The sequence below is a fragment of the Pseudoalteromonas sp. J2K-J979 genome, assembly GCF_058169715.2.
In genome coordinates, this window is the sequence record NZ_CM200281.1 from 917,501 (window position 1) to 975,171 (window position 57,671).

A 57,671-nucleotide genomic window follows, 5' to 3' on the forward strand; every position below is an offset into this window, starting at 1 on the left:
CCTAATCGGGGTTGCGGACAGTGCCTGGTGGGTAGTTTGACTGGGGCGGTCTCCTCCCAAAGAGTAACGGAGGAGCACGAAGGTTTGCTAAGTACGGTCGGACATCGTACGGTTAGTGTAATGGTAGAAGCAAGCTTAACTGCGAGACGGACAAGTCGAGCAGGTACGAAAGTAGGTCATAGTGATCCGGTGGTTCTGAATGGAAGGGCCATCGCTCAACGGATAAAAGGTACTCCGGGGATAACAGGCTGATACCGCCCAAGAGTTCATATCGACGGCGGTGTTTGGCACCTCGATGTCGGCTCATCACATCCTGGGGCTGAAGTCGGTCCCAAGGGTATGGCTGTTCGCCATTTAAAGTGGTACGCGAGCTGGGTTTAGAACGTCGTGAGACAGTTCGGTCCCTATCTGCCGTGGGCGTTTGAGAATTGAGAGGGGCTGCTCCTAGTACGAGAGGACCGGAGTGGACGAACCGCTGGTGTTCGGGTTGTCATGCCAATGGCACTGCCCGGTAGCTACGTTCGGAATCGATAAGCGCTGAAAGCATCTAAGCGCGAAGCGAGCCTCGAGATGAGTTCTCACTTGGAGTTTAACTCCACTAAAGGGCCGTTGGAGACTACAACGTTGATAGGTAGGATGTGGAAGCGCTGCGAGGCGTTAAGCTAACCTATACTAATTACCCGTGAGGCTTAACCATACAACGCCAAAGTGGTTTGTATGAAGCACTGATAAATAAGCAAGAAGTTAGATAGACTGAAGTAGACAATTTTAAAATCAGCCTTCCGAATTTAGTTTTACGGCGAAAGCGGTAAAGCGGCAAAATTTTGCTTGGTGACAATAGCGTTTTGGACCCACCTGATCCCATTCCGAACTCAGTAGTGAAACGAAACAGCGCCGATGGTAGTGTGGGATTACCCATGTGAGAGTAGGACATCGCCAGGCTAATTTATTAATAATAAAAACAATATTTAACAGATTTTCTTGGTAACTATAGCGTTTTGGACCCACCTGATCCCATTCCGAACTCAGTAGTGAAACGAAACAGCGCCGATGGTAGTGTGGGATTACCCATGTGAGAGTAGGACATTGCCAGGACCTTATTATATGAGCCTCAACATTAGTTGAGGCTTTTTTCGTTTCTTCGATTTGAAATAAACTTTTTCATCAAAGATGGTTGATTTTTAATATAAAGATCATACCTTAGCCCATCATAATACAGCTTATGGATGACTAAAAATAAAAGTGGAGATTGCCATCTCTGAACGTCCGTTTAATACTTGTTAAACGTTCTGGATTCATACACCAATCTAACAGCAATATCTGCTGGCTATACCATGATAGATAAATCTAAACCTTAAAATGACTATGAACAAAACTTTCTAATCCACCATTTTCTGCGTATAGGTACGCAATAAATCATTCAACTATCGTACATGTATTCTTTTGATAATTATCCATTCTCAGAATATAAAAATTTCTTTAGTTACAAAAAGCTAACGAGTGCGCGGATAACCTAGTCTTGGCTTTTTTGTTGCTTAAACGTCAAGCGTAGAATTAGAATTAATCAATCCCTAGATTCTTGATAGCAGCTTCAATGGCAAGCTTTGCTGTTTAATAGGAATTTTCTACATCAGATTTAATTTTATTAATCACATGTATTTATAGGTTCAATTATTTTACTGAGCGTGTTCATGTGTTAGCTAAGTTACAGCAGTTTAGAGCTAGGCAGAGAGTTAAATAACGATGTGTTGTGGGGCTAAAGCTTGAAGTTGTCTCGCCATATTTGCCACGTATTTGTAGTTTAGCCAATATCTCTTCTCTGACTCATTTGGACATAAGCCAGTATTGTATCTATGTGGCGTAGTCTGATTGTAATAACCAATGAAGTAATTGATTATTGCTTTTTAGTTCTGGTAAAACTCTTAAAACCTGTCGTTGGTATCTATTCTGTCTATAAACGTCTAAAGAAGTGCTCCGATGTTAGTAAAAAGATAAAATTTTACATGTAAAATAGTCTGTCCGATAATTTAATCTCTTTTCAGTCATCACTTATTAAGTCTCTTTCTTTGCCAAATATACTTTAGATGATATAATGTATGCAATTTGGTGTTTTACTAATAGGTAATATGATGGAAACAAGTAATACAGATTGGCGCTACACAGTGATGCCGGCCGTTTTTACATGGCTAAAAGAGTCGGTATCCGGCTTTGTTGAAATTGATCTTGATGCGACAAAAAAATATGCGACAGATATTTTAAGAGTTCAAGGAAAAGGCGGAACCAGAATGGGCGGCCTTGTTGGATCTGGTACTCTAGGTGAGAATAGCTACCTAAGCCCCGATCAGCGCCTCTCCTTACTTCAGGCACTTTCTGAGGTTGCTAAAGAATTTAATGTCCCGTTGATCAGTGGCGCTGCAGCTGAAACAAAAGAAGAGCTTGCAACCATAGTCAAAGAGCTGGCAGCGGTTGGTGTAGATACCGTTATGGTAATGCCACCTAAAACTGTTGAAGCGCCTTCTGATGAAGAAATGTATGCGTACTATGCGCTTTCAGCAACAGCTGCAAAAGAAGCTGGGGTGACAATTATGCCTTACAACAATCCTGATGCTGCCGGTTATCACGCTCTTTCTACAGATCTTCTTAGAAAGCTTGCTGCCTTACCTGAAGTTACTGCACTTAAAATATCGACTTCAGATGTTTCAACTATTGAAACGTTAATGTTAGAAAATAAAGATTTGAAAATTTTGGCTGGTGTTGACACGGTTACTGTCCATGCTGGGCTTGCAGGTGCATGCGGTGGGATCACAGGTGTAGGCTGTATATTCCCTAAAGCGAGTATTTCTATGCAGGAGTATGTTAATAAAGGTGAATGGGCTGAAGCAAATAAAATTTCTCAAGCGATGAATTCAATCTCTTATCTTGATGCTCAGCCTTTGTTGATGGAGTATCTTAAATTTGCTTTTGGAGTTCACCATAATGATATTGATGGCGGGCTTCGTACTTTTGGTAATAAATTAACTCAACAGCAAATCGACGATGTTCACGCTCGGTATAATTTGGCAAAAGAAAGACTTTCATTATTGGATTTAATAGACTGATTTTAAGTTTCTTACAAAGACAAAGCTCCTATTTAAGGGGCTTTTTTTGTCGGTGTTTGGCTATCCTTTTTTAGAGCTAAACTGTAAGTGAACCATGTTAATCTCCGGTTGGCCGTGTACTTTTAAGGTGATGGTCTCTGAGTTGAGTAGAATAAGTTGGTCGGATGTGATTATAGAAATCCACGTTGACCCCTGTTTGATGCTTTAAGTTGAAAATGGATAAAAATTAAGAAATCCCTACCAATTACTTAGCAGAGATTTGTGAAGAAAAGACAGATGGATACCTCGTTGGTTTGCTTAACATCAGAATGCGTACAAGTCTTATTACTACACTAACTGAACGCAAAAATTTAATGAGATTCAGATGGTTATCAAAATCTGTCAATTTTAAAAGGCGATAGTGAGATTGTAGGGGCTTTTTGCAAAATACAGTCTGTTATCAGCTCTGCACTGGTTGCTGCTAAAGTTAAACCTAAGTGCTGATGACCAAATGAAAAGAAGATATTATCATGTTTAGGTGACTTACCTATCACTGGTTTTGAGTCGGGTAAACTAGGTCTAAACCCCATCCATCTATATTCACCTTGTTGATGTTGTTTTATGTTTGGCCAAATAGCGCGTCCTGATGGCTCTAATGCATCAGCGCGTTTATGATTCACAGGACTGTCTAACCCAGCAAATTCGACAGTACCAGCTAACCTTAGACCATCTCGCATCGGTGTCATGATGAATTTTCGCTCAAACGATACAATTGGGCGAGTTGGTTGGAGTTGCGCATCAACCATATAATGGTAACCCCGCTCTGTATCTAGTGGCACCTCAAAACCCAATTGTTTACACAGTACTTTGCTGTGCGCGCCAGTGGCGATTAAAACTTTGTCAGCTTGATAGCTTTGCTTACTACTAGATAAAATCTCTACTTTATTATCATTTGATTTAACCTCTTCAACTGCTGTTTTGATATACAGTACACCTATCTCTTGTGCTTTTTTAAAAAGCTCTTTTGTTAGGCTGGCAGGGCAACAAGTATGAGCAACATCAGTGAAAAATAACGCCCAATTTATGTTTGGTGAAATACCCGGCTCAAGTTCATTCAGTTGCTGCTTATTTAACAATTCTACAGTGATACCTTCTGCTTGATATTCTTGCTTAAGTCTTAATGCAGTTTGATTTGTTTCTGACTCAAACGTAAGCAAGCTGCCTTTTTTGTGAAAAAAACTGTCTAGTTGAGTTTCAGTGATCAAATTTTGCCAAGATTCAATAGCCACTTTGTTGAGTGCTTTTAACGCATCTTTATTTTCAGTAAACAATCTTGATCTCATATTATTCATAAACTTTAGAAACCAAGGTATCGCTTTATGAAAGTAACTAGGTGCAATGCTAAAAGGGCCTAATGGGTCCATAAGCATCTTAGGAACTTGAAGTAAAAGAGATTTTTGAGCTAAAGGGAACACTTGCTCTGAAGCAAAGTGGCCTGCGTTTCCTTTTGAGCAGCCTTCAGCTACCCCTTCCTTATCAAACAAGGTCACTTGGAATCCCGCTTGTTGTAAGCGGTAAGCTGCTGTTACACCAATAATACCAGCGCCTATAACGGCAACTGTTTCTGAGTTTGAATTCTCACTTTTCATAATAATTAGCAAATAAAGGTTGTTATTGCATACAATATACATTACTTTGTGTTGTATACAATCTATTATTATTAAATGTTTGATATGTAAATGCAATGAAATGAAATTTAATTAGGTAGGTGCTTAGCTTCAGTATTTATTTAATAAACATCTCTCAGTCGATTTTCTGAGAATGAACGGATGTGGTCTTTAATTGTTAACGAAAAACTTAGTAATTAAGGTATTTGAATAAATAGGATCGATTTTTAGAGGCTTTGGCAGTAGAACCCAGTGTACGAGTCATCCATTAATAACCATGCCCAGCTTAGTAAACAAAGCTGGTATTTTAGTTTGATTAAGTAAGCTAGTCATTTGTTTACTTAATCAAATTTTGTTCGATAAAAGGTAATAATATGAACAAAGGCACATTTTTTTGTATTGACGCTCACACTTGCGGAAACCCAGTTAGGTTAGTGACTTCAGGTCACCCTAATTTAGAGGGCAAGACTATGAGTGAAAAGCGAAGTCATTTCTTAAAGGAATATGATTGGATCCGTCAAGGTTTAATGTTTGAACCTCGTGGGCACGATATGATGTCAGGTGCTTTTTTATATCCACCTTGTTCTGATGATGCGGATGCTTCAATTTTATTTATTGAAACGTCGGGTTGTTTACCTATGTGTGGCCACGGGACAATTGGCACAGTTACTGCCGGTTTAGAAGGGGGGTTATTACAAAGTAAAGTCCCAGGAAAACTTAAAATAGATGTGCCTGCTGGGCAAATAAATGTTGAATACCAGATGACGGGCCAAAAAGTTGATTGGGTTAAAATCTATAATATCGCATCGTATTTAGCGCATAGAGACATTGAAATTGAAGTCCCTGAGCTTGGAAAAATTAAACTCGATATCGCTTATGGTGGAAATTTTTATGCGATTGTTGAACCGCAAGACAATTATCCAGGTCTTGAAAATTTCACTCCAGATCAAATATTAAAATATAGTCCTTTGATTAGAAAAATCGCAGGGAAAGCGGTGGAGTGTATCCATCCTGAAGATCCAAGCGTGAATGGTTTATCTCATGTTTTATGGACCGGAAAACCTCAAAAATCTGATTCTTCAGCCGCTAATGCGGTTTTTTATGGTGATAAAGCTATTGATCGCTCTCCTTGTGGGACAGGCACATCAGCAAGAATGGCGCAATTATTTACAAAAGGTTTATTAGAGCAAGGGCAAGACTTTGTGCACGAAAGCATTATCGGCAGTCAATTTGTAGGTAGAGTTGAGAGTGTTACAGAGGTACAAGGGATTACGGCAATTATGCCATCAATTCAAGGATGGGCACGAGTAACGGGTAATAATCAAATCATAATTGATGATGATGATCCGTATGCCTTTGGTTTTCAATTAGTTTAGGAGATAAATATGTTATCTGGTTTATGTTTTATTGGTGGTCAATGGCAAGCTGATACACAAGTGATGTTTAATGCAATTAATGCTGCTGAACATACAAAATTGGCGCCCGACTTTATTAACTGTAGTGCCAATCAATTAGAGCAAGCTTGTCTATTAGCAGAACAGGCTTTCGTTGTTTATCGCAAAAAGACGGCGCAGCAGCGAGCTAATTTTTTGAATGAAATAGCAGAGCAATTAGTCAAAGCTGAGCCTTTACTAATTGAGCGCACCCCTCTTGAAACCGGTTTACCTAAAGGCCGTATTCAAGGTGAGTTGGGCCGAACAGTCAATCAGCTTAGATTGTTTGCAAATAATATTATTAAAGGTACAGCTATCATTGCGCATGATGTTGCTATGCCTGAGCGCACGCCAATGCCTCGTTCTGATATGAAGCTATCACAGTTGCCTTTAGGTCCCGTTGCTGTATTTGGCGCCAGTAATTTTCCTTTGGCATTTAGCACCGCTGGCGGCGATACCGCGTCAGCTTTAGCTGCTGGCTGCCCTGTTATATTCAAGTCTCACTCAGCTCATCCAGGCACATGTGAAATAGTTGCAAAAGCAATTGAGGTGGCAATAAATAAGTGCGATATGCCGAGCGGTGTGTTTTCATTGATTCACAGCAAAGCTTATGAAATTAGTCACTCACTTGTAAAGCATCCTAAAATTAAAGCGGTTGGGTTTACTGGATCTTATAGCGTTGGTATGGCGTTGCTTGAAAGTATTAAAACCCGTAAGGAAGCGATCCCATTTTACGGAGAGTTAGGGTCAATTAACCCCCAAGTAATTTTACCTGGGGTGATTGCACAAAACCCCCAGAAAATTGCACAAGAGTTTGTGGCGTCAATGACCATGGGGGCAGGCCAATTTTGTACGAATCCTGGGTTCTGGCTAGTGAGTGAAGCTGAAGCAGTTGCATTCAAACATGAATTAGTATCATTAATAGAACAAAGTACCGCGCAAACAATGCTTACCCCAAGCATTCTTAATGCGTATTTACAGGGATGTGAGCGGTTAGCACAACATTCTGAAGTCGTCGCTCAAGGGCAGTCTGAAGATAAAAAAGCATCGACAGTTTTATTCTCAGCGACTGCAGAGGCGTTTTTAGCCAATACGGAGCTACATGATGAAGTCTTTGGTCCAGCATCATTGATGGTGACGTATAAAGATTTATCTCAAGTGGCCAAAATTGTTGAACAATTAGAAGGGCAATTAACTGCTTCGGTCCATGGAGAGACGCACGTAATTGCTGAGAATCAGGCACTAGTCGAGTCGCTTTCGTTCAAAGTTGGGCGGTTGATTTTCAATCAAATGCCAACAGGTGTTGAGGTGTGCGATGCGATGATGCATGGTGGACCATTCCCTTGCTCCACCGATGTGCGCAGTACATCAGTGGGTAGTTTTGCAATTGAACGTTTTTTAAGACCGATTTGTTACCAAAACCAAGTGTAAACTTTTACTATTCAATCTAAAGCAGCTGTAATTGGCTGCTTTTTTGTTCGTGATAATAAATCATTCTTTTTGCCTCTGGCCTTTTTTTTTCAACTAGTTAAACTAGGGTGTATTATTTATGACAAAAAAGAATGAATATGGCGCTGACATATAAAACACGTACAGAATTTGTTGTTGACGCAATTAGAGAGAAGATTCTCAAAGGTGAAGTCAAAGCAGGTCAACCGCTTCGCCAAGCTGCTTTAGCTGAAGAACTTGATGTAAGCCGGATCCCTGTCAGAGAAGCATTGCTGCAATTAGAGGCTGAAGGGCTAGTTAAGTTTCAAGCTCACAAAGGGGCCATCGTTACCAAACTTGATGCGTCACATGTTGATGAATTATTTGAACTGCGAGCAATGCTTGAAGCGAATGTACTTGCTTCCTCCATTCCAAATTTAACTGATGCCGATTTTGTTGAAGCTGAAACGATTTTAAAAGAGCTAGATGAAGCATTAACTCATGAAGACAGTGCCAATTTATGGTCAGATCTTAATACTAACTTTCACACTTGTTTGTATAAAGGCAGTCAACGCCCGCAAACACTCGATATTATTAGTATGCTCAATCAAAATGCGAGCCGTTATATACGATTACATTTTTTGCTTGCTGGTGGAATAGAAAAAGCAGGACCAGAACATCGACAGCTCATCGATTTTTGTAAAGCAAAGGATATTCCTAACGCTGTGGCAGTATTAAAAAGCCATATTCTAGGTGCAAAAGAAGAAATAAAAGAGTTACTAAGGAAGCAAGATTAATCTATACGCCCATTAATTATCGTAAATATATATCTATTAATGGGCGGTGCTTATTTCTGTGGGTACTTATTGGAATGCGGGCGGTGATTTGAATAACGGTTATTAACGCGTAAAAATAGTATCCAGTTAGCAATTAACATTAGAATGACAGCTAAAAGCATGACGATCTTCCCATCGACCCACGTCATTACAACAATTGCACCTAAAAATAAAGCAAATGGTTTTAGCTCATACCACCGTATTGCTTTGTCTTCGTCATGCCGAGTCATTTTGGCGTCACTTCTGCGAAAGTGAGATCGCAAGGACCAAACGAGTGCGCCGGCAATAAAGAATAAACAGCCTGAAATAGATGCGAAAAAAGACGGTTGGTAGGTAATTAATCCGTAGCCAACAGCCAAATATATATAGGGTAAACTTTCATACACGGGTTTACTTAACACAATAGAATCCCTCCACGTAAACAGTTTAAGTTTAGTCATAGAGTGCGATTTTCGCGAATAACTGTTAGCGGATTTTGCAATAATTGAGGCTATTCTGATGATAAACCTCATAATAAAAAGATAAATTACTGGGCTAATTGGTGATTTATTCGTGCTTAGTGCTAACTGGCAGGTTTTTTTCTTGCCAACTTAACCAATCACCTTCTAAGTGATAAACTTTTTTTAATCCTAGCTCCATCATAACTTTTTCAGCAATGGCAGCTCTTCTTCCTGAGCGACAGTACACCACCACCTGCTGCTCTTTTAATGGAACTAATACGTTAATGTAATCTTGAATCTGATCGTATGGGATATTAATTGCGCCAGGAATATGGCCATCATTAAACTCTTCAGCTGAGCGAACATCAATAATATTAACCGGTGATTTTTGTTGTGACAGGATTAGTTGCTCTTGGCTGATCGCAGGGGTGCTTGCAGCATTACAAAGCGAAGAAGTAACTAAGATAGACCAGAAGAGAAAGGTGGTGAGGAGTCGTTTCATTTTATAAACCAAAAGAGTGAATACTCAGAGTATAGTACGACACTCTTTGACTGATACAAGTTTTATCCTCGGCTTAATTTAAAGTCCATTTGTACTTGTGTGGTGGCTGTGACTGCTTGACCATTTTCAAATTTAGGTGCATAACGCCAGTTTTTTAATGCTTTTATGCTTTCTTTTACAAAAGCTTCATTTGATTTGTCTAAAACACGAATGTTTTTAACAAATCCAGTTGGAGTAATATCAAACTCAAGCTGTGCGAATCCCTCTTTGCCGCGTTTAACCATTGAGATGGGGTAGTTAGGGTTGGTTCTATGTAATGGGGTTTGTTCCTGTTGATCTTTCCATGGCACCATTTTAGCTATCGCAATACAATGTTTAGTAGCCTGTGCACTTTTGCCTTGATTTTCATACAGATCTATTAAACGCGAATGAGCAGCAAGTTCAAAAGGGTGGTCGAATTCAAGGTGTTTATCAAATACGTCAACCACTTCATTGAAGCGTTTAATCGCTTCATTTTTTTTGCGCATTGATTGTGCAATCATGCCAACGAGATAATTAGATTTAGCACGCTCAAATGAGTTTTCAGGCAAAAGGGCATGGTACAGCTCATCAGCTTGATATGCATATTTTCGCGCAGCTTTGTATTTTTTCATTTGATGATGATTAAATAAGTGCATTGAAGCCTCAAAGTAGCTATCGGCCAGCAATTTTGATTTTTCAGGGAGTAGTTGTAATCCTTGATCAAAGTAACTGTGAGCTTCAGACGCTGATTGCGTTGATTTGGCTAGGCCAAAATAGACATCGACTCGCTCTATTGCATTATTGGGATAATGGTGTGAGTAAATGGATAAAATAGTGTTATACAAAGTCTGCTTTTGATCTATCAATATTTGATCGCTGATCAGGCTTTTTATATCTGGCAAGGACAGCGCATAATTCAACGCGAGGTTTGCCGTATTGAGCGACTGCGGGCCATATATTTGTTGGCCCAATTGGTATGCTTGTTCGGCATATTTTATTTTACTCTGCTGATTGTTATTTTCGTTGGCCTGTAAGTAGTTGTTGTAGGCCAAGTTAAATTGCTCTTCTGTATTGCCATCACTGGCTAATGCGGTGGCAGAGGAAAAAAACAGCACGATAGCGACCATTCGTTGGGCGGTTGAATTCATTTAATTGTCCCTAAAATAAAAGAGCCGTAAATGATAGCGTTAAAGTTGTCGAGTTTTACCCGCAAAAAGCCGTATTCATCGGCCTAATGAGTGCGATGATTTGTCCCTGCGAATTATTTTCAATACGTAATGCTTCCCCAACTTTGATTGACAAATCAATATCCTGTTTGAGATTTAAGTGTTTGATTAAATCTGCTTTTAGCTCAACTAAACGCGTTTTATCACATGACTCGATGTACCAGTTATCATCACGCGCCATTAGCCGACCAACGAGTAGCTCTTTATTCATTAAATTCCTTAAAGCATGATCGCGCGCTGATTGTGCTTGTTGATGGGCATGATTAATGATTTTTGAATACTGCTCATTAGTGTAATCATGGGTCTCTACTTGGTCATATACGGTAGCCTCGTAATACTGGACAAAAGCATTATTTGGAGAGTGTCTTTGATATGCGAAGTGAAACAACACAGCAACTGCTGCGATACCCAGAGCAAATTGGGCTTGTATATAAAATGGGGGACGTTTGCTAGCTGCCAGGAACGATAGTAGCGATTTTTTTTGCTCAGCAGGCATGAATATAGATTTTTTTCTGGCTTGATGAAGCTCTTTGAGTTGTTGTTCAAATGACTCTTTATGCTTCATTTTCGTCTCCTAACTTGTTTTTAAGGTGCTGTTTTGCATAACGTAAGCGGGTTTTTATTGTCTCCTGCGGAGCGGAGGTAATGTCTGCAATCTGTGCTAACGAAAACCCTTCTTGTTGGAGGATAAAGCTTTCTCTTTGCTTAAAAGGAAGCTGCATTAGCGCCTCATTATAGCGCTCAAGCACAGTATTTGTTGTTTCATCATTGGCGTTTAATAATAGGTCAAACTGATCTATTTCTGTGCTCACTAGTCGTGATGATATACGTATTTCATCCCGTAATGTATTTGTAGCGACAGCGAACAACCAGGCTTTTAACGATGCTTGTTCTCGATAAAGGTGTTTCTTTTCTAAGACTTTTAACCAAGTTTTCTGACTCACATCTTCAGCTATTTCTGGGCTGCTTAATGAGACAAGGTAGTGGTATATATCTTGGCCGTAATGGTTAAAAAGCCGGCCCAGATCAGCCTGAGAGCCCGTCTTACAAAAGCGAACCATTATATGCTCCGGGTCAAAGGGTTTGACGAACCAGTTTTTAAAGTTGAGTAATATCAATAAACCACTCCCAAGTTTGATATTTGTTTTTTATAGAGGCGGGCATGACAGCCCGCCTACGTATTAATGGCTTTGATCGATTTTAAAATCAAGCTGAATGTTTAGACCGTGTTGCTCAATCGCGTGTCCATTTTCAACTTTGGCTTTATATTTCCATTTTTTTAAAGCTTTAATAGCTGCGGCATCGAATACTCTTTTTGGCTGTGAATCTAAAACGCTTGGATTTATTACACTGCCAGTTTTTGAAATAGAAAAGCGTAACTTTACCCAACCTTCGAGGCCTTCTCTGGCTGCTTGAGTAGGGTACTTTGGTGCCATCCGTACTATTGGACTTGCTTGATTATCCATTACTGGTGCAAATAACGCACCTTTACTTGGTTGATGGGTGGAGAGTGTCACCGTGGGGATTGGTACAGCATCAGTCTGTGACGTCTCAGAGGTGAGCATGGGTGTGGGAGGGAGTCTATTTATTACAGGCGGTGGAGGTAAGCGTTTTCTTTCGTTTGGTGGCGCAATCTCTTTTTCTTGAGCGAGATCGACTTTAAAGTCAGGAGTACTCGCTGGTATATAATGACCTTGTGGAGCAATTAAATATTGCATAAATGCAAATGCACAAAATGTCATAAATAGTCCCGCCGTTGTGATTAGGGCTATTTTGCTCATTGTTTGAAAATGGGGGGCTGGTAATGTGTAATTCATCTTTATTCTCCTTTGTTACTTAGTAGTTAAACGTCACAGGTTTAAAAAAGGGGTGAAAAAAGAAAAGATTTTTTATTACTGTTTTTTTGCAGTATTTGTGACTTGCTTTATGACTTAATAATCCCCATATATTACAATCATCACATCAAGTATAAATAAAAGCCGCTTAGTATCGCTAGGCGCTAAATCAAGCTTTTGTTATATTATCACAATATCATATATTTTAATTTGGAAGCGTTGTGGCTGAAGTACGAGCAAGAGTCCAGCTGAAAGTGGGTAAAAACAGCACTATTCCTGCTGAAATCCTATCATTTTCTGGCCTTAAAGATGGTGTTGAGCATGTAGCCTTAGTGTTTAACCAAGCAGATAAAAATGAAACGACTCCTCTAATTCGCATGCATTCAGAGTGTTTAACCGGCGATGTTTTCCACTCTTCCCGTTGTGATTGTGGCGAACAGTTGAATGAATGTATTGAAAGAATGCACCAACAAGGAGGAGTTTTATTGTACTTACGCCAAGAGGGGCGAGGTATTGGTTTGTACAATAAAATTGATGCATATGTATTACAATCTCAGGGAATGAATACTTATGAAGCCAATAACCATTTAGGTTTTGATGATGATTTAAGGGACTTTTCTGATGCGGTTTTAATGCTCAAAGCGATGGGGTTAGCAAAGGTCAATTTGATGACAAATAATCCTCGTAAGTTAAAAGCGTTAACGGACGCGGGCATTGCTGTTGAAGGATTAGTTGCGACTCATGCACATTTAAAAGAGGGTAATGAGGCTTATTTGGCAACTAAAGTGAAACATGGCTCACATATGCTGGATTTAAGTAAGACAAAAAAGTAGCATAAGAGCGGATTTATCAAAGTCACCGATCAATTTATTTAAAAGCGCACCTTTAATGGGTGCGTTTTGATTTTATTTATTAACACAAAAAAGATGATTAAATGGCCATTGAGCAACGAGTTTACAAAGCCCAAGCAGGAGCCGCTTGGTATAAAGCCGCTTGGCAAATATTTAAATTGCAGCCTGGTACCTTTATCTTGATGCAAGCTGTAATGGGTAGTCTGGGGCTGATCGCATTGTTTTTTCCTGTTTTGCAAATTGCAGCGGGTCTAGCAACCCCTTTTTTGACCGCAGGCTTTTACCAAGCTATTTTAATGCGGCAACAAGGGAAGAAAATTGCCGTTACAGATATTTTTGCTCCCTTTGGCTTAGCAGGTCGCAGACTTGGATTGTTTCGACTGGGCCTATATCAAATTGGCGCCGGCATGATTTTAATGTTTTTAGCTAGTTGGCTATTTAAAGATGCGATTGCCGTTATGGAGCAATATGCAGGTCAGCCTGATTTGGCTGCACAATATATGGTCGAAAACATCAATGCAGCCAATGTCATTTTGTTTGTTAGCGCTTTATCGTTTTATTTGATGTGTTTTGCGTATGCTGTCCCCTTAGTCTTTTATCAGCCGACCTTGACTTTGCTAAGTGTGTTTAAAGTCAGTTTAAGTGTATTTTGGCATAATATGGCTGCAGTCAGTGTGTTTGGTGGCATATTTAGTGTGTTGATTATAGTTAGCTTACCTTTATCTTTCATACCATTACTGTTGATTATGCCGATTAGTTATATTGCTTTTTTTGTGTCATTCCAAGCTATGTTTATGAGCCAAGTGGTGCCTGATGCTGAGCCCCCCAAAAAAACTGGAAGCACAGGGCGATTTGACGCTTAATGGATGATCAAGAAAAACAAAAATTAAAGAACTACGTACTTTGGTTGTTATCTCGTCAAGAATACTCTCGACGTGATTTAACTTTTAAGCTACAGCAAAAAGGTGCCACAGCTGACTTTATTGACTCTCTTCTAGATTGGTGTGAACATCATTCCTTTATAGATGAGAAACGATATTGCGAAAGCTTTATAAGGCGCCATCTGGCAAAGCTTCATGGATTGAAGCGTATCCAGGCCGAAGCTGCGGGTAAAGGAATTGAACGTTCTTTACTTGAAACCCAGATCGATGAGATGGAAATAGACTGGTATCAACAAGCCCAAGCAGCTTATAATAGGAAGTTTTCTGGAATTACTGGAAACCTTGAATTCAAAGAAAAAGCGAAAATATTTCGTTATTTGAGTTATCGGGGTTTTAATCATGAACAAATTGAATTTGCAATGCACGCAGAGCCGTCAGACGAGTGAGAATAACCGCATGCCGCACATGACTACCGCACAAATCCGCCAAGCTTTTTTGGACTTTTTTTCGTCAAAACAGCACCAAGCTATTACTTCTAGTTCGTTGGTACCGGGGAACGACCCGACGTTATTATTTACCAATGCAGGTATGGTGCAATTTAAAGATGTATTTTTAGGTGCCGATCAGCGTCCATATACACGAGCAACCAGCTCACAGCGTTGTGTTCGTGCAGGCGGAAAGCATAATGACCTTGAAAACGTGGGTTATACGGCTCGTCATCACACGTTTTTTGAAATGCTAGGTAACTTTAGTTTTGGTGATTATTTTAAAGAAGATGCGATTAAGTTTGCGTGGCAATTTTTGACCGAAACATTACAACTTCCTCAAGAAAAATTACTTGTCACTGTTTATCACACTGATGACGAAGCGTTTGATATTTGGAATAAGCAAGTAGGTTTACCAGCTGACCGCATCATTCGTATTGATACAGCTGATAACTTTTGGTCAATGGGTGATACGGGACCATGTGGCCCTTGTTCTGAAATATTTTATGACCATGGTGCGGATATTTGGGGGGGGCCTCCTGGATCGCCGGAAGAAGATGGTGATCGTTTTATTGAGATATGGAATTTAGTTTTCATGCAATATAACCGCCATGCGGATGGCACCATGGAACCATTGCCTAAACAGTCGGTTGATACGGGCATGGGCCTTGAACGTATTTCAGCGATTATGCAAGGAGTGCATTCAAACTATGAAATTGATATTTTCCAAAACCTCATACAAGCAGCCGCTTTGGCAACCAATGCTCAAGATTTATCTGATAAATCGTTACGTGTTATTGCAGACCATATTCGTTCGTGTGCATTTTTAGTTTCTGATGGGGTAATGCCTTCAAATGAAGGTCGTGGTTATGTATTACGTCGAATTATTCGTCGCGCAGTACGCCACGGAAATAAGCTTGGTGCGACTGATAACTTTTTCCATAAGCTCGTGGTGGCCTTAGGTGAGCAAATGGGCGACGCTTACCCTGAACTTCATAAGCAACGCGACATAATCGAGAAAGTATTACGCATAGAAGAAGAACAATTTGGTAAAACTTTAGAGCGCGGTCTTGCGATTTTAGAAGAAAATCTCAAAGACTTAACAGGTGACGTTATCCCTGGTGATGTTGTCTTTAAGTTGTATGATACTTATGGTTTTCCGGCCGATTTAACGGCAGATGTAGCGCGTGAACGCTTTATGACCATTGATGAAGCTGGTTTTCAAGAATGCATGGCAGCACAGCGAAAAATGGCGCAACAAGCCGGTAAATTCGGTACTGATTATAATGAACAATTAAAATCAGATAAACACACTGAATTTAAAGGTTATGAGCATAATCATTTTAGTGGCACTGTAGTTGAGTTGTTTGTTGATGGAGAGTCAACAAATGCATTAGCCGATGGTCAAAAAGGCATTGTTATTTTAGATCGCACGCCTTTTTATGCTGAATCCGGCGGACAAGCGGGTGACAAAGGGCTATTGAAGGTAGCGGGTGGTGAGTTTACCGTTACTAATACCACTAAGTTAGGTAACGCGTTTGCCCATACAGGTGTTATTCAAGGGCGTATTGCAATCAATGACCGTGTCGATGCTCAAATCGATGAGGCCCGTCGTGATGCAATTCGCAAAAACCACACAGCAACACATTTATTACATGAAGCGCTTCGCCAAGTATTGGGGGAGCATGTTAGTCAAAAAGGCTCATTGGTTGAATCTGAGCGTCTTCGTTTTGACTTTTCTCACTTTGAAGGTGTATCCAAAGAGCAAGTGAGTACTATCGAAGCGATGGTGAATACCGAAATTCGCCGTAACCTCGATTTAAACACGCAATTAATGCAGATTGATGAAGCCAAAGAGAAAGGAGCAATGGCTCTATTTGGTGAAAAATATGATGATGAAGTTCGTGTCGTCAGTATTGGTGAATTCTCAATTGAGCTATGCGGTGGCACACATGTAAAACGTTTAGGTGACATAGGCTTATTTAAGATTGTCTCAGAAAGTGGGATTGCTGCGGGTATTCGTCGTATTGAAGCCGTAACTGGCGAAGGTGCAATGGATTACATTAATCATCAAGCTGAAGTACTCAATCAAATTGCAGCCTTAGTGAAAACGGATTCTAATAACGCCCTAGAAAAAGTTTCGGGGTTAGTTGACCGGGCGAAAGGGCTAGAAAAAGAAGTCGCACAATTGAATGATAAGCTCGCGAGCGCAGCGGGTGCGAATTTGCTTGATTCAGCAGTCGATATCAATGGCATCAAAGTGCTGGTTGCTAATGTAGCTGGAACGGAATCAAAAGCATTGCGTGGCATGGTCGATGACTTAAAGGTGAAGTTAGGTTCTGGCATTATCGTACTTGGTGTGGCTGATGACGCTAAAGTGAGCTTGATTGTCGGAGTGACCAAAGACTTGACCTCTCAATTGAAAGCGGGTGAGTTGGTTAACTTTATGGCTCAGCAAGTTGGTGGTAAAGGGGGCGGTCGCCCTGATATGGCACAAGCGGGTGGTTCACAGCCGCAGCACTTGGCAACAGCCTTAGAAAGTGCAACCGCTTGGATCGCTGAGCGCGTTTAATATTCAGTGTCTCTCATTGTCCAAAAGTTTGGCGGCACCTCAGTAGGCTCTATCGAGCGTATTGAGGCTGTCGCTGACCTTGTAGTAAAAACCAAACAGCAAGGGCATCAGATCGTAGTGGTTTTATCGGCTATGTCGGGTGAAACCAATCGCCTAATTAACCTCGCCAAACAAATCGATTCACGACCGAGCAGCCGAGAGCTGGATGTCTTAGTCACCACAGGTGAACAGGTTTCTGTCGCGTTACTTGCCATGGCCATTATCAAACGAGGCCACTCAGCAATTAGCTTACTCGCTGATCAAGCCTTGATCACCACTAATAATTTATTTGGTAAAGCCCGAATTCAACATATTAATAACTCTAGGCTCAACCATGAACTTGAACATGGCCGAATTGTTATTTTAGCTGGCTTTCAAGGGCGTGATATCGAAGGGAATATCACTACGCTAGGACGTGGAGGTACGGATACCACTGCTGTTGAAGTGGCCGGAGCTATTCACGCTGACGAGTGTCAAATTTATACAGATGTGAATGGAGTTTATACTAGCGATCCTCGCATCGAGCCTAATGCTCAGCGGATGGAATCCGTCACGTTTGAAGAAATGCTTGAGCTTGCAAGCCTTGGGGCGAAAGTATTACAAATTCGCTCAGTAGAAGCGGCAGGGCGATATAATATTCCACTGCGAGTGCTGTCAACGTTTGCGCCAGATCAAGGTACATTGATTACTTATGAGGAACCGACTATGACAGACAAAGTAGTCTCTGGAATTGCTCACACTAAAGATGAAGCATTATTAACTATTGAAGGGGTGCCAAACACCCCAACAAATTTAGCCAAAATTTTGCAACTTTTTGCTGAACATGCAATCGAAGTAGATATGATTGCGCAAATAAATCAAAAAGATGCAAAAATCGACTATGCTTTTACTGTGCACCGAAATGATTACGAGCAAGGATTAGAACTACTTGGTCAGAATCAATTAGCTATGGGGGCGCATAAAGTTGTTGGTAATTGCAATGTGGCAAAAATATCCGCTGTGGGTGTAGGAATGAAATCTCATGCTGGAGTGGCAGGCACTTTGTTTCAAGCCCTAGCGGATGAAAATATTTCTGCACTACTTATTTCAACTTCAGAAATAAAAATATCAGTGCTAATTGAAGAAAAGTATCTAGAATTAGGTGTAAGAGCGCTACACAGTGCTTTTTTTGTTGAAAATTAACCAGTTTTAGAGTTTTTACTTACTTTCATGGTAATTATTCATTAAAATAGAAAGACACGGAATCTTTTAATCTTTTGGAACATTAGGAGCAAAGAATGCTAATTCTGACTCGTCGCGTTGGAGAAACCCTCATGATAGGGGACGAAGTTACAGTAACTGTACTAGGTGTAAAAGGTAACCAAGTACGTATTGGTGTTAATGCACCTAAAGATGTCTCAGTACATCGTGAAGAAATTTACATGCGTATCCAAGCTGAAAAATCAAACCCGATGGGCAATGAATAATTTGGTATCGCAAAAAAAGCCGCTTAATTAGCGGCTTTTTTATTGCCCAATTTTACTCACTGTGCTTTAACGTGATTTCTCGTTGCGGGAAAGGGATGGTTATCTTCGCACGTTTAAATGCAGAAAAGATTGCTAAATTGGCAGCCATTTTCGTAGCGATTAACTTATCTGTGGCCACCCAATAACGATAGCCAATGACAATGCTGCTGTCGGCAAATTCGTGAATCCCAATTTGGTTTTCTTGTGCTGAAGAGAGCGAAGGTAATGCTTTTAAGGTCTGCGCGATTAGTGCGATAGCTTGCTCGGGATCTTCGTGATAGGCAATTCCTATTTCTCCTTCGACTAATGAATACGCAAACGAATTATGAATAATTTCCCCAACGATGTGTTTGTTTGGTACGGTGATTTCAACGTGATCTTCGTTTGTTAAAATTGTGACACCTAATTCTATTGCTTTGACTTGGCCAAATACACCGTTAACAAAAATGGTGTCTCCTACAACAAATGGTCGGGTTGCAATAATGGCAAGTCCTGCACCATAGTTGGATAGCATACCTTGTAAAGCAAGACCTGCTCCTAAAGAAGCTGCACCGATGGCAGCGACAAATGGTGTGACACTTATACCTATTTTTCCAAGTGCAATAATTACAAAAGTAATGATTAGCAGAACTTTTACCACGTTACTTATAAAGTTATTTAGCGTGATATCGACATTATTTTTTGCTAACAAATTAAAGACAACTTTGGATAGTTTTTTAGCCGCCCACAGCCCAGCAAGTAAAATAAACAGTGCGGCTACAAGTTGAAAACTATAAGTGACAAGGTATTCGGTTAATAAGTCGTAGACTTTTTCGAGTTGTTTAATTTCATTTTCGATCATAAAAGCTCTGATTTTATAATAAAGCGAAGGTTTCTTTATTTATATCATAGCTTCAGGGTTTTGTTTTATATTGCCAGAATATACACTGCTATTATGACATTGCCAGTGATTTCCTGGTTCCTTCTTCCTCTTACATTAAGCAAATGACAATGAATAAAAAAGCATTTTTAGCCCTTGCCATCAGTGGTGCATTATTTGGCTGCGTCGATTCGAGCAAACATTCAGAACCTAGCCCCTCAGTTGTGATGTCACAAACTATGGCGCAGCAGTTAGAAAATATAGTTGAAGGGTACTTTGATGAATCAATGCCCTTTTCTCCGGTATCTGGAACGTTTGTTGGGCAATATCAATATAACGACCAATATTCGCTGCCTTTAACCGCTGAAAACCGTAAGAAAATAAGTGCGTTTACGCAAAAGTATATTGCGAAGCTTGCTCTGATCGATGAAAGCGAACTCTCGGGGCAAGCACTGTTGACATATCAAATATTTCATCGTGATTTAATGCTCGCACAGGAAGCCGAGCAGTTTCCTAGTCATTTAATTCCGATCGATCAAATGTCAGGAGAGCACAACACCTTTGCGGCATTGGGATCAGGTCAAAGTGCTCAGCCATTTAATACCGTTGAAGACTACGATAACTTTGTCAAACGTGCTCATGGGTTTGTCGTTTGGCTACGAAGTGTTGAGGCTGCGATGCGCGAAGGTATTTCGCAACAGATTGTACTGCCTAATGTACTTGCAGTTAAATTACTGCCTCAGTTTCAGGCTCATGTTGTTGAAGATGAAACACAATCTGTTTTTTGGATGCCAGTAGCCAATTTACCAGACAGTTTTACCCCCGCTGAAAAACACCAAATAAAGCAAACCTATCGCACACTTATTCTTGATACTTTGGTACCGGCATATCAACAAATGAGTTTGTTTTTAGAAAATGAATATATTCCAAATGCTCGAACGAGTGTGGGCTATAGCTACTTACCAGGTGGGAAAGCCTGGTATGAATACAAAATTCAAGAAAATACAACACTTTCGTTGAGCGCTGATGAAATACATTCGCTAGGCTTGAAAGAAGTCGAACGGATTTTAAATGAAATGATCAAAGTGAAAGAGCAAGTGGGGTTTGTAGGGGATTTACCTGCCTTTTTTACTCATTTACGTGAAAGCGAAGAGTTTTACTTTTCTTCACCGCAAGAGGTCATTGCAGCGTATGAGGCTGTTAAAGCAAAAATAGATGCTAAAGTTCCTTTATTGTTTGATATCGCTCCGAAAGCTGATTACATCGTTAAGGCAGTTGAAGATTTTCGAGCTCAATCGGCAGCGGGGGCTTCATATCAATCTCCAGCACCCGATGGCTCGCGGCCAGGCATCTTTTATATTAATACCCATAACCTTAAAGCTCAGCCAAAGTTTATTTTAGAAACCTTATCGATTCACGAAGCGGCGCCAGGCCATCATTTTCAAATTGCGTTGCAACAAGAAGTCGATGGTTTACCACGATTACGTAAATTTGGTGGTTATACCGTATTCGCTGAGGGGTGGGCATTATACGCTGAAAGTTTAGGTAAGGAGATGGGGTTATTTACCGATCCTTATCAGTGGTATGGCCGTTTGGTTGATGAGCAGCTTAGAGCTATGCGCTTAGTGCTCGATACAGGTCTACACGCAAAAGGGTGGACGCGCGAGCAAGGTATTGAGTTTATGAAGGCTAACTCTTCAATGGCAGAGAGTGATATTATTTCTGAAGTCGAACGTTATATTGCGATTCCGGGCCAAGCGTTATCATATAAACTTGGACAATTTAAAATTAGAGAGCTCAGAGAATACAGTGCAACTGAGTTAGGCGAGGCTTTTGATGTGAAACAATTCCATACTCAAATCTTAATAGATGGTTCGCTACCGATGCCAATTTTAGAAGCTAAAATTAAGCGTTGGGTCGCATCACAAAAAATTTAACCAGACACAAATAAATTCACTCAGCCTATCATTGAGCTGAGTGAATTTATGTGTGTTGATTCGCGACCTTAATGCTCCATTTGATTTTTATCCCAAGGCTAACCAAATGCCGACAGTTACCATCAAACAAGCTGATAACCGATTAAGAAGCACAACATTCCCTTTATTGTTAAGTAGCTTTCTGAGGCCATGACCACCAGAGGCATAAATGATCATGCAAATAAACTCTGTTACTAATAGAATAATCACCAAAGCACTCAATTGCGGTGCAAGGGCATGGTTTGGATTGATAAAAGGAGGCAATAACGAAGCGGTAAACGCCCAGCCTTTGGGGTTAGATACTGCTGTAAAATAACCTTTAGCAAATAAGGTTTTCCGATTTACCACCGGTTGTTGAGTATCAGAGGTTAAACTTATAGCTAAACTACCTTTGCTTTGCCACATTTGTACACCTACGTAGATTAAGTATGCTCCACCTATCCATTTCAGTAGGTTAAATAGTGCAGGATAGTTGAGCATTAATGCTGCAACGCCCATGACTGCACATATTGCGACAGTGGCTACGCCGGCTAATTCTCCCCACATCATATAAAAGGTTTTTCTCAGTCCAACACTAATGCCAAGTGTCATGGCTAAGGTCATGCACATTCCAGGTGAAATAGAGACTAAAAAGCTGGTTGGAACAAATAAAAGCAATAATGTCAGTTCAGGCATAGCGAATAAGTTTGCGGAATTAAGGAAACCATCTTAGCCGAAAAATAATCATTGATATAGAGGGTCTATTGAGGTGATTACATATTAATGACAGTTTAAATAACTGTTATACTGAGACTAATTTGATTTTATTAGAAAGGCTTAATATGGATTGGCAAGCAATTGAAGCCACACTTTCATATGTGTTGTTTAACTATGGCGGCACACCCATAACAGTATTCCAGGTCTTACAGATACCTGTATCATTATTACTCGCTTGGTTTGTAGTAACACGAGTTGGGATGTTGATCCGTAAAGCACTCGTAGCAAGAAAGGTCACGCCAGATGCCGTGCATTTGTTTTCTCGGATTTATTTAGTCATAACCATCGCAGTGCTTGCGATAACGAGTTTAGAAATTCTCAAGATCCCTCTTACAGCGTTTGCGTTTGTTTCGGGCGCGGTGGCAATTGGTGTGGGTTTTGGTGCACAAAACATCATTAATAATTTTATAAGTGGCTGGATTTTAATGTGGGAGCGGCCCATCCGGATTGGTGACTTCCTTGAAGTAGGCGACACTAAAGGTATGGTTGAAAGTATTAATACCCGCTCTACACTCATTCGCCGCAGTGATGGTGTCCATATGTTAGTTCCTAACAGTCAATTGTTAGAAAATACAGTTATTAATTGGACTTTAATAGATAAAAACGCACGTTCATTTGTGCGAGTTGGTGTTGCGTACGGGTGTGATGTTGAATTAGTTGCTAAGTTGATCCGGCAAGTGCTTGATGAGCAGGAAAATATTCTTAAACAACCTAGTGCGAACGTCTTGTTTGAAGACTTTGGTGACAATGCATTGATTTTTGATGCGGTGTTTTGGGTTTGTGCTAATTCTGAGGCTGATATCCGTCAAATGCGCAGTGACATTCGTTTTCGCATATATGAACTTTTTAATCAGCATGATGTAGTCATCGCCTTTCCACAACGCGATGTTCATATTGATGGCACAATTAATATTCAAAATAATAGAGTTCCAGATAAAAACGATTAAGCTTAGAAAAGGTCTTAGTCGGAGTTTGATTTGAAACTACTGTCTTTTATTATTTTCTCACAATTATTATTTGTATTTATTTGTTGGGCCGAGGATGAGAATCCCCGGCCTGAAATAGTCGTTGCATCCGCTAATTTTTCGCCCTATTTTTTTTATGATCAGAGCAATACGAAGGGCTTGTTTAATGATTTACTCATCGCTGCGATGAATCATCTAGGCTACAAACAGATAGAAATTAAGCCGTTTAATAATGATGGTATAAAACGGACTTTGTTATTAGGTAAAGCTGATATTGCACTGAATTGGGGTGGGCCTGTTCCCGAAGGGTTTTATACCTCGAATTACCGATTGAAGTTCGTCAATCGTGTGATTATTAATAATAGATCAGATCGAAATCAAATTATACAACTGGAAGATTTAAAGGGGTTGCGAATCGTATCGTTTATTAATGCGACTAAGGTGTTTGGTTCTTTGTACGAACACCAAGTGACTCGTGAAAATACCTATGTCGAATATGCTGAACAAGCGGTTACGAATCGCTTATTTGTGGCGGGTAAATTTGATGCGAAAGTGGGGGATTGGCTGATGTTTTTGTGGTCTCAGCGCTTAAGTATCCAAGATTCGTTAAAAATTGGATTTTATCCCCTCGATATACTCACGTATTCAGGTTCAAAAATTGTATGTAAAACGCAAAGTATGTGTCAGCAACTAGATCGAAAATTTGATGAAATGATGCTTTCTGGAGAAGTTGATGAAATAACTGAGCAATGGTTTAACAAAATTGGCATGCCTATTTACCCACACCAGTTCTTTGTCTCTGTAAGGTTAAACTAATAATAATTAATTGAAAGGGGGCTTCGCCCCCAACGTTATTATTGCTGGTGGTTTAAGTGGCTAATCCAGCGTTCAACATCAGCTTCTAATAAGGTTAGTGGTCGAGCGCCTGGCAGTAATACTAAATCGTGAAAGCTTTTTATATCAAAGCGCTCGCCTAGGGCTTGTTTGGCACGCGCTCTTAATTCGACAATTTTTAACATGCCTAGTTTGTATCCTAGTGCCTGACCTGGCCAAGCGATGTAGCGGTCGATTGCAGCTTCAACATCACTCATAGCAGTGCCAGTAGTCTGGTGGAAGTAATCAATCGCTTTTTGTCGTGGCCAGCGTTTATGATGTAAGCCTGTATCAACGACTAAACGTGCAGCACGATAGACCTCGGCCTGCAATCGTCCTAAATTTCCCCATGGGTCATTGTCATACATGCCCATCTCATAAGCGACTAATTCGCTATACAAAGCCCAGCCTTCTACATATGCATTAAATTGGCCATTTTGCCGCATAATACCAATATCGGTTTGCTCCATGTTGAGTGAAATCTGAAAATGATGTCCGGGGGCTGCCTCATGATAAGTCAATGTTTTTAGACTAAAGCTTGGTTGTGCTTTCATATCTTTAAGGTTAATCGAAAACTCACCCGCTCGTGAGCCATCAAGTGCTGGCGGGTTGTAAAACCCGCCGGGAGCTCCGTCCTGTGAAACTATAGGGATGCGTTTGACGGTGACATCATAGCTCGGTAACGTTGCAAATAAGCTGGGCGCTTTTTCCATAATATGTGAAATTTCTTGATTTAAGTCAGCTAGCAACTGCGCGCGACCAGCATCAGAATCTTCATAGAGAAACTGTGGCATATTACCTAATTGAGCCATTCGCTCACCCACAGTTCCTTCCGCCATGCCCTGTGCTTTGAGAATGTTATCCATCTCGTGGCTAATTCTTTTTACCTCATCTAGACCGATTTTGTGAATAGCTTCAGCACTGAGCGTTGAATCCGCCAGATATAAAATTTCATGTTGGTAAAACTGTTCACCGTTTGGTTGAGCCCATATTCCCACTTCAAGGGGGGCGCTGCTTTGTAAGTTTTTCATCGTGGTTGCAATGTCAGAAAATGCAGGGTAAATCTCATTAGAGACGATTTTAATTGCCTGCTGTGTAAGCTCAACCTGCATTGTTTTTGGGAGCGTTGTCTGAATCAGTTTATTGCTTAATGCACTAACAAACGGGTGTTCGGCCGGTTTTGGGGCAATAAACTTATCTAAATACCCCAATGTTTTTGGAAAAAGAACTTTGGGCAGAATGATCCCTTGCTCCGCATCTGCCAATACTTTGGCTTTCACGTCGGCAATTAGGTAAGCAAAGGCACTTAATCGACGTAGGTAATTTTTAGCATCGACTTCGTTAGCAATCACATGTTGATCTTGTAATACTTTTGGAATATCAATCAGTGGCCCTGCTATTTGACTCAGAATATAAGGTAAGTGCCCACCCCAGGTATCGATATACCCACCTTGGAAGCCAAGATCGCCAATATAATAATTGGTAATGACTTTATTGACCGCTAAGTGTAAACGGTCACTTTCGTTGAGGGCGTTGAGATCAAACTGATTGAGCTGTCTAAGAGCATCAGTCATAGTTGTTTGTAATTGTTGCATGCCCGTTGGGGAGTAATCGGGCCACTTGTCATGATAGTAGCCGCCAATGTCTGTCGAAAGTCCTAGCGATGTCGCTAAGGCTGGTTGTAGTTGCATAAATGATTGAGTAAGTTGGTTGATGTTATTATCAATTATGAGGCGATTAGCCTGAGGCTCTGGCAGATGTTTTTTGGTGGTATTGGCTTCATGATTACAGCCACTTGCAGCGACTAAAATTGAAGCGCTTAATAAACAATATTTAGCTTTTATTGGAAAGGTTAATAAGCGCATAGTGATTCCCATAGAGGTAAATGATGTATTGTATACAATTTATCTTGCTGGAAACAGTTAAAAAAAATCCCAGCCTAGCTGGGATTTTGTCAGTCATCAATCGACATCCATATCGAGGTGTTTTCCTTAAACTCTACTGTGTGGTTGCAACACGAAACAGGTTATTTTGAGCATAAGCCTCCCTTTTTTAAAAGCAAGCCAAAACTAGGCCTCAATTGTAACAAAGCGTCACCAGAATATGACTCAAAGGCTATTCACTTTGCGTGTAAAATGGCTTGTAAGATTGGAAATAAAATAGGGACTAATATTGCGGTTATAATTGCACTCAAAGCCATGGCTAAAGATGCATAGCCCCCCATAGTAGGATGACACTCTAATGATCTGGCTGTACCAATTGCGTGACAGGCAGCGCCCATTGCTAGTCCTTGAGCTTCAGGGCGTTTAACGCCAATAATACGTAAAAAGGGCAGAGCGAAGACAGCACCGAAGACCCCAACGAGTATGACAATAACGGCGGCAAGAGCCGGGATACCAGCAATACTTTTCGTGACGGAAATTGCAATTGGGGTTGTGACAGAGTTTGTAGCCAATGATGCTTGTACTGCAAGTGACTGGTTCAGAGCAAATGCAATTAAAACTGAGAGGGTCATTGAACTGCATACCGCAAGCACACTGATAGTGCCAATACTGCGTAAATTATCCTTCACTGTGAGGTATTCTTTATAAAGAGGTAATGCCAGAGCGACAATGGCGGGCTCAAGCAACCAAGTTAAGAGTGCTGTACTGGTTTGATAATCAGCATAAGGGAAAGATAATTGCGATAAAATAGCAATAAGAGTGATGATCGATAATAAAATCGGGTTAAGCAATGTGATCTTAAGTTGCACCTGCAACCACCGAAATGTACAAAACAAACCGACAGTTAAGGGAAAACCAATCATCCACATCATGGTTTGAGGCTCCGTTGCATTAGGTGTCCCACCAGTGCAAGCGTGAACAGCGTACTGCATAGTGCAGCTAAAGGAATTTGCCAACGAAGCAGTTCGAGGTGCTCAATAAGTGCCACACCAGAGGGAATAAATAACAATGGCATGTATTTTAGAATGAGATTTGCACATGGAAAGACTTGTTCATATTGAACTTTACCACTGAGCAGGAGGGCAAACAGGAGTAACATGCCAAAAATAGCACCAGGAAAGTGATCATTGACTAACCAAGCCAACCCTTTGCCGAGCATTAAGCAGCTTAAAATAATCATGCTGCTCATCAAATATTTTTTTACCATTGTTCAAGAACAACCTTACCTAAGGCAATGTGATTAACCACTATTGACCAAGTATACCTAGGATGCAATTACTTTTTCTATTGGCTTTTAGGCTACCATTTTTTTGTTTTATGAAAGGGCATTTCTTGGGAGTTTAGCTGGTTATTGATGGCAATTCGGGTATTTTTATTCAGCAGTAATCGTATTTGATTAAATGTTTCACGGGCGAGAGTTTTGCGTGTGGCCTGCCCGTAGCTCGCTTGATAAAGACGCTTAATGGCAGCTAGTGTATCTGGTGAACGTGTAATGAGTGATTGCGCTAGGGTATAAGCAGCTTGAAGAGGTTCAGCATCGCACTGGGTAATTAAACCGATTTTGAGCGCTTCTGTACTGCTAAATGGTTCAGCAAGGCTCGACAGTAATAAAGCCTGATCACGCGCGACGAGGTGGCTTATCGGGAGGCTGGCTCCCATGTCTGGCGCTAAACCCCAGCGTGCCTCCATAATTGCAAAACTGGCGTCAGGGTGGGCTATGCGATAATCGGCTCCTAGCACGATTTGGGTCCCGCCTCCCCAACATCGACCGTTGACCACTGCAATGACAGGCATAGGCAGCGTTTGCCAACCCAAAACCACTCGCTGCGCTAAATTTTGATTTCCAGGCAAACATTTCCATAGTAATTTTACAATACTCAAACCGGATTTCATCACACTTTTAACATCTAACCCGGTTGAAAAGTCACTTCCTTGCGCATCGAGAATGACAGCTCGAATTGTGCGATCTTTTTTTAAGGTTTTAATTATATTATCTAGTTGTTGAAACATTGCCAGATTCAGCGCATTGAGCTTATCTGGGCGGTTAAGAGTGACGCGGGCAATTTGGTGTTCGATGGTTAGTGTGATGAGTTTCAACTGGTACGACCTTTTGGTTCTTTTTATTGAGCGTAAAATTTAATCAGTAAAATGTAAAGTTAAATCGCAGAGCCAGTAACGCTTAGTAACAGATCTGAATAAGTAAAGTAGCTTATTATATTAATAATATTAATTTCTTAGCTTATTTTTACATTTTGTGGTGTGAAGTGATTACTTATGTCGTCAGTCATATTAGTATTGAAACACACCATATATATCCGATTCGAATTACTAGTAAGATAGTAAAGGGAGATTACCATGCTCAAACCTTTTATTGGAAAGCAGCCAAACAGCCTTTTCACTCCATATAAATGCCTTAGTTATGCGGTGATGATTTCTGCATCTATTGCATTAACTGGGTGTGGTCAGCAAAATCAAGAAATAAAAGCGGCACCAGCACCGGCGGTCTCCGTTTATCAAGTAAAAACCAGCGATGTCGGCAATTACCGAGAATTTGTCGCTAGAACCCAAGCGTTTCAACAAGCAACTATAAAGGCCCGAGTTGAAGGTGAGCTCATTGAACGCCATTTTGATGAGGGGAGCTTCGTCACAGAAGGGCAATTACTTTTAAAAATCGACCCTGTGGAATTTCAAGCTAGCCTCGCTCAAGCCGATGCCGATTTAAAAAGCAAAATTGCCGGTGCTGATGGCGCGAGCCGTGACTTAAAGCGTGGTAAAGAAGTGGCTGAAAAGGGGTTTTTATCTCAATCGGATCTCGATAAGTTGACCACTAATGCGGCGCAAACTGCTGCGAATGTGAAAGCGGGTGAAGCTGCGCTTGAAAAGGCACGTCTGAACCTTAGTTACACTGAAATTAAAACGCCATTCTCAGGTCAAATCGGTAAAGTTAACTATGATGTGGGTAATATCGTTGGTCCGCAAAGCTCAGAGCTTGCCGTGCTTACCGCGATTGATCCTATTTATGTTAATTTTCAAGTAGAGGAAGCCGCGTACTTAAATTATCTTCAGAAACATCAAAATGCCGCAGGTCCCGAAGATGTACCAATTGATTTACATTTACGGTTACCGAATAACACCCAATATGATCAAGCTGGTAAACTCGATTTTGCTGACACTAAAATCGACCAAGGAACCGGAACTGTCGAATTAAGGGCTGTATTCAGTAATCCGAAAAAAATAATTATGCCAGGAATGTTTGTCAATTTGATTGTCGAAAGTCAAGATAAACAAGAAATGGTGTTAGTACCTCAAGCTGCGGTTCAAGAAAATCAACAAGGTAAATTTTTGTTAGTTGTTGATCAAAGTAATAAAGTACTCAGCCGCCATGTGACATTAGGTCGAAGAATAAATGCCATGTGGGTCGTTGAATCCGGGTTGCAAACGGGTGAACAAGTGATTATTGAAGGCTTGCAAAAAGTACGCACAGGCATTGAAGTGAATCCAGTTGTCAAAATAGTGGATGCAACGACGGGTGTCGTTACGGATGCGACTGCAAAATAAGGATGAGCAATGATCAGTAAAACGTTTATAAATAGGCCTAAATTTGCCTTAGTTATTTCTGTGCTTATTTCTTTAGCTGGATTAATCGCGTTAGGTTTATTGCCGGTAAATATGTATCCAGAAATAACCCCTCCACAAGTTCAGGTGACAACGGTGTTTCCTGGTGCCAGTGCGCAGGTTGTGGAAGAGTCAGTGATCCGGCCCATTGAAGAGCAAATCAATGGGGTGGAAGACATGATGTATATTGAATCAACCGCCGCAAATAACGGGACTGCAACTATTACGGTGTATTTTAAAGTCGGCACTGATAGTGATATGGCACAGGTCAATGTGCAAAATCGTGTTGCCTTAGCTGAAGCAGGCTTACCTGAAGAAGTAAAGCGTCAAGGTGTGAGTGTTAAAAAGCAGTCAAGCAGTATGTTGATGGGGATTACTTTGTACTCTGATCAAGCTGGGCTTGATGATATATTTTTAAGCAATTATGCGACGAATTACTTAACGGAGCCTCTTGGACGTTTAAAAGGTGTGGCTTCTGCACAGGTGATGGGTGAGAAAACTTATTCAATGCGTATTTGGTTGCGCCCAGACCGAATGTCATCATTAAATGTGACGATAGCCGAGGTACAAGCAGCATTACGTGAGCAAAACTTAATCGTTGCGGCTGGTAAACTGGGCGCGTCTCCAGCATTACCTAACCAGCAATTCGAGTATTCCATTCAAGCGCAAGGCCGCTTACAGTCTCCTCAAGAATTTGGCGATACGATTATTCGGGCTCGTCAAAATGGTAACTTTGTTCGCTTATCTGATATTGCGCGAATTGAGCTAGGCTCTCAAGATTATGGCTATTCTGCAAAATTAAATAATCAAGATACTGCTTTTTTAGTGATTTATCAGTTATCTGATGCCAATGCGACTGAAGTGGCCAAACAGGTTAAAGCGACCATGGAAGAGCTGTCATCACGTTTCCCGGATGGTTTAGAGTACTCGATTCCATTTGATACCACAGAGTTTATTGACCGTTCAATTTCTGAAGTTGTCGTGACTTTATTCCAAGCAGTTGTGTTAGTTATTTTTGTCGTGTTTTTATTTTTACAAAATTGGCGCGCAACCCTTATTCCTTGTGTCGCAATTCCTGTATCACTCATTGGTACGTTTGCTTTCATGATGCTGATGGGATATTCGATTAATACGATTACTTTGTTTGGTTTAGTGTTGGCTATCGGGATTGTCGTTGATGATGCGATTATTGTTATCGAAAACGTTGAACGGTTATTGAAAGAAGAAAAATTACCCATTAAAGATGCGGTAACCAAAGCAATGGAGCAAGTATCAGGGCCGATTGTTGCCACTACATTGGTGCTGCTAGCCGTGTTTGTTCCTGTTGGTTTTATGCCGGGTATAACCGGCGAGTTGTATAAGCAATTCTCAGTGACTATCTCCTTCGCGGTGATCATCTCTTCAGTGAATGCATTGACTTTAAGTCCAGCGTTGTGTGTGCTCTTATTGAGTGAAAAAGCCATGCAACCTATCAAATGGCTGGCGCCATTTGAGCGAGCCATTCATCGAGTGACGGGAAAGTACACCAATGTGGTGGCGTTTTTACTTAAACGCTCTGCGCGAGTCGGTATTTTCGCGTTACTGATTTTTGCAGCAACAGGTTGGTTGACAAAAGAAGTTCCAACAGCGTTTGTGCCGGGTGAAGATCAAGGGTTTTTATTCGTTGATGTGCAGCTACCAGATGCTGCAGCAACAGGGCGCACAGAAGACATCATGCATAAAGTTGGTGACATCATTATGCAAGATCCGGCGGTGACTGACTTTGTGGCGGTATCGGGTATTTCGTTACTAGGCGGACCGGGTTCGAACAATGGATTGGGGATTATTATCTTAAAAGATTGGGAAGATCGTGTTGAGCCAGAACTAGGTCTTCGGCAGTTGATCCCCCGTTTGATGGGGCAATTATGGACCATGCCTGATGCGCAAGTGATGGTCTTTAATCCGCCACCAATCCCTGGGCTTGGTAATAGTTCGGGCTTTGAGTTTCGTTTACAAGACAGTGAAGGTCGTGATCCTGCGGCTCTGGCGCAAGTGATGAATGGTTTGATTTATGAGGCGAATCAGCGCCCTGAATTACAACAAGTGTTCAGTACCTATCGTGCCAGTGTGCCCCAGTACTTTCTTGAAGTTGATCGCAACAAGGTGAAAGCACAAGGTGTTGCCTTAAGCGATATTTTTACCACCTTACAAGCGCAATTAGGTTCCTTGTATATTAATGACTTTAATCAGTTTGGTCGTACTTACCGGGTTGTTATCCAAGCAGAAACGGAATTCAGAAAAGAACCTAGTGACTTACAGCACTTTTACGTGCGTAATGTGGATGGTGAAATGGTGCCGCTTACCACCTTAGCCACTTTGAAGCCAATTCTAGGGCCTACGAGTGTGAACCATTTTAATCTTTACCGCAGCGCGAGTATTACCGGTCAAGCTTCGGAAGGCCACGCAAGTGGCGAAGCCATTCAGGTGATGCAAGAGTTGGCTGATAATCTACCCGCGGGTTATATTTACGAGTGGGCAGGCCAATCGAAACAAGAGTTAGAAGCGGGTGATTTAGCGCCTGTGTTATTTGGCTTAGCTGTTATTTTTGTTTACCTGTTTTTAGTGGCGCAATACGAAAGTTGGACGATTCCTTTTTCGGTCATTGCTGCGGTTCCATTAGCCTTGTTTGGTGCCATGCTTGCCTTGTATTTAGTTGGCATGGCCAATAATATTTATGCTCAAGTGGGCTTAGTGTTACTCATTGGTTTATCGACAAAAACAGCGATTTTGATTGTTGAATTTGCGATGGAACAACGAGCAGCAGGTGCAAGTATCTTTGATGCGGCTTTGCAAGCTGCAACACTGCGTTTTAGAGCGGTATTAATGACCGCACTGTCTTTTGTATTGGGGGTGTTGCCTTTAGTCTTTGCATCAGGTGCGGGGGCGGGCAGTCGTGTATCATTAGGTGTTACTGTGTTAGCTGGTATGCTGGCGGCCACTATTTTTGGTACTTTGTTGATCCCGATATTTTACCGCCTTATTCAAGGTATGCGTGAAAAAATAAAAGGGCAAACATCCGCAGAGTAAAGCAATTATTAATTTAACAAAGCCAAGTTTATCTTGGCTTTTTTTTTTGATTTGGTATAAAGCCAGCAAGTGAACATTAAAGAGTAAAGAAAATGACTTACCCAGCGCATTTATGGACCGTGGAACAAGCAACAGATAATGCTTATGAAGTGTTTTTGGAGTTAGCACCAGATAACTTATCTGAAGAAGATATTGTTTACTTTAATATGCACCGCGAAACGGCAGGGTTTGCTGAAGACAATAATCCTGATGATTCGTGGTCTGAATTTGTCGAATTTGAAATCGAACCAGAATTATACTTACAAGTGATCATTGGTCTGGAATTTGAGGACAATGATATTGAGTATGCGCGCATGCTGATTAGCTTAGAGAAAGATGCGCCATTTTGTCATATCATCTGGAAAAAATGACTCTAAAATAGGGAAAGTGACAGATTCTACCGCAAAGGCTTTATTTTTGATTTTTATACAATAAAATGAGGTTTCTGCTGGAGGAATGATGAAGTACTGGTTGATCGTTATTTGTTGCTTAAGTGCATCTGCGTTTGCAAAAGATCCATTTGAAGATTTTTCTGAATATGGCAAGTTTGATGACTCTGATATTCATACCAAGCACCAAGGAGATTTGTTCTATGGTGATACTGAACTCGGGTTTATTTTAACAAGCGGAAACACGGACTCTACGACAGCAAAACTCAAAGCCAACATTTATCAAGATTTGGAACTTTGGCGTAACCAGTTTAAGTTCGATAGTCTATTCAAACGCGACTTTGACGAACAGATAAAAGATACTAAAACGACCGCATCGCGTATTTTTGGTTCATTGCAGGGTAACTATAAGTTAGGGAATCAAGAAGAATCATTTTTTGTGTATGGCGATTATGAAAATGACCGCTTTAATGGCTTTTCATACAAATATACTATTGCCTCAGGGTATGGTAATCGCTTGCTCAGTTTAAAAAAAGATAAGGTAGACTTTGATATCGGTCCAGGTTTGAGCGCACAAAAGAATCTCGACGGGAGTGCACAAACAGGTTACTTACTGAGATTAGCATTGCAATGGGAGCGGGTCGTGTCTAAGTCAACACGTTTTAATCAAGACATTAGTTATGAACAGTCGCTGTCGGGTTTAAGCTCAAGGCTAAAGTCAGAAACGGCTTTGATCAGTCGCATGAGTGAAGCATTATCAGTTAAGTTTTCATATTTATACCGCTATAACTCTCATCCTGAAGAAGGTAAGTTAAGTTACGACGCTGAAACGAGTGCTTCAGTGGTTTATTATTTTAATTGAGGGCAGTATGCCATATCAACATACCCAGTACGGATGGCCAATTTTAGCGCTATTAAGCTGGATTTTATCGTTTGTTTTGTTAGCTCTTTATATTTTAGGGCCTTCAGTGCCTGTTTATTTGTTTGCTGGTGGAGTGGGGCTGGTGGCCTTTTTATTTCATAAGCTGACGATTAGCGTGTCTTCTTCATCGTTAAAATGGGGCTTTGGACCTGGAGTTTTTGGGAAGGAAATTGCATTTACTGATATCGAGTCGGTGCATGGAGTGACGAATTCGTGGCAACATGGTCTGGGAATAAAAATTACTCATGATGGTTGGGTGTATGGGGTATCGGGTTTTTCTGCCGTTGCACTGCTTCTCAAAGATGGTACGCAAATTAGGATTGGGACGAATGACCAGGTGAAACTACTGAGTGTATTGACCCAGTTTGTGCCGCTAACCGTAGCAGATCCAACTGAAGAAAAATAATAATATAATCAGACAATAAAAAAGCGCCAAGGCGCTTTTTTATTGTCTGATTATATGGTTTATCAAGTGCTTAGTGGTTATGTCCACATCCCCCAGGACTGTGAACATGGCCATGAGCAAGCTCATCAGCTGTTGCTTCTCTAACTTCAAGAATTTCAACATCAAAGGTTAACTCGATTCCAGATAAAGGGTGGTTTCCGTCAACGAGTACATCATCACCCTGAATTTCTAACACAATGACCGTTTCTTCACCGTCATCAGTAGTCGCTCTAAACTGCATACCCACTTCGAGCTCAATACCTTCAAACATTGACTTTGGAACAGCTTGCATCAGGCCGTCATGGCGTTCTCCATACCCTTCAGATGGGGGAACCGTGACTGTAAAGGTGTTGCCGACTTCTTTATTGATTAAAGCATTTTCGAGGCCAGGAATAAGGAATCCAGAACCAATAATTAGCTCAAGTGGCTCATCGTCGAATGAACTGTCGATTGCGTTGCCTTCTTTATCGATGACAGAATAATGCATTTTTACCACTGAGTTTTGTGCGATTTTCATAAGATTCCCGTTTTAATTGTCGCTGAGTGAGTAGGGTAATGGGTTGATATTAACGAGCACAGGCGTTACTTGTTTAGTTCGTAAGATTGTGTCTTGTTCAATATCGTTTGGTAGTACAGCAAGTAAATAGCTGGTATCTGAAAGAGCGTTGTAGGCAGCAGTAATGACTTTTCCTGCGCTTCGCCAGTTTTCAGATACTTGCTGCTCGATTGCTTCGGTCAAACTTGCTGTTTGACCTGGGGCGCTTAATATATACATCGCGCGTTTATTTTTACCTAAGTATTTCATTCGGGCGACGGTCTCTTGACCTGTATAGCAGCCTTTCGTAAAGCTGATCCCCTCAATCGCCTGTAAATTTACCATTTGCGGCACATATTCACCGACGGCAGATTGGTTTAAGCGAGGTTCTCCTTGTTTAATGGCTAGGCTTTGCCATACCGAATCATCATCGAGCCAGTTTAGCTGGCTTTTTACTTGCTCAGGAAAAGCAGCCTTGAGACACAGAATAACCCGTTGTTCACTGAGTTTAAGTGCTTTTCCCAGAGAGAATGTGGCGGCATTGCCAATAAACTCAATACCAAGTTGCGCAAGTATCGGTTGTAAGTCATCGCCGAACAGACCAAAGAGCTGATAGTCTGTCGTCTCTGTGATGGTTACTTTGGCAAACACGGCGTACTTTTTCAGTTCTGGCAAGCTGGCAGAGAGCTCATCGGCTGAGAGTATATTTAAATAACTGTCCTCAAAACTAAATAATTTTGAGGCAGCCCATAGTTTGCCTTTTCCACTACAGTGTCCAGCCCAAAGAAAATTATCTTCTTTTAGTAAATTGATATCTTGGGTAATTTGTCCGTGCAGATACGATTTTTTATCGGCGCCAGTCAACTCGATAAGCTTATCACTGAGTTGGCATGCATAAATTTGAGACATAAATGAATTAACCATAAGATTGAAGAGCAATTATAATAGCGTAAATGCGAATGATATTTAATAGATTGATGATTAAATCAGTGAGATAGTGTTTAACTATTATATATTGGATTTGTTTTTGTTAGAATCTTGAGCTCACGACAACGAGGTAGCAAATGATTCAATTAGATAATAAAGCGCGATTGCGTTGGGCTTGCCGTCGCGGCATGTTAGAGCTTGATGTACTATTAATGCCATTTGTTGAGCAGGGATATGATGTGTTAAGTGAAGCCGATAAATATATTTTTCAGCGCTTATTAACACAAGAAGATCCTGAGTTATTTGCCTGGTTTATGGGTCATGAAACGAGTACTGACTCTGAGCTAGATTATATGGTTAAGCTCATTTTAAACCGAGTTCGTGTATAGAATCTCTTTCAGTGGTAATCGAAAAAAACCTACCTTCCTTGTAGGTTTTTTTGTATTTGTTATGACTTTATTACTGATCACTACACGAGATCTCTGGGTAGGGGTTTCGTGCTTAGTGGTTATGTTGCTGTTGTTTTATTACTCATGGCGACAAGTTGTGGCTGCTGCCCGAGATGAAGGTGTATTACTTTTATACGATGACGGGCATCTTGAAGTTTGTGTTGAGGGGGGAAGTTGGCCGTGTCAACTACATAAGCAAAGCCAACTATTTACAGGCGTTTTGTTGTTAAAACTAACCGGATTTGATCGCTCTTGGTTGGTAATATATTCGAGCAGTATGAGCGCAGTCGATAATGCTCGACTGCGACGGCAGGTCATTAAAATTTGTACTGATTAAGGTTTCAAAATTGTCGGTTTTGGATTAGGCGCTAGTTGTGGGAAATCGAGCGTGTAATGTAATCCTCGGCTTTCCTTTCGTTCAAGCGCACAGCGAATAATTAATTCAGCGACTTGAGCCAAGTTGCGTAGTTCTAATAAATTATTACTGACTCTAAAGTGAGTATAATATTCTTCAATTTCTTGCTGTAATAATTCAATCCGGCGCTGAGCACGTTCTAGGCGTTTGGTGGTGCGAACAATTCCTACGTAATCCCACATAAACAGCCGTAGTTCGTGCCAGTTATGGGTAATTACTACTTCTTCATCCGAGTTGGCGACGCGACTTTCATCCCATTCAGGTAAAGGAGTCACTTCAGGACTGTTTGCCAGTTTTGTTACAATATCTTCAGCTGCAGCTTGAGCAAATACGATACATTCAAGCAATGAATTACTGGCCATTCGATTCGCGCCGTGTAATCCGGTGTAAGCCACTTCGCCAATTGCATATAAATTGTCAAGGTCGGTTTTGCCATTAAAATCAGTCACTACGCCGCCACAAGTATAATGTGCCGCAGGGACCACAGGGATTGGCTCTTTAGTGATGTCTAAGCCAACACTCAGGCACTTTGCGTAAATTGTTGGAAAATGCTCGATAATAAAATCATTCTCTTTATGAGAAATATCTAAATAAACGCAGTTCGCACCAAGGCGTTTCATTTCATAATCAATTGCGCGGGCCACAATATCGCGCGGCGCCAGCTCTGCACGCTCATCAAAGTCAGGCATAAAGCGAGTGCCATCAGGTCGAAGTAGGTAAGCACCTTCACCTCGCATAGCTTCTGTAATTAAAAAGTTTTGTAATTCAGGATGATATAAACTAGTTGGATGGAATTGGTTAAATTCCATGTTCGCCACGCTACAGCCAGCACGCCAAGCCATGGCAATCCCATCACCAGAGGCAACATCAGGGTTGGATGTATATAAATACACTTTACTTGCGCCACCCGTTGCAAGAGCAACAAACTTAGCATTTAAAGTTTCCACTTGCTCAGCTTGGCGATTCCATACATAGACGCCATGGCAGCGCTGCCCTGGTTTATTTAATTTTGCATCGGTAACTAAATCAATCGCATTGTATTTTTCAAGTAAAGTGATGTTGCTGTGCTCTTTAACTCGATCAATTAGGGTTGTTTGCACAGCTTTACCCGTCGCATCTGCGGCATGCAAAATTCGACGATGGCTATGCCCGCCTTCCCGAGTGAGATGGTAACGCTCCTTTCCTTGCTTATCATGCTCCATATCAAATGGTACACCTTGCTCAATTAACCATTGCATACAGCGCTTTGCATTACTAGCAGTGTAATGCACCGCTTCACGGTCACATAAACCAGCGCCCGCATCAAGGGTGTCCTCAACATGAGATTCCACGCTATCATCTTTATCAAAAACTGCGGCAATTCCACCTTGTGCATATAAGGTGGAACCTTCGGTTAAGGGGCCTTTACTGATCACAGTGACATTACAATGATTCGCGAGAGTCAGAGCTAAAGTTAACCCAGCAGCGCCGCTGCCAATAATGGCGACATCAGTAGAGTGGTGTTTTTTTTGGTTCATGTCAGTGATACTTAAGGTTACAATGGAAAATTAACGAGCTTCACAATAATTACTTGTCGGAAAAAATGCTAGTTAATTTACTTTTGGCGCTCGTTTTAAGCCAACATTCATCTAGCTGTTGGTATTTATTTTAAAAAAAATTTGGTCATAACAGAACTTTTTATTTTTTAGTGGGTCTTATTCTTCGTTATTAAAACAAAAAACTAAAGAGTAATAAGCAATTTATAGGAGTACCGGCTCGAATGAGCGAGCAGGAATTAGACTTAGCACTTGTACAAAGAGTGCAGCAGGGAGATAAAAACGCCTTTAACTTGCTAGTCAGGAAATATCAAAACAAAGTGGCCAGTTTGATTTCGCGATATGTATCAAACCAAAGCGATGTAGCCGATGTTGCACAAGAAGCGTTTATTAAAGCGTATCGTGCTTTACCTGGTTTCAGAGGAGAGAGTGCGTTTTATACATGGCTATATCGAATAGCTGTGAACTGCGCTAAAAATTATCTTGTTGCTCAAGGTCGCAAACCGCCTGCTAATGATGTTGATGCCGAAGAGGCGGAGCTTTATGATGGTGGCTCAGCAATGCGTTCAAATGCTACCCCTGAGAATTTGCTACTGAGTGATGAAGTGAAAAATGTAATTTACGATGCAATCAATAACCTACCTGAAGATTTAAAAACCGCGATTACCTTGCGGGAATTAGAGGGAATGAGCTATGAAGATATAGCGGTTGTTATGGATTGTCCGGTTGGTACTGTGCGCTCGAGGATTTTTAGAGCGCGAGAAGCAGTCGACTTAAAATTAAACCCACTAATTAATAATGCATAGGTGAATCAGAGTATGACCAAAGCACACTCTACAGAGAATGAGCATTTATCGGCTTTGTTTGATGGTGAAGCGCAATTAAATGACTTGAAATTCACAGAGCAAGAACGTGAGACCTTTGAGCGCTATGCGTTAATGGGTGACATTGTGCGCGCTAAACCTGAACAAGATATATTTATCGACATTGCAGATAGTGTGGCTGCGCAGCTAGAATCAGAACCTGTCTATGGTAATTTTACCGCGAATCAACCTCAGCACACTCCAGTAGATATTTCAGTGCAAAAAGATGATTCAAACGTCGTTTCGATTAACTGGAAAAAAACCCTTGGGCAAATTGCCATTGCGGCTAGTGTGGCGATGTTTGCCATTGTTGGCCTACAAACATTACCTGGCTCTAATGAAGCCACGCAAGGTGAGGCTGTCCCAATGTTTCAAACGACCCCTGTTGGTGGTGGGTTTGCTTCTCCGGTTAGTTATTCAACCGAACCTGCACTTGAAAATGCAAAGCAAGGGTTAAGAGAATTACAACAACAACGAATTGGTGCATTAGTATTAGAGCATCAGCGCCAAGCACGCATTGCAACGCAAGCACAAGTTGTTGATAATAAAAATACTCAGAGCGCAAAGGATTCAAATTAATTAGATGAGAACCATCGCCTTATTTTTATCGTTACTATGTATTGTTACACCTGTTTTTGCCACTGAAGATGAAAGCGCCAAAACTCTACTAGAGAAAATGGCGCATACTGTTCATCAAAGTAATTTTGATGCGTCATTTGTCGTTGTTAAAGGCAATGCTATGGAACCATATCGTTGGCGTCATGGGCTGCATCAAGGCACTGAGTTAGAGCACTTGAGTTTGCTAAATGGCGCAGGATTAGAAATTATTCGAATTAATGATAAGGTGACTTATTTTGAGCCGCAAACCCCCGCATATTCTATTAATGCTCGGTCGATAGCTGGGCCAATTCCCGACGTGTTGTTCCATAATATAAACTCGTTAGAGGGAAATTATAATTTCATCCTAGGTGGAAAAGGCCGGATTGCAGGGCGTTCTGCGCAGCTTATCCGCATAGAATCAAAAGATAATAGTAAATATAACTATTGGATTTGGCTCGACTCTCAGTCCTCATTGGTTTTAAAAGCGGCTTATGTGAACCAACAAGGTGAAATTGTTGAACAATTACAATTAACTAATGTAACGTTTTCGGAGCAACCAGCATTAGAGCTGATTGAAATGAGTCAAAAGGAATTTCCCACACCTTTACCTCAACCTGAGCCATCGACTGATTTAGGTAATTGGCAGATTGGTTGGGTGCCTGTAGGCTTCAATTTAATTAAATCAGACCGTCATAATTTAAATTTGAACAATGAGTTAGCTGATTATTATTTATTTAGCGATGGGTTAGTTGAGGTTTCAGTCTTTATCCAGCGGCCTTTATCTAATAATCGTCGTAGCACAGCACTTACATCGGGCGCGACGACGGTTTTTGTTCATAATGCACAAGGGTTTGATGTGTCAGTTGTTGGTAATATTCCTACAAATACTGCAAAAAGCATTGCTGAATCAGTTCAAAGACCGAGTTCATGATTGAGCAAACGCTGACTGTAAAAGCCACCGAAGGTATGGTGGCTTTCTTGGTTCCTGAACAAAAACAAGCGTGTGAAGGTTGCAATGGCAAATGTGGTTCGCAAGTTTTTGCTAAGCTATTTGATACCAAAAAAGCTGATTTTGAATATAAATTCGACGTCCCTTTATCTGTTGGCCAAAAAGTGGTGTTAGCGTTAGATGAACGTCATTTAATCAAAACCTCATTATTGGTTTATCTTTTCCCCCTTTTATTTGCGATCGGTAGTGCTATTTTGGCTGCGGAAGTCTTGCTATTAGCTGAAATTTTCCAAATTGTCCTCGCTGTGTTCGGCGGTTTTGTTGGTTATTTGATAGCCAAATCTCACTTGAAATCAGTGAAACATCACATTGAAGTCGTAAAAATTTACCCAAATAGCTTACCTGTGACGCAAATAGATGGTGATTAGTGGCAATTAATTGTAAAATTCTTTTTTTCCGTTAATTGTTCACTAAATTAAAGAAGTCTTGAATCCAGTTTATGAAGCATATCCGTAACTTTTCAATTATTGCCCACATCGATCACGGGAAATCAACCCTTTCAGATCGTTTGATACAATTCTGTGGTGGTTTAACAGACCGAGAAATGCAAGCTCAGGTTCTTGACTCAATGGACATTGAGCGCGAACGTGGTATTACGATCAAAGCTCAGTCGGTCACCTTAGATTACAAAGCGAATGATGGTGAAACTTACCAGTTAAACTTTATCGATACGCCTGGACATGTTGACTTTTCTTATGAAGTCTCTCGTTCTCTTGCGGCATGTGAAGGTGCGTTACTGGTTGTTGATGCTGGACAAGGTGTTGAAGCACAAACAGTTGCAAACTGTTATACCGCGATCGAGATGGATCTTGAAGTGATCCCTGTCTTGAATAAAATCGATTTACCACAAGCTGAGCCTGAGCGCGTTGCCGAAGAGATTGAAGAAATCGTCGGTATCGATGCAATGGACGCAGTACAGTGTTCTGCCAAAACTGGGGTTGGTATCCAAGATGTACTGGAAACAATCGTCGCTCAAGTTCCACCTCCGGTTGGTGAAGCTGAAAAACCACTGCAAGCACTGATTATTGATTCATGGTTTGACCCTTACCAAGGAGTAGTATCATTAGTGCGAATTAAGCACGGTGAGCTGCGTGCAGGCGAAAAAATCAAAATTATGTCGAATGGTCAAATCCACAACGCTGACAAAGTGGGGATCTTCACGCCAAAGCAAACAGAAACCAAAATTTTGCGTACGGGTGAAGTCGGTTTCATTATTGCGGGTATTAAAGAAATTCATGGTGCGCCAGTAGGGGATACTATTACAGTCGCACGCAATGGCGCAGAAAAAGCACTACCAGGGTTTAAAAAGGTTCAACCTCAGGTTTATGCTGGTGTTTATCCGATTTCATCAGATGACTATGAAAATTTCCGTGATGCATTATCTAAATTAAGCCTCAATGACGCCTCATTATTTTATGAGCCAGAGAGTTCTACGGCACTCGGATTTGGTTTCCGGTGTGGTTTCCTAGGTATGTTACACATGGAAATCATTCAAGAGCGTCTTGAACGTGAATACGACATGGATCTGATTACAACAGCGCCGACCGTAGTGTATGAGATTGAGCTTAAAAATGGTGATGTAATTCAGATTGATAGCCCATCTAACTTACCACCAATTAGTAATATCGCTGAGATTCGTGAACCCATCGTTGAAGCCAATATTCTCGTCCCGCAAGAATACTTGGGTAATGTCATTACGCTATGTGTTGAGAAGCGCGGTATGCAGACCAAAATGTCTTACCATGGTAAGCAAGTTGCGTTAACGTATCACCTTCCTATGGCTGAAGTGGTGATGGATTTCTTTGACCGATTAAAATCAACAAGTCGTGGTTTTGCATCTCTCGATTACAATTTTATTCACTTTACTCCATCAAAAATGGAACGCGTGGATATTTTGATTAATGGTGAAAGAGTGGATGCGTTAGCAATTATTTGTCACCATGAAAGTGCACAGTCACGTGGACGTCAATTAGCAGAAGCATTAAAAGAGCTGATCCCTCGTCAGCAATTTGATATCGCAATTCAGGCGGCCATAGGTGCGCATGTTATCGCCCGTACTACGGTTAAACAGTTACGTAAAAACGTAATTGCTAAATGTTACGGTGGTGATGTGAGCCGTAAGAAAAAGCTTTTACAAAAACAAAAAGAAGGTAAAAAGCGCATGAAACAAGTTGGTAATGTTGAAGTGCCGCAGGAAGCCTTTTTAGCAATCCTCAAAGTAGGTAAATAAGGAAAACAGTTACAATGGCTGGGTATTTTTCAATTTTTTTAGTGTTATTAACGCTTGGTTCGGGATTAATTTGGTTAATCGATCATCTTGTTTATGCTCCTAAACGTCAAGCACGTATTGCCTTAGCGCAAGGTGCAACGGGAGCTGAGCTAGATGAAGAAACTATCGCGCAAATCGCACCACAACCAGCCATTGCGGAAACCGCACAATCTATTTTCCCTATGATTGCTGCGATTACGATTTTCCGCTCGTTTTTGTATGAGCCGTTTCAAATTCCATCTGGTTCAATGATGCCAACCTTGTTGGTTGGTGACTTTATTCTGGTTGAAAAGTTCGCTTACGGTGTAAAAGACCCTGTTTGGCGTTCACAATTAATGGATGTTGCTGATCCTGAACGAGGTGATTCGGTGGTGTTTAAATACCCACTAGATAAAAAAATTGATTTTATTAAACGCGTTATTGGCTTACCTGGTGACACGGTTGTTTATCGCAATAAGCAACTTTATATTAAGCCGCAATGTGTTGAAGGGCAAAGCACAGCTGCTGGTTTAAATTGTGGCGAGTTTAATAAAATCGATATGCAGTTGCAGAATCAAGATGAGTTTTTCTCTGATGGTGTTGGTCAGGCTCGTTTGACTGAAAACCTAGGTGAAGTAACGCACGATATTCTTATTAACCCTGCACGTCCAGAGCAAAAAATGGGGTACTACCAACAACCCAGTACTCGTATTGATGAATGGGTTATACCGACGGATAATTACTTTGTAATGGGTGATAACCGTGATAACAGTAAGGATGGGCGTTTTTGGGGATTTGTCGATAAAAAAGACTTGGTAGGTAAAGCTGTATTTATTTGGATGAGTTTTGAATTTGAACAAGATCCAGACAGTATTTTACCGCGCTGGGTTCCAACAGGGGTTCGTTTTGAGCGCCTAGGAAGTATTCAATAACTAATGAACAAAAATGTAACAGAATTAAACAGTAAAATTGGCTATAGCTTCAATAATGTCGCGTTATTGGAGCAAGCGATGACGCATCGCAGTCATAAAGGCCAACACAATGAGCGTTTAGAGTTTTTAGGCGATTCGATTTTGAGCTTTGTGATAGCCAATGAATTATATAAACGTTTTCCAAAAAGCCGCGAAGGTGATTTAAGTCGTATGCGCTCGACGTTAGTACGAGGTCAAACCTTAGCTGAGTTTGGCATTGAGTTTAATTTGGGAGATTATTTACGATTGGGGCCAGGCGAACTTAAAAGTGGCGGTTACCGACGTGAATCCACCTTGGCTGATGCAGTAGAGGCAATTATTGGAGCTGTCTTTTTAGATTCAGATATAGACACCTGCAGTAATTTGATCTTGAATTGGTACCAAACTCGTTTAGATGAAATCTCACCAGGATTGAACCAAAAAGATCCTAAAACGTTATTACAAGAGTATTTACAGGCTCGTAAGTTACCACTGCCTAACTATACTGTTATTGATACCAAAGGACAGGCGCACAATCAGACTTTCACAGTTGAATGTGTCGTAGAGGGCATGAACAATATTGTTTCTGTCGGAAGCTCACGCCGTAAAGCCGAGCAGAAAGCGGCTGAGAAAGCATTAAAGATTATTAAAAATGATTCCTGAAACACATTGCGGCATGATTGCCATCGTTGGTCGACCTAACGTAGGCAAGTCAACCTTATTAAACGAAATTATCGAACAGAAAGTAAGCATTACCTCGCGCAAGCCGCAAACAACGCGACATCGCATTATGGGTATCCATACAGAAGGTAATTATCAGGCTGTTTATGTTGATACACCGGGCCTTCATATTGACGAAAAACGTGCCATTAATCGTTTGATGAACCGTGCGGCGACTAGCTCGATCAGTGATGTTGAAATGATCGTGTTTTTAGTGGAAGGCACGCATTGGACACCCGATGACGAAATGGTACTCAATAAAGTCAAACAAACAGGCAAACCAATTTTATTGGTGATCAATAAAATTGATCAAGTCAAAGATAAAGAAATATTACTGCCTCATTTGCAATGGTTGGGGGAACAAGGTGACTTTGTTGATATTTTGCCAGTCTCTGCAACCAAAGGTAAAAATGTTGACCTGATAAAAAAATATGTCCGTGAATGCTTACCGCCTTGTGAGTTTTACTTCCCAGAAGATTATGTGACTGACCGCTCTACGCGATTTTTAGCGGCCGAAATTATCCGTGAAAAGTTAATGCGCTTTATGGGAGATGAGCTCCCGTATTCAGTGACCGTTGAGATTGAACAATTTAAATGGCAAGAAAACGGTGTATGGCACATTAATGGATTGATTTTAGTTGAACGCGAAACACAAAAACGTATGGTGATCGGCAACAAAGGTGAGAAGCTTAAGGTCATTGGTCGTGAAGCACGTAAAGACATGGAACTGATGCTCGATAATAAAGTATTTTTAGAGTTATGGGTCAAAGTGAAATCTGGCTGGGCTGACGATGACCGAGCGTTGCGTAGTTTAGGCTACGGCGACGATTAATGTGAATCACACTTTCTACCATGCATATTTGATGCATCGCCGCCCTTATAGCGATTCTCAAGTGATGCTTGATATGCTGGTAGAAAACCTTGGGCAAATTAGGTTATTAGCTCGCCTAAAAGGTAGGCAAGCCGTCAAGCACAGTGCACAATTGCAGCCATTTCAAGCGCTATTAATTTCATTTTCAGGCCACGGAGATCTGAAATACCTCAATCAATTTGAGTTAGCTTCTGAGTCAACGACACTTGAAGGCAAAGCCCTCTATTGTGGTTTTTATCTCAATGAACTTTCCAATCGCATTATTCCAATCAATGAACCGATCGATTTAGTCTTTGAGCTCTATCAGCAGCATTTGAGGTTACTGAGTCAATCAGAACAATACGAGCCAACCCTGCGTTCCTACGAATATCAATTACTTGAATTACTAGGCTATGGCGTTGATTTTAATTATGATGCACAAGGTGAACCGATTGATGGTGATGCTGTGTATGTGTATGTAGATGAGCAAGGGTGGTGTAAGCAAACAACCTCTCATAGTGGGTTTCGTGGTGTGCAGTTAGTGGCATTTAGTCGACTTGATTTTTCAGAGTCGCAGACACGGCTATTAGCAAAACAATTTGCTCGTTATTTATTAAAACCTCTTTTAGGCGAACGTGAGTTAAAAAGCCGAGAGTTATTTTTACCAAGGTGAATCAATGAAAGATATATTACTGGGTGTCAACGTTGACCATATTGCAACATTACGCCAAGCTCGTGGCACGACTTTTCCTGATCCTGCTCATGCTGCCAGTGTTGCTGAGCATGCCGGCGCAGACGGTATTACCATTCACTTAAGAGAAGATCGCCGCCATATTCAAGATCGTGATGTTCACGTGATGAGTAAAACGATTCAAACGCGGATGAACCTGGAAATTGCGGTCACTGATGAAATGATTAACTTAGCGCTTGAAGTAAAGCCGGAATACGTGTGCTTAGTGCCTGAAAAGCGTGAAGAGTTAACCACAGAAGGCGGATTAGACGTGGCTGGCAATCAAGCGAAAATCGCAGATGCTGTCAGTCGCTTAGCAGGAGCCGGAATTAAAGTTTCTTTATTTGTTGATGCTGATCCAATTCAGTTAAAGGCATGCGCTACTGTTCATGCCCCTTACATTGAAATACACACAGGAGCATATGCTGATGCTCAAACAGATGAGGAACAACTGGAAGAGTTAGAGCGTATTAAGGCTGGTGTAAGGTTAGCTGTGGAACTTGGTTTGACTGTAAATGCGGGTCATGGTCTTAATTATCACAATGTTAAACCGATAGCGGCCATCGAAGATCTTTACGAGCTTAACATTGGCCATGCAATTGTTGCGCGGGCGGCAATTGATGGCTTAGAAAAAGCAGTGCGTGATATGAAACGCTTGATGATTGAAGCGCGGATGTAAGTGCTTCACGTTATGCTGAAAAAGGTTCCAATAGGAACCTTTTTTATTATGCGAAAATGCACGAAAGGTTAGATCGCCGTAGGTTCTTCTTTTTGTGCATCGGCCAATAAGTTAACTAATTCATCTTCGAGCTCAAACAACTCCGGTTCAATATAACTGAGATCTTGTCCTTCTTTTAAGGCTGTTTCAATGGTTTCAGCCAAATGTTTGAGCTTGGGCACACCTGTGTAACAGCACGCACCATGAAATTTATGAACAATATTAAGCACGTGTTGTTGGTCCATACTTTCACTTGCCGAGCGTAATTCATTCAATGTTTCAGGAACACTCAAAAGCAACATATTAAGCATTTCATGAGCCAAATCTATTTTTCCGCCAGCTCGCTGAATAGCGAGTTGCCAATCTATACGTTTGCTCGAAAACGGTGGTTGAGATTCGGCTTTTTGCTTAGGTTCTATTCTGTTTTTGTTATTGGGCGTTGAATCTGGGCTGTACTCATGAATTGTTTGACGTAGCATTTCTTCATCAAGTGGTTTAGTTAGGTAATTTTTAAAACCGACTTTTAATAATTGATCTTTTTCACCCGCTAATGCATGTGCCGTTACGGCGATAATAGGTGTTGATTCATTAATGCTGCTTTCAATGATTAATTTACAAGCTGTCACACCATCCATAATGGGCATTTGAATATCTAAAAAAATTAAATCGTATTTATGAGTTTTAGCGAGACTTAATGCTTGGGCGCCATTATGAGCCGTGTCAATAAACTCTATTTGCTCCTCGAGTAACGTACACATTAACTTTAAATTTGCATCATTATCGTCAACAACCAATGCTTTAATAGGTAACACTTTATGTGCTTGTTCAGGAATATGGATACTTGGATGATCAAGACGATAGGGGGCGGCGAGGCTTTCGCATAGTTTGCGATGGTTTAAAGGTTTGCTTAAACACGCATCAGCGCCAGTCCCAATAAAAGCTTCTCGCATATTGTGTGAGATGGTATTCACCATGAGGTATAAATAGTCGCAGTGCGGCCTCACTCTAGTAACTAATGATTTGATTTCATTCATATTATCTAAAGATGCGGCGTGACCGAGTATTGCAATGTCAAAACTAAAATCGCTGTCTAAAGCTTGTTCTAAATCAGCTAAGCTTAAACAGGGGGTAACGGCCATCTTCCATTGCGTAAGTATGGCGGCTGTTGCCTCGTGTGTATGACGGTGAGTCTCAAAGTAGAGTACACGCTTTTGTTCGATGCAATGACATGGAAGGTTGTCGCTGTACTCTCGTTTAGGGAGCGTTAAAATTGCATTAAATGTAAAGCAACTACCTTTTCCAATCGCAGAATTGAGGGAGATTTTCCCGCCCATAGCTTCGACTAAATGTTTGGTAATAATTAAACCTAGGCCTGTGCCACCGAATTTTCGTGTAATGCTAGAATCTGCTTGCCCAAAAGCAGAAAATAATGCGTCTTGTTTATCGGCACTAATCCCAATTCCACTATCATTAATAGCAACAAAAATTGAGACTTGATTATTAGCAAAATGACGGCAATCAATATCGACAAGGACGTGACCTGATTCGGTGAATTTTATCGCATTACTAATTAGGTTAATCATTACTTGCTTAAAACGAGTGGGATCACCGACTAAGTTATCAGGCACTTGTTCGACAATATTAATCGACAGTTCAAGGTTTTTATCATGAGCAGAAGGGGCCAATAATGTGAGTACTTCATTTATGGTATCTCGAAGCTGAAAATGGATATTTTCGAGCTCCATTGCACCGGCTTCGAGCTTAGAAAAATCAAGAATGTCACTAATAATAGCCAATAAACTATTGGCCGAAAGCTCTATGGTATCGAGGTAATCTTTTTGGTGTTTATTTAACGGGGTTTTGTAGAGTTGACGAGTGAAGCCAACCACACCATTCAAGGGAGTGCGGAGTTCATGGCTCATTTTTGCAAGAAAATCAGATTTGACCCGATTAGCATCTTGAGCTTCTTTTTTGGCGATATTAAGTTGGATATTTTGCGTTTCGTATTGTTCGAGTGTTTCTCGGTAGTCGCTGATTGCTTGGTCGATGTGCTTTTGCATCTCGTCCTTTTGCAGCACCATATTATGAGCAATGCTGTTAAGGCCGCGACGAAGTAATTCAAATTCTCCCTTCATAGGTTGGTGTAATGAAGTATCTTGTTCACCTTCTTTTAATTTGTCGATAGCAAAGACTAACTTACTGATCGGGTGCAAAAAGGTACGGCTAAATCGAATTGCTAAATAAAAGCTAATCATTAACGCTAAAATAATAATGGCTAGACTGACTAACAGCGCTTTTTGCTGACCAATAATGGCAAAGTCCTTATTCATTTGAATCACTAAATAGCCTTTAAGCGCTGCAGTATCATCAAATTGAAATGGGTCCCCCTGATCAGTGGGATCAAAAATAGGATGAGTAAAAATAACGAAGTCATTGGTGATTTGCTGGCTTAATGTTTGGTGAACAGCTAGATCGATGTTTGGCACCAGTAAGGCAAATTGCTTATGGTAGTTACTGGTCACAATGAGCTCTTTATTGTGATCAAATACAGCGATGCTTTTAATGAGCGGTGTATGTTTATTGTGGCTTTGACTAACAAGGCGGCTCAGTTGTGGTTTATTTTGGGTAAATAGAGGGTGTTCAGTTGCAATTGCGAGTGGCTCGATGATATTTGTGCCTTGCTCAAGGAGTAAATCATTCAGATCTAGATAACGATTTAGTGTAAAATAGCCACTTAGCAGTAACCCGATGATCAAGGTTGGTACTAATGTTAATACTAAAATCCAATCTCTTAACCCTAATTTGGTCATAAAACGTGTTTGGTTACATTTAATTAATAATTTGAAGAGTAAAGCTAAATACACGCTTTATCAATAAGAAAGGCTCGGATATTTATGGCGCAGTTTTTTAAACCACAAAAAGCGACCCAAACACAGGCGCAGCGTCGATTAACAATTACCTCCCTCGACCATGAAGGTGTTGGAGTAACACGTGATAAAAATAAAGTCTGTTTTGTTGAAGGTGCGTTAACAGGTGAGACTGTACTGGCCAAAGTGATGCAAACAAAAGCCAAGTTTGAGCGGTTAACAACCCAAAAAGTGCTGACACCTAGCCCTTATCGAGACACACCTTTTTGCTCTCACTATGGTGTTTGTGGTGGTTGCCAATTACAGCACTTGCAACTAGAACAACAATTAATTGAAAAACAGCACGCCGTCAGTCAGCTATTTACTAAGTTCGCTAAAATTGATGATTTAAATTGGCTCCCTCCTATCGTCTCAGAGCCGCTACATTATCGAAGAAGTGCACGCGTGGCTGTTTTTTATGATAAGCAAAAACAGCGATTTAATATCGGGTTTCGCCAAAAGGGTTCAAAAAAAATTATTGATGTTGATGCTTGCCCAGTATTGGACCAGCGTTTTTCAACAGTGTTTACTGAATTTAGGCAGTTATTACCTAAATTAAAGCAAGGCCAAGCCATTACACACATTCAGCTGTGCGCAGCTAATCAGGCTTATTTAGTGGTTCGCCATATAAAAGCATTGCCCGAGGAAGATACCAGAGCTTTAGAAGCTCTTTGCCAACAACATGGTTGGTCTTTGATGCTGCAAGGCGAAGCTGGCCAATTTAAGCTAGGAGAGTTAGCTCAACCATTTTATCAACTGCCGCAGTGGGGTTTAACACTTGAGTTTAACCTAGATAATTTTGTGCAAGTGAATGATGCAGTCAATAAAAAAATGTTATCTCAAGCAATCAATTGGTTAGCGTTAGAGAAACACGAAAAAGTACTGGACTTATTTTGTGGGATCGGTAACTTCAGTTTAGCAATGGCTGGACATGTACAGAGCGTAATCGGCGTTGAAGGTGTACATGCTTCAGTCTCGATGGCAGAGCATAACGCGACACTCAATAAAATCGATAATGCAACGTTTATTTGCCAAGATTTAAGCTTAGATATGCGTAATAGTGAGTGGTTTAAACAACCATTCGATGTGCTAGTTCTTGACCCGTCTCGTGGCGGTGCCTTTGAAATTCTTCAGCAGCTAAAACTTAAACGTTTCAAGCGCATTTTATATGTGTCGTGTGATCCGGTGACGTTAGCCCGCGATAGCCAGTTGATAACGGCTGCTGGGTTTGTTCAACAAAAGATCGCCTTAATGAACATGTTTCCACATACAGGGCATATCGAAACAATGGCACTGTATGTAAAGAGGTAAACTAAATGGTTTCAATTAGAAAATCTCATCTAAATGATATTCATAGTAATGAAAAAGCGTGGTTGGCACATTTACATTTAGAAGCAGAAAAAAGTCAGTTATTGCAGCAAGTCATGGTGTTTTGTAACGTTTTTGAAGAGGAACCCTTGCACATAACCGCACGCGAAATGGTTGAGATTTTAGCTGATTTAAACTTAGATGATGAGAGTCTTGCGACAGCGTACCTAACACCATTTTATCTTGCCAACCAAGTTGAACTGGACGTAGTTGAAAAAAAGTTAGGCAAGCCCATCGCTATTTTGCTCAATGGTGTATCGCAAATGGCTACAATCAGTATGTTGGCCTATCAAGATAAAGAATCGGTTCAGATCGACAATATCAGGCGAATGCTGTTAGCCATGGTTGAAGATGTACGTGCTGTTGTAATCAAACTCGCGCAGCAAGTATGTCATCTGCGCGCAGTAAAAAATGCATCAGAAGAAGAACGTGTCATCACCGCCAAAGAAACGGCCAATATATTTGCACCGTTAGCTAATCGTTTGGGGATAGGTCAGCTTAAATGGGAATTGGAAGATTTATCGTTTCGCTATTTACACCCTGAGACTTATAAAAAAATTGCTAAATTGCTTGAAGACAAACGCCTAGATCGTGAGTCATACATGACTAATATGGTCGAATTAGTTAATGCGAAATTAGCAGAGGCTGGTATCGAAGCACAAGTTTACGGGCGCCCAAAGCACATTTTTAGTATTTACAAAAAAATGTACAAAAAGAACTATGAGTTTGACCAACTTTTTGACATTCGTGCGATGCGCATTGTGGTCGAACGCATTCAAGATTGTTACGCTGCATTGGGAGTTGTTCATACTAATTGGCGACATCTAAATAAAGAATTTGACGATTATATTGCCACTCCAAAGTCGAATGGCTATCAGTCGATTCATACCGTAGTCGTGGGCCCAGAAGGAAAAACGGTTGAAATCCAAATTCGCACCGATGCTATGCATCAAGATGCAGAGCTAGGTGTAGCGGCGCATTGGCTATATAAAGAAGGCGCGCTACCCGGTAAAGACTCTGGCTACGAACAAAAAATTAATTGGTTACGCAAAATCTTGCAATGGCAAGAAGAAGTGACCGATGGGACAGAAATTGCGGATGAACTAAAAACACAGGTTGTCGAAGATCGCGTCTATGTTTTCACTCCGCGAGGCGATATCATTGATTTGCCGCTAGGCTCAACGCCGTTAGATTTTGCTTATTATATCCATTCTAATGTCGGACATCGTTGTATTGGTGCAAAAGTGTTTGGCAAAATCGTGCCATTCACTCATCAACTAAGCACTGGCGATCAGGTTGAAATATTAACACAAAAAGAGCCTAACCCAAGTCGAGATTGGCTCAACCCCTCTTTGGGTTACGTCAAATCATCACGGGCACGCGCGAAGATCCATCACTGGTTTAAATTGCAAGATAGGGATAAAAATCTTGCCGCTGGAAAAGAAATTATCGATTCGCAATTAGGTAAACTCGGCCTGAATAATAAAGATCTCGATGATGCCGTTACGCGATATAACCTCAATCATATTGATGATTTACTTGTTGCCATTGGTGCTGGTGATATTCGACTTAATCAATTACTTAATTTTTTGCAAAGTGGTCAAAACAGCGAGGATGACGAACCTAAGTTTCGTCGCCACAGCCGCCCACAAAACAAAAAAGGCGATAAGAATGGCGTGGTTGTCGATGGTGTAGGTAGCTTAATGAGTCATATGGCCAAATGTTGCCAGCCTGTGCCAGGTGAATTGATTTCAGGGTATATCACTCAAGGTCGTGGTATTGCTGTGCATCGAGCTGATTGTGAACAATATGGGAATTTAAAACGCAGACATCCTGAGCGAGTCATAGCTGTAAGCTGGGCGCAAGAAATAGCCAATGTGTTTACTCTAACTGTGCATATTGAGGCAAATGATCGCCCAGGCTTGATTCGAGATATCAGTAATGTTTTAGCCAATGAACGAATCAATGTGCAAAACATGAATGTCCGAACTGTAGACGATCAACAATTAGCTATTTTTGAGATGAAACTTGAAGTGGCCGATATTTCCAGTATGAACCGTGTGCTTGGCAAAATTGCACAAATAGAAGGGGTTTACGAAGCCCAGAGGTCACACTAATTGAACTCACACATACAAGAACATGCTGCACTCACCGAGCTGCTGAGTATTATGAAGCAATTACGCGATCCTGATTCAGGTTGTCCGTGGGATCTCGAGCAGGATTTTGTAAGTATTGTCCCGCATACCTTAGAAGAAGCGTATGAAGTGGCCGAGGTTATAGAGCAAGGAGATTGGCAGCATTTAAAAAGTGAGTTGGGCGACTTACTCTTTCAAGTTGTGTTTTATGCACAATTAGCAAAAGAAGCCGACTTTTTTGATTTTGAGCAGGTCATGGAAACGCTCAATAAAAAGCTGGTACGTCGACATCCACATGTTTTTGGTAAGAGCCAAGCAGGCACTCAGGCAGAACTTGCGCTCCAATGGCAAGCAATAAAAGATCAAGAGCGTGCTGCCGAAGGTAAAAAGTCAGAGACATTATTTTCCTCAATACCGATCGCACTGCCCGCATTATCACGGGCGAATAAAATCCAAAAGAAAGTTGCCAGGTTAGGGTTTGATTGGCCAAAGGTGTCAGGGGCATTAGAAAAAGTAAAAGAAGAAGTCTGTGAAGTAGAAGTTGAACTAAACGCGAATCCTTTTTCTGACAAAGCAGCAGAAGAAATAGGAGATTTACTGTTTGCAGTTGTCAATGTTGCTAGGCACTGTAAACGTGACCCTGAGCAATTACTCCGTCAGGCAAATATTAAATTTAGTCAGCGATTTGAAAAAGTTGAGCGTTATTTGTGCGAGCAAGGGATAGCAATAGAACAAGCCAGCCTAGAACAAATGGATAATGCGTGGGAGCATGTGAAACGTCAAGAAGTAACAAAAACTTAACTTTTCACTGTCTCAAACGATTAAAAAAACAGCTGTCTCAAATAAAATAGTTACGCTGAATTGACTATTTTATTTGAGTGTAAGGCTTGTTTTGCGTATAATTCTCTCCCGTCTTGTTTCTTATATATTCCATTTTAATTCCTGACATCTTAGGATTCGCATGAGTACAAAATTTATCTTCGTAACGGGTGGTGTTGTATCCTCCTTGGGTAAAGGTATTGCCGCAGCTTCATTAGCCGCTATCTTAGAGGCACGTGGTTTAAAAGTAACCATGCTGAAGCTTGATCCATATATCAATGTAGACCCAGGCACGATGAGCCCAATCCAACACGGTGAAGTATTCGTCACAGAAGACGGTGCAGAAACAGATCTGGATTTAGGTCACTATGAGCGCTTTATTCGCACCAAAATGACCAAGAAAAATAACTTCACTCAAGGTCGCGTATTTGAAGATGTACTTCGTCGCGAGCGTCGAGGTGAATTCTTAGGTGCAACGATTCAAGTTATTCCTCATATTACAAATGACATTAAACGTCGTGTACTAGAGGGTGCAGAAGGTTGTGATGTGGCTATTGTTGAAATCGGTGGGACTGTTGGTGACATCGAATCACAGCCGTTCCTCGAAGCGATTCGTCAATTAGGCACAGAACTTGGTCGTGAAGCTGCGCTTTATATGCATTTAACATTAGTGCCGCATTTAGGTGCTGCGGGTGAGCTAAAAACTAAGCCAACACAGCACTCAGTAAAAGAGCTTCGTTCAATCGGTATTCAGCCTGATATTCTTATTTGTCGTTCTGATCGCGCGATTCCGGCTAACGAGCGGGCAAAAATTGCGTTATTCACTAACGTAGAAGAAAAAGCGGTTATTTCATTAAAAGATGTCGGCAGCATTTACCAAATTCCAGCTATTTTAAAAACACAAGGTTTAGATGACTTAGTTTGTCGTCGTTTTTACCTTGATTGCCCAGAAGCAGATTTATCTGAATGGGAACAAGTGTTATATCAAGAGTCGAACCCTACAGGTGAAGTGACCATTGGTATGGTGGGTAAATATATCGAATTACCTGATGCTTACAAATCAGTGAATGAAGCGCTTAAACATGCAGGCCTTAAAAACCGCGTAACCGTTAATATTCAATATGTTGATTCTCAAGATGTTGAAAGCAAGGGTGTTGAAATTCTTGCTGGTTTAGACGCGATTTTAGTACCGGGTGGTTTTGGTCATCGCGGCGTTGAAGGTAAAATTGCTGCAGCTAAATATGCACGTGAAAACAAAGTGCCATATTTAGGTATCTGTTTAGGTATGCAAGTTGCGTTAATTGAGTACGCACGAAATGTAGCGGGCCTTGAAGGTGCCAACTCAACAGAGTTTGATTCAGCCAGTCCACATCCTGTTGTTGGTTTAATTACTGAGTGGTTAGATGCTGAAGGTAATGTTGAACAACGTGATGAAGAGTCGGATTTAGGTGGCACGATGCGCTTGGGTTCTCAGTTATGTCATTTAACTGAGGGTTCAAAAGTTCATCAAGTGTATGGCTCTGCTGAAATTGTCGAGCGTCATCGTCATCGTTATGAAGTTAATAACAATTACGTTGAACGTTTAGAACAAGCGGGTTTAGCATTTACCGGTTTGTCAGAAGATAAAAAGCTAGTCGAAATTATTGAAAATAAAGATCACCCTTGGTTTATTGCAGCTCAGTTCCACCCTGAGTTCACGTCAACACCACGTGATGGTCACCCTCTGTTTGAAGGGTTTGTTGCTGCCGCTCGTGAGTTTCAAAAAGCGTCATCATAATCAAATTTAAAATAGGCCGTGATTGTTCACGGCCTATTTGTTTTTAGCAACCATAGTATGGGAAAGAGGAAAAAAGATGTCAGAAATAGTTAAAGTGATTGGTCGTGAAATTATGGATTCACGTGGTAACCCTACAGTTGAAGCCGATGTTCATTTAGCTTCAGGTGCTTGGGGTCGTGCGTGCGCGCCATCAGGGGCATCTACCGGTACTCGTGAAGCACTGGAATTACGTGACGGTGATAAGTCACGTTATTTAGGCAAAGGCGTTTTAACCGCTGTAAACTTTGTCAATACAGATATTGCCAATGCAATCATAGGTCAAAGCGCGCTTGAGCAAGCAAAAGTTGACGGTATCATGATTGAATTAGATGGCACCGAAAATAAAGAGAAATTTGGTGCAAACGCCATTTTAGCGGTATCGCTTGCAGTTGCTAAAGCCGCAGCCCAAGAAAAAGGCGTTGAGTTATACGAACACATTGCTGATATCAATGGTACTTCAGGTCAATACTCTATGCCTGTACCGATGATGAATATCATCAATGGCGGTGAGCACGCAGATAATAACGTTGATATTCAAGAATTCATGATTCAACCAGTTGGCGCAGAAAACTTCCGCGAAGCATTACGTATGGGTGCGGAAATTTTCCATACGCTTAAAAAAGTACTCAGTGCACGTGGCCTGAGCACGGCAGTCGGTGATGAAGGTGGTTTTGCCCCTGACTTGAAATCAAATGAAGAAGCGCTAGCTGTGATTGTTGAAGCTGTTGAAGGTGCTGGTTATGTGATGAATAAAGACATCACGCTTGCATTAGACTGTGCATCATCAGAATTTTACAGTGACGGTGTTTACGACCTAAAAGGTGAAGGTAAAACATTTAACTCAGAAGGTTTTGCTGATTTCCTAGCTGACTTAAGCCAACGTTACCCAATCGTTTCAATTGAAGATGGTCTTGACGAAAGTGACTGGGACGGCTGGAAGGTATTAACCGATAAAATCGGTGATAAAGTTCAGTTAGTCGGTGACGATTTATTTGTAACCAATACGAAGATCTTAAAGCGTGGTATCGATAATGGTATTGGTAACTCAATCTTAATTAAATTTAATCAAATCGGTTCACTCACTGAAACGCTTGAAGCAATTAACATGGCTAAAGAAGCGGGTTTCACTGTGGTTATTTCACATCGTTCAGGTGAAACTGAAGATGCTACGATTGCAGATCTTGCTGTTGGTACTGCTGCGGGTCAAATTAAGACTGGTTCACTATGTCGCTCTGACCGCGTTTCAAAATATAACCAATTACTTCGCATCGAAGAAAAATTGGGCACTGCGGCAAAATATAACGGCCGAAGTGAAATTAAAGGTCAGTAAGTATTTGCTGATTTGATAAAAACCGCCAATAGGCGGTTTTTTTATGCCATGTCGACACTAAGTGACAATTTTTATGTTTTCTTTTAGGGTTTTATTGGCCAA

53 protein-coding genes and 3 rRNA genes (2 of these 56 running past the window's edge) are annotated in these 57,671 nt (G+C 41.0%); 38 read left to right on the top strand and 18 right to left on the bottom strand.

The features are described 5' to 3' along the window. The 4 genes from AC3KVK_RS04330 to AC3KVK_RS04345 all read left to right on the top strand — a co-directional run. Window positions 1-697: ribosomal RNA gene (locus AC3KVK_RS04330) — 23S ribosomal RNA — on the top strand (it extends 2,187 nt beyond the left edge of the window). Window positions 698-827: 130 nt separating this feature from the next. Continuing rightward, window positions 828-942: ribosomal RNA gene (gene rrf, locus AC3KVK_RS04335) — 5S ribosomal RNA — on the top strand. 38 nt (window positions 943-980) lie between these two features. Beyond that, window positions 981-1,095, top strand: a 5S ribosomal RNA gene (rrf, locus tag AC3KVK_RS04340). 1,034 nt (window positions 1,096-2,129) lie between these two features. Next, window positions 2,130-3,098, top strand: a complete 969-nt coding sequence (locus tag AC3KVK_RS04345; protein ID WP_490313233.1) for a dihydrodipicolinate synthase family protein — start codon at window positions 2,130-2,132, stop codon at window positions 3,096-3,098. Between the two features lie 371 nt (window positions 3,099-3,469). Here the strand turns inward: AC3KVK_RS04345 and AC3KVK_RS04350 are convergent, their stop codons facing one another. Continuing rightward, the gene (locus tag AC3KVK_RS04350; protein WP_490313178.1) at window positions 3,470-4,726 is read right to left on the bottom strand and encodes an NAD(P)/FAD-dependent oxidoreductase; all 1,257 of its coding nucleotides are present in this window, start codon (window positions 4,724-4,726) and stop codon (window positions 3,470-3,472) included. Window positions 4,727-5,118: 392 nt separating this feature from the next. On the opposite strand from AC3KVK_RS04350, the gene AC3KVK_RS04355 reads away from it, so the two are divergent. The 3 genes from AC3KVK_RS04355 (at window position 5,119) to AC3KVK_RS04365 (ending at window position 8,402) form a co-directional block, all read left to right on the top strand. Continuing rightward, window positions 5,119-6,120 (top strand): 4-hydroxyproline epimerase, encoded by a 1,002-nt coding sequence (locus AC3KVK_RS04355; protein WP_490313179.1) that lies wholly within the window; start codon window positions 5,119-5,121, stop codon window positions 6,118-6,120. Between the two features lie 9 nt (window positions 6,121-6,129). Continuing rightward, window positions 6,130-7,608: an aldehyde dehydrogenase (NADP(+)) gene (locus AC3KVK_RS04360; protein WP_490313180.1), complete on the top strand. Its 1,479-nt coding sequence runs from the start codon at window positions 6,130-6,132 to the stop codon at window positions 7,606-7,608. 137 nt (window positions 7,609-7,745) lie between these two features. Continuing rightward, window positions 7,746-8,402 (top strand): GntR family transcriptional regulator, encoded by a 657-nt coding sequence (locus AC3KVK_RS04365; RefSeq protein WP_490313181.1) that lies wholly within the window; start codon window positions 7,746-7,748, stop codon window positions 8,400-8,402. A 50-nt stretch (window positions 8,403-8,452) separates the two neighbouring features. On the opposite strand, the gene AC3KVK_RS04370 is transcribed toward AC3KVK_RS04365, so the two are convergent. From AC3KVK_RS04370 to AC3KVK_RS04395, 6 genes are all read right to left on the bottom strand, one after another. Next, window positions 8,453-8,842, bottom strand: a complete 390-nt coding sequence (locus tag AC3KVK_RS04370) for a hypothetical protein (protein WP_490313182.1) — start codon at window positions 8,840-8,842, stop codon at window positions 8,453-8,455. A 145-nt stretch (window positions 8,843-8,987) separates the two neighbouring features. Next, window positions 8,988-9,383, bottom strand: a complete 396-nt coding sequence (locus tag AC3KVK_RS04375) for a rhodanese-like domain-containing protein (protein ID WP_490313183.1) — start codon at window positions 9,381-9,383, stop codon at window positions 8,988-8,990. A 62-nt stretch (window positions 9,384-9,445) separates the two neighbouring features. After that, a complete protein-coding gene (locus AC3KVK_RS04380; RefSeq protein ID WP_490313184.1) occupies window positions 9,446-10,552 on the bottom strand; it encodes an energy transducer TonB in 1,107 nt (368 codons plus the stop codon). Between the two features lie 55 nt (window positions 10,553-10,607). Further along, window positions 10,608-11,195, bottom strand: coding sequence for a hypothetical protein (locus tag AC3KVK_RS04385; protein WP_490313185.1), 588 nt, complete (start codon window positions 11,193-11,195; stop codon window positions 10,608-10,610). Beyond that, a complete protein-coding gene (locus AC3KVK_RS04390; RefSeq protein ID WP_490313186.1) occupies window positions 11,185-11,691 on the bottom strand; it encodes an RNA polymerase sigma factor in 507 nt (168 codons plus the stop codon). The genes AC3KVK_RS04385 and AC3KVK_RS04390 overlap by 11 nt, the downstream gene beginning before the upstream one ends. A gap of 120 nt (window positions 11,692-11,811) precedes the next feature. Beyond that, window positions 11,812-12,447 carry a TonB family protein gene (locus AC3KVK_RS04395; RefSeq protein WP_490313187.1) on the bottom strand — a complete coding sequence of 212 codons (636 nt, stop codon included), beginning with the start codon at window positions 12,445-12,447 and terminating at the stop codon, window positions 11,812-11,814. Window positions 12,448-12,686: 239 nt separating this feature from the next. Between AC3KVK_RS04395 and AC3KVK_RS04400 the strand changes: the two genes are divergently transcribed. From AC3KVK_RS04400 to csrA, 6 genes are all read left to right on the top strand, one after another. Further along, the gene (locus AC3KVK_RS04400; protein ID WP_490313188.1) at window positions 12,687-13,298 is read left to right on the top strand and encodes a GTP cyclohydrolase II; all 612 of its coding nucleotides are present in this window, start codon (window positions 12,687-12,689) and stop codon (window positions 13,296-13,298) included. Window positions 13,299-13,399: 101 nt separating this feature from the next. Continuing rightward, complete coding sequence (locus AC3KVK_RS04405; protein ID WP_490313189.1) at window positions 13,400-14,179, top strand: BPSS1780 family membrane protein; 780 nt, start codon at window positions 13,400-13,402, stop codon at window positions 14,177-14,179. Beyond that, entirely contained in the window at window positions 14,179-14,643 is a 465-nt protein-coding gene (locus tag AC3KVK_RS04410; protein ID WP_490313190.1) for a regulatory protein RecX, read from the top strand. Before AC3KVK_RS04405 ends, AC3KVK_RS04410 begins: the two co-directional genes overlap by 1 nt. A gap of 10 nt (window positions 14,644-14,653) precedes the next feature. Next, window positions 14,654-17,254, top strand: a complete 2,601-nt coding sequence (gene alaS / locus AC3KVK_RS04415; protein WP_490313234.1) for an alanine--tRNA ligase — start codon at window positions 14,654-14,656, stop codon at window positions 17,252-17,254. A gap of 6 nt (window positions 17,255-17,260) precedes the next feature. Next, window positions 17,261-18,475 carry an aspartate kinase gene (locus tag AC3KVK_RS04420; RefSeq protein ID WP_490313191.1) on the top strand — a complete coding sequence of 405 codons (1,215 nt, stop codon included), beginning with the start codon at window positions 17,261-17,263 and terminating at the stop codon, window positions 18,473-18,475. Between the two features lie 95 nt (window positions 18,476-18,570). After that, window positions 18,571-18,759, top strand: a complete 189-nt coding sequence (gene csrA, locus AC3KVK_RS04425; RefSeq protein ID WP_086743955.1) for a carbon storage regulator CsrA — start codon at window positions 18,571-18,573, stop codon at window positions 18,757-18,759. A gap of 52 nt (window positions 18,760-18,811) precedes the next feature. Here csrA and AC3KVK_RS04430 read toward each other — a convergent pair whose 3' ends face one another. Next, the gene (locus AC3KVK_RS04430; RefSeq protein WP_490313192.1) at window positions 18,812-19,639 is read right to left on the bottom strand and encodes a mechanosensitive ion channel family protein; all 828 of its coding nucleotides are present in this window, start codon (window positions 19,637-19,639) and stop codon (window positions 18,812-18,814) included. A gap of 143 nt (window positions 19,640-19,782) precedes the next feature. On the opposite strand from AC3KVK_RS04430, the gene AC3KVK_RS04435 reads away from it, so the two are divergent. Further along, window positions 19,783-21,594: a DUF885 domain-containing protein gene (locus tag AC3KVK_RS04435; protein WP_490313193.1), complete on the top strand. Its 1,812-nt coding sequence runs from the start codon at window positions 19,783-19,785 to the stop codon at window positions 21,592-21,594. An 87-nt stretch (window positions 21,595-21,681) separates the two neighbouring features. Here the strand turns inward: AC3KVK_RS04435 and AC3KVK_RS04440 are convergent, their stop codons facing one another. Beyond that, on the bottom strand, window positions 21,682-22,308 hold the full coding sequence (locus tag AC3KVK_RS04440; protein WP_490313194.1) for a LysE family translocator: 627 nt from the start codon (window positions 22,306-22,308) through the stop codon (window positions 21,682-21,684). A 146-nt stretch (window positions 22,309-22,454) separates the two neighbouring features. On the opposite strand from AC3KVK_RS04440, the gene AC3KVK_RS04445 reads away from it, so the two are divergent. Together AC3KVK_RS04445 and AC3KVK_RS04450 are read left to right on the top strand one after the other, a co-directional pair. After that, window positions 22,455-23,336: a mechanosensitive ion channel family protein gene (locus AC3KVK_RS04445; protein ID WP_490313195.1), complete on the top strand. Its 882-nt coding sequence runs from the start codon at window positions 22,455-22,457 to the stop codon at window positions 23,334-23,336. Window positions 23,337-23,366: 30 nt separating this feature from the next. After that, on the top strand, window positions 23,367-24,170 hold the full coding sequence (locus AC3KVK_RS04450; protein ID WP_490313196.1) for a substrate-binding periplasmic protein: 804 nt from the start codon (window positions 23,367-23,369) through the stop codon (window positions 24,168-24,170). Between the two features lie 38 nt (window positions 24,171-24,208). Here the strand turns inward: AC3KVK_RS04450 and AC3KVK_RS04455 are convergent, their stop codons facing one another. The 4 genes from AC3KVK_RS04455 to AC3KVK_RS04470 all read right to left on the bottom strand — a co-directional run bounded on the left by AC3KVK_RS04455 (window position 24,209) and on the right by AC3KVK_RS04470 (window position 28,267). Then, entirely contained in the window at window positions 24,209-26,092 is a 1,884-nt protein-coding gene (locus AC3KVK_RS04455; protein ID WP_490313197.1) for a DUF885 domain-containing protein, read from the bottom strand. 254 nt (window positions 26,093-26,346) lie between these two features. After that, the gene (locus tag AC3KVK_RS04460) at window positions 26,347-27,042 is read right to left on the bottom strand and encodes an LrgB family protein (protein ID WP_490313198.1); all 696 of its coding nucleotides are present in this window, start codon (window positions 27,040-27,042) and stop codon (window positions 26,347-26,349) included. After that, a complete protein-coding gene (locus AC3KVK_RS04465; RefSeq protein ID WP_490313199.1) occupies window positions 27,039-27,377 on the bottom strand; it encodes a CidA/LrgA family protein in 339 nt (112 codons plus the stop codon). The genes AC3KVK_RS04460 and AC3KVK_RS04465 overlap by 4 nt, the downstream gene beginning before the upstream one ends. A gap of 92 nt (window positions 27,378-27,469) precedes the next feature. Then, window positions 27,470-28,267 carry a crotonase/enoyl-CoA hydratase family protein gene (locus tag AC3KVK_RS04470; protein WP_490313200.1) on the bottom strand — a complete coding sequence of 266 codons (798 nt, stop codon included), beginning with the start codon at window positions 28,265-28,267 and terminating at the stop codon, window positions 27,470-27,472. 258 nt (window positions 28,268-28,525) lie between these two features. On the opposite strand from AC3KVK_RS04470, the gene AC3KVK_RS04475 reads away from it, so the two are divergent. From AC3KVK_RS04475 to AC3KVK_RS04495, 5 genes are all read left to right on the top strand, one after another. Next, window positions 28,526-29,728 carry an efflux RND transporter periplasmic adaptor subunit gene (locus AC3KVK_RS04475; protein ID WP_490313201.1) on the top strand — a complete coding sequence of 401 codons (1,203 nt, stop codon included), beginning with the start codon at window positions 28,526-28,528 and terminating at the stop codon, window positions 29,726-29,728. Between the two features lie 9 nt (window positions 29,729-29,737). Further along, window positions 29,738-32,851: an efflux RND transporter permease subunit gene (locus tag AC3KVK_RS04480; protein ID WP_490313202.1), complete on the top strand. Its 3,114-nt coding sequence runs from the start codon at window positions 29,738-29,740 to the stop codon at window positions 32,849-32,851. A gap of 92 nt (window positions 32,852-32,943) precedes the next feature. Next, window positions 32,944-33,261, top strand: a complete 318-nt coding sequence (locus AC3KVK_RS04485; RefSeq protein WP_490313203.1) for an HI1450 family dsDNA-mimic protein — start codon at window positions 32,944-32,946, stop codon at window positions 33,259-33,261. An 85-nt stretch (window positions 33,262-33,346) separates the two neighbouring features. Further along, window positions 33,347-34,141 carry a DUF481 domain-containing protein gene (locus AC3KVK_RS04490; RefSeq protein WP_490313204.1) on the top strand — a complete coding sequence of 265 codons (795 nt, stop codon included), beginning with the start codon at window positions 33,347-33,349 and terminating at the stop codon, window positions 34,139-34,141. A gap of 7 nt (window positions 34,142-34,148) precedes the next feature. Next, window positions 34,149-34,607 carry a hypothetical protein gene (locus AC3KVK_RS04495; protein ID WP_490313205.1) on the top strand — a complete coding sequence of 153 codons (459 nt, stop codon included), beginning with the start codon at window positions 34,149-34,151 and terminating at the stop codon, window positions 34,605-34,607. Window positions 34,608-34,677: 70 nt separating this feature from the next. On the opposite strand, the gene AC3KVK_RS04500 is transcribed toward AC3KVK_RS04495, so the two are convergent. Together AC3KVK_RS04500 and ygfZ are read right to left on the bottom strand one after the other, a co-directional pair. After that, window positions 34,678-35,163 carry an FKBP-type peptidyl-prolyl cis-trans isomerase gene (locus AC3KVK_RS04500; protein ID WP_490313206.1) on the bottom strand — a complete coding sequence of 162 codons (486 nt, stop codon included), beginning with the start codon at window positions 35,161-35,163 and terminating at the stop codon, window positions 34,678-34,680. Window positions 35,164-35,175: 12 nt separating this feature from the next. Continuing rightward, window positions 35,176-36,090, bottom strand: coding sequence for a tRNA-modifying protein YgfZ (gene ygfZ, locus AC3KVK_RS04505; protein WP_490313207.1), 915 nt, complete (start codon window positions 36,088-36,090; stop codon window positions 35,176-35,178). A gap of 155 nt (window positions 36,091-36,245) precedes the next feature. On the opposite strand from ygfZ, the gene AC3KVK_RS04510 reads away from it, so the two are divergent. Both AC3KVK_RS04510 and AC3KVK_RS04515 read left to right on the top strand, forming a co-directional pair. Further along, entirely contained in the window at window positions 36,246-36,497 is a 252-nt protein-coding gene (locus tag AC3KVK_RS04510) for an FAD assembly factor SdhE (RefSeq protein WP_490313208.1), read from the top strand. A 61-nt stretch (window positions 36,498-36,558) separates the two neighbouring features. Continuing rightward, on the top strand, window positions 36,559-36,894 hold the full coding sequence (locus AC3KVK_RS04515) for a hypothetical protein (protein ID WP_490313209.1): 336 nt from the start codon (window positions 36,559-36,561) through the stop codon (window positions 36,892-36,894). Here AC3KVK_RS04515 and nadB read toward each other — a convergent pair. Beyond that, the gene (gene nadB / locus AC3KVK_RS04520) at window positions 36,891-38,489 is read right to left on the bottom strand and encodes an L-aspartate oxidase (RefSeq protein ID WP_490313210.1); all 1,599 of its coding nucleotides are present in this window, start codon (window positions 38,487-38,489) and stop codon (window positions 36,891-36,893) included. The two genes, AC3KVK_RS04515 and nadB, sit on opposite strands and share 4 nt — an antisense overlap. A gap of 242 nt (window positions 38,490-38,731) precedes the next feature. Between nadB and rpoE the strand changes: the two genes are divergently transcribed. From rpoE to pdxJ, 10 genes are all read left to right on the top strand, one after another. After that, complete coding sequence (gene rpoE / locus AC3KVK_RS04525; protein WP_490313211.1) at window positions 38,732-39,313, top strand: RNA polymerase sigma factor RpoE; 582 nt, start codon at window positions 38,732-38,734, stop codon at window positions 39,311-39,313. 12 nt (window positions 39,314-39,325) lie between these two features. Beyond that, a complete protein-coding gene (locus tag AC3KVK_RS04530; RefSeq protein ID WP_490313212.1) occupies window positions 39,326-39,949 on the top strand; it encodes a sigma-E factor negative regulatory protein in 624 nt (207 codons plus the stop codon). A gap of 4 nt (window positions 39,950-39,953) precedes the next feature. Continuing rightward, window positions 39,954-40,901, top strand: a complete 948-nt coding sequence (locus AC3KVK_RS04535) for a MucB/RseB family sigma factor regulatory protein (protein WP_490313213.1) — start codon at window positions 39,954-39,956, stop codon at window positions 40,899-40,901. Beyond that, on the top strand, window positions 40,898-41,347 hold the full coding sequence (locus AC3KVK_RS04540) for a SoxR reducing system RseC family protein (RefSeq protein WP_490313214.1): 450 nt from the start codon (window positions 40,898-40,900) through the stop codon (window positions 41,345-41,347). The genes AC3KVK_RS04535 and AC3KVK_RS04540 overlap by 4 nt, the downstream gene beginning before the upstream one ends. A 71-nt stretch (window positions 41,348-41,418) precedes the next feature. Continuing rightward, on the top strand, window positions 41,419-43,209 hold the full coding sequence (lepA, locus tag AC3KVK_RS04545; protein ID WP_490313215.1) for a translation elongation factor 4: 1,791 nt from the start codon (window positions 41,419-41,421) through the stop codon (window positions 43,207-43,209). Between the two features lie 14 nt (window positions 43,210-43,223). Beyond that, window positions 43,224-44,159 carry a signal peptidase I gene (gene lepB, locus AC3KVK_RS04550; RefSeq protein ID WP_490313216.1) on the top strand — a complete coding sequence of 312 codons (936 nt, stop codon included), beginning with the start codon at window positions 43,224-43,226 and terminating at the stop codon, window positions 44,157-44,159. 3 nt (window positions 44,160-44,162) lie between these two features. Beyond that, the gene (gene rnc, locus AC3KVK_RS04555) at window positions 44,163-44,840 is read left to right on the top strand and encodes a ribonuclease III (RefSeq protein ID WP_490313217.1); all 678 of its coding nucleotides are present in this window, start codon (window positions 44,163-44,165) and stop codon (window positions 44,838-44,840) included. Further along, the gene (gene era, locus AC3KVK_RS04560) at window positions 44,830-45,729 is read left to right on the top strand and encodes a GTPase Era (RefSeq protein WP_490313218.1); all 900 of its coding nucleotides are present in this window, start codon (window positions 44,830-44,832) and stop codon (window positions 45,727-45,729) included. Before rnc ends, era begins: the two co-directional genes overlap by 11 nt. A gap of 1 nt (window position 45,730) precedes the next feature. After that, complete coding sequence (gene recO, locus AC3KVK_RS04565; RefSeq protein WP_490313219.1) at window positions 45,731-46,420, top strand: DNA repair protein RecO; 690 nt, start codon at window positions 45,731-45,733, stop codon at window positions 46,418-46,420. A 4-nt stretch (window positions 46,421-46,424) separates the two neighbouring features. Beyond that, a complete protein-coding gene (pdxJ, locus tag AC3KVK_RS04570) occupies window positions 46,425-47,156 on the top strand; it encodes a pyridoxine 5'-phosphate synthase (protein WP_490313220.1) in 732 nt (243 codons plus the stop codon). 68 nt (window positions 47,157-47,224) lie between these two features. Here pdxJ and barA read toward each other — a convergent pair whose 3' ends face one another. Beyond that, window positions 47,225-50,005, bottom strand: a complete 2,781-nt coding sequence (gene barA, locus AC3KVK_RS04575; RefSeq protein WP_490313221.1) for a two-component sensor histidine kinase BarA — start codon at window positions 50,003-50,005, stop codon at window positions 47,225-47,227. Between the two features lie 84 nt (window positions 50,006-50,089). Here barA and rlmD point away from each other — a divergent pair, with 84 nt between their 5' ends. The 5 genes from rlmD to eno all read left to right on the top strand — a co-directional run bounded on the left by rlmD (window position 50,090) and on the right by eno (window position 57,569). Further along, entirely contained in the window at window positions 50,090-51,412 is a 1,323-nt protein-coding gene (gene rlmD / locus AC3KVK_RS04580) for a 23S rRNA (uracil(1939)-C(5))-methyltransferase RlmD (protein WP_490313222.1), read from the top strand. A 5-nt stretch (window positions 51,413-51,417) separates the two neighbouring features. Continuing rightward, window positions 51,418-53,586: a GTP diphosphokinase gene (relA, locus tag AC3KVK_RS04585; protein WP_490313223.1), complete on the top strand. Its 2,169-nt coding sequence runs from the start codon at window positions 51,418-51,420 to the stop codon at window positions 53,584-53,586. A gap of 12 nt (window positions 53,587-53,598) precedes the next feature. Beyond that, entirely contained in the window at window positions 53,599-54,405 is an 807-nt protein-coding gene (gene mazG, locus AC3KVK_RS04590; protein WP_490313235.1) for a nucleoside triphosphate pyrophosphohydrolase, read from the top strand. A gap of 160 nt (window positions 54,406-54,565) precedes the next feature. Then, window positions 54,566-56,200: a CTP synthase gene (gene pyrG / locus AC3KVK_RS04595; protein ID WP_490313224.1), complete on the top strand. Its 1,635-nt coding sequence runs from the start codon at window positions 54,566-54,568 to the stop codon at window positions 56,198-56,200. A 76-nt stretch (window positions 56,201-56,276) separates the two neighbouring features. Further along, entirely contained in the window at window positions 56,277-57,569 is a 1,293-nt protein-coding gene (gene eno / locus AC3KVK_RS04600; RefSeq protein WP_490313225.1) for a phosphopyruvate hydratase, read from the top strand. A gap of 91 nt (window positions 57,570-57,660) precedes the next feature. On the opposite strand, the gene mutH is transcribed toward eno, so the two are convergent. After that, on the bottom strand, window positions 57,661-57,671 hold the 3' end of the coding sequence (gene mutH, locus AC3KVK_RS04605) for a DNA mismatch repair endonuclease MutH (RefSeq protein WP_490313226.1). It continues 682 nt past the right edge of the window; only the last 11 of its 693 coding nucleotides appear in the window; its start codon lies beyond the right edge, outside the window; its stop codon occupies window positions 57,661-57,663.

Bases quoted from the DNA above. Each gene is read 5' to 3' on its own strand.
- AC3KVK_RS04350 (WP_490313178.1), bottom strand. From the start codon at position 4,726: ATGAAAAGTGAGAATTCAAACTCAGAAACAGTTGCCGTTATAGGCGCT.
- lepA (WP_490313215.1), top strand. From the start codon at position 41,419: ATGAAGCATATCCGTAACTTTTCAATTATTGCCCACATCGATCACGGG.
- AC3KVK_RS04440 (WP_490313194.1), bottom strand. From the start codon at position 22,308: ATGCCTGAACTGACATTATTGCTTTTATTTGTTCCAACCAGCTTTTTA.
- AC3KVK_RS04360 (WP_490313180.1), top strand. From the start codon at position 6,130: ATGTTATCTGGTTTATGTTTTATTGGTGGTCAATGGCAAGCTGATACA.
- AC3KVK_RS04435 (WP_490313193.1), top strand. From the start codon at position 19,783: ATGACAATGAATAAAAAAGCATTTTTAGCCCTTGCCATCAGTGGTGCA.
- AC3KVK_RS04535 (WP_490313213.1), top strand. From the start codon at position 39,954: ATGAGAACCATCGCCTTATTTTTATCGTTACTATGTATTGTTACACCT.
- csrA (WP_086743955.1), top strand. From the start codon at position 18,571: ATGCTAATTCTGACTCGTCGCGTTGGAGAAACCCTCATGATAGGGGAC.
- AC3KVK_RS04410 (WP_490313190.1), top strand. From the start codon at position 14,179: ATGGATGATCAAGAAAAACAAAAATTAAAGAACTACGTACTTTGGTTG.
- AC3KVK_RS04500 (WP_490313206.1), bottom strand. From the start codon at position 35,163: ATGAAAATCGCACAAAACTCAGTGGTAAAAATGCATTATTCTGTCATC.
- barA (WP_490313221.1), bottom strand. From the start codon at position 50,005: ATGACCAAATTAGGGTTAAGAGATTGGATTTTAGTATTAACATTAGTA.
- AC3KVK_RS04380 (WP_490313184.1), bottom strand. From the start codon at position 10,552: ATGAATTCAACCGCCCAACGAATGGTCGCTATCGTGCTGTTTTTTTCC.
- AC3KVK_RS04355 (WP_490313179.1), top strand. From the start codon at position 5,119: ATGAACAAAGGCACATTTTTTTGTATTGACGCTCACACTTGCGGAAAC.
- era (WP_490313218.1), top strand. From the start codon at position 44,830: ATGATTCCTGAAACACATTGCGGCATGATTGCCATCGTTGGTCGACCT.
- alaS (WP_490313234.1), top strand. From the start codon at position 14,654: ATGCCGCACATGACTACCGCACAAATCCGCCAAGCTTTTTTGGACTTT.
- rpoE (WP_490313211.1), top strand. From the start codon at position 38,732: ATGAGCGAGCAGGAATTAGACTTAGCACTTGTACAAAGAGTGCAGCAG.
- relA (WP_490313223.1), top strand. From the start codon at position 51,418: ATGGTTTCAATTAGAAAATCTCATCTAAATGATATTCATAGTAATGAA.
- AC3KVK_RS04475 (WP_490313201.1), top strand. From the start codon at position 28,526: ATGCTCAAACCTTTTATTGGAAAGCAGCCAAACAGCCTTTTCACTCCA.
- pdxJ (WP_490313220.1), top strand. From the start codon at position 46,425: ATGAAAGATATATTACTGGGTGTCAACGTTGACCATATTGCAACATTA.
- AC3KVK_RS04530 (WP_490313212.1), top strand. From the start codon at position 39,326: ATGACCAAAGCACACTCTACAGAGAATGAGCATTTATCGGCTTTGTTT.
- AC3KVK_RS04465 (WP_490313199.1), bottom strand. From the start codon at position 27,377: ATGGTAAAAAAATATTTGATGAGCAGCATGATTATTTTAAGCTGCTTA.
- AC3KVK_RS04395 (WP_490313187.1), bottom strand. From the start codon at position 12,447: ATGAATTACACATTACCAGCCCCCCATTTTCAAACAATGAGCAAAATA.
- AC3KVK_RS04540 (WP_490313214.1), top strand. From the start codon at position 40,898: ATGATTGAGCAAACGCTGACTGTAAAAGCCACCGAAGGTATGGTGGCT.
- eno (WP_490313225.1), top strand. From the start codon at position 56,277: ATGTCAGAAATAGTTAAAGTGATTGGTCGTGAAATTATGGATTCACGT.
- AC3KVK_RS04365 (WP_490313181.1), top strand. From the start codon at position 7,746: ATGGCGCTGACATATAAAACACGTACAGAATTTGTTGTTGACGCAATT.
- rlmD (WP_490313222.1), top strand. From the start codon at position 50,090: ATGGCGCAGTTTTTTAAACCACAAAAAGCGACCCAAACACAGGCGCAG.
- AC3KVK_RS04445 (WP_490313195.1), top strand. From the start codon at position 22,455: ATGGATTGGCAAGCAATTGAAGCCACACTTTCATATGTGTTGTTTAAC.
- pyrG (WP_490313224.1), top strand. From the start codon at position 54,566: ATGAGTACAAAATTTATCTTCGTAACGGGTGGTGTTGTATCCTCCTTG.
- lepB (WP_490313216.1), top strand. From the start codon at position 43,224: ATGGCTGGGTATTTTTCAATTTTTTTAGTGTTATTAACGCTTGGTTCG.
- AC3KVK_RS04495 (WP_490313205.1), top strand. From the start codon at position 34,149: ATGCCATATCAACATACCCAGTACGGATGGCCAATTTTAGCGCTATTA.
- AC3KVK_RS04480 (WP_490313202.1), top strand. From the start codon at position 29,738: ATGATCAGTAAAACGTTTATAAATAGGCCTAAATTTGCCTTAGTTATT.
- ygfZ (WP_490313207.1), bottom strand. From the start codon at position 36,090: ATGTCTCAAATTTATGCATGCCAACTCAGTGATAAGCTTATCGAGTTG.
- nadB (WP_490313210.1), bottom strand. From the start codon at position 38,489: ATGAACCAAAAAAAACACCACTCTACTGATGTCGCCATTATTGGCAGC.
- AC3KVK_RS04405 (WP_490313189.1), top strand. From the start codon at position 13,400: ATGGCCATTGAGCAACGAGTTTACAAAGCCCAAGCAGGAGCCGCTTGG.
- AC3KVK_RS04490 (WP_490313204.1), top strand. From the start codon at position 33,347: ATGATGAAGTACTGGTTGATCGTTATTTGTTGCTTAAGTGCATCTGCG.
- AC3KVK_RS04430 (WP_490313192.1), bottom strand. From the start codon at position 19,639: ATGATCGAAAATGAAATTAAACAACTCGAAAAAGTCTACGACTTATTA.
- AC3KVK_RS04345 (WP_490313233.1), top strand. From the start codon at position 2,130: ATGGAAACAAGTAATACAGATTGGCGCTACACAGTGATGCCGGCCGTT.
- AC3KVK_RS04455 (WP_490313197.1), bottom strand. From the start codon at position 26,092: ATGCGCTTATTAACCTTTCCAATAAAAGCTAAATATTGTTTATTAAGC.
- AC3KVK_RS04510 (WP_490313208.1), top strand. From the start codon at position 36,246: ATGATTCAATTAGATAATAAAGCGCGATTGCGTTGGGCTTGCCGTCGC.
- AC3KVK_RS04390 (WP_490313186.1), bottom strand. From the start codon at position 11,691: ATGGTTCGCTTTTGTAAGACGGGCTCTCAGGCTGATCTGGGCCGGCTT.
- AC3KVK_RS04485 (WP_490313203.1), top strand. From the start codon at position 32,944: ATGACTTACCCAGCGCATTTATGGACCGTGGAACAAGCAACAGATAAT.
- rnc (WP_490313217.1), top strand. From the start codon at position 44,163: ATGAACAAAAATGTAACAGAATTAAACAGTAAAATTGGCTATAGCTTC.
- AC3KVK_RS04515 (WP_490313209.1), top strand. From the start codon at position 36,559: ATGACTTTATTACTGATCACTACACGAGATCTCTGGGTAGGGGTTTCG.
- AC3KVK_RS04460 (WP_490313198.1), bottom strand. From the start codon at position 27,042: ATGATGTGGATGATTGGTTTTCCCTTAACTGTCGGTTTGTTTTGTACA.
- AC3KVK_RS04375 (WP_490313183.1), bottom strand. From the start codon at position 9,383: ATGAAACGACTCCTCACCACCTTTCTCTTCTGGTCTATCTTAGTTACT.
- AC3KVK_RS04385 (WP_490313185.1), bottom strand. From the start codon at position 11,195: ATGAAGCATAAAGAGTCATTTGAACAACAACTCAAAGAGCTTCATCAA.